This is a genomic window from Buchnera aphidicola (Rhopalosiphum padi) (genome assembly GCF_005080845.1).
GTDB lineage: Bacteria > Pseudomonadota > Gammaproteobacteria > Enterobacterales > Enterobacteriaceae > Buchnera > Buchnera aphidicola_AO.
Genome location: NZ_CP034858.1, coordinates 576,437 through 634,107, shown reverse-complemented (window position 1 = coordinate 634,107; position 57,671 = coordinate 576,437). Strand labels below are relative to the sequence as shown.

Genomic DNA, 57,671 nt, shown 5'->3' with positions numbered 1-57,671 from the left:
TTCTAATCCATCAAAAATAAAAGCATTTCAATTATCTAATAAAATAAAAAAAATATTATCACCTTTATTTAAAAAACATATGGACGATATTATTTCAGGTTATTTTTCTAAAGAAATGATGATAGATTGGAACAATAATGACAAAAAACTGTTAAATTGGCGCGAAAATACAAAAAATACATCTTTTGAAAAAAATACTATTCCTTGTTCAAAAAAAATATCAGAACAAGATTATTATGATCATGGAATATTAATGGTTGCTATATTGAAATCAGGTATTGAATTAGCTTTTGAAACAATGATCAATACAGGTATCATAAGTGAATCAGCTTATTATGAATCTTTACATGAATTACCATTAATTGCGAACACAATTGCAAGAAAAAAATTGTATGAAATGAATGTAGTAATTTCAGATACAGCAGAATATGGAAGCTACCTTTTTTCAGAATCAGCATATCCTATTTTAAAAGATTTTATTATGAATTTTAAAGAAAATAATTTAGGATGTTCATTACCTAATATAAAAATAGATAATATTGAACTATATAAAATTAATGAAGAAATTCGCAATCATCCAATTGAAATTATTGGAAAAAAATTAAGAAAATATATGAAAGACATGAAATCAATTTGTGTTGCAAAATAAAAAAAACTTGCTAAATATTACCTTTATTAAGAATTTTAAAAATTAATTATTTAATCAATCTGAAATTATTATTTTATGCCTCTTAATTTTAATCAAAAAAATGCCATAGAACTTATTCATGGTCCCTGCTTGATATTAGCAGGGGCTGGTTCAGGGAAAACAAAAGTTATTATCAATAAAATTATTTATTTAATAAATTATTGTCAATATAAACCGGGAAATATTATTGCTGTTACCTTTACTAATAAAGCTGCTCATGAAATAAAAGTTCGTCTTTCAAAACATTTGAGTCTTTTGCAGATAAGAAAAATGATTATTTCAACTTTTCATTCACTTGGATTGGAAATTATTAAAAAAGAAATTAATACATTAGAATTTAATTCTAATTTTTCGCTATTTGATGAAAAAGATCAAATGATTTTATTAAAAAAAATATGCAACAAAAATATAAAAAATGATGCAAAATTGTTAAAAAAATTAGTTTTCATGATTTCTTTTTGGAAAAATAAATTTCTTACCCCTTTACAAGTTCAATTATCAGCAAAATCAAATTTAGAAAAAGATTTTGCATCTTTTTACAAGCAATATAGTCTTTATTTACGTGAATCTAACATATTAGATTTTGATGATTTAATTTGTATACCAACAGTTTTATTAAAAGATAATCAAATTATACAAAATCGTTGGCAAAAAAAAATTTCTTATCTATTAGTAGATGAATATCAAGATACAAATAACAGTCAATATGAACTAATAAAAATGCTTACTAATATCAATTCAAATTTTACTTTAGTAGGAGATGATGATCAATCGATATATTCATGGAGAGGAGCAAAACCTCAAAATATCTTTTTATTAAAAGAAGACTTCCCTAATTTAAAAGTCATAAAAATGGAACAAAATTATCGTTCTTATGGGAGAATACTTAAAGCAGCAAATAAATTAATCTCGAATAACTTGCATTATTTTAAAAAAAATTTATTTTCTACTCTAAAATACGGTAATAAAATAAAAATTATAATTGGAAAAAATGAAGAAAACGAAGCAGAAAAAATAGTGGATAAAATAATTAATCAATGTTCTGAAGATATAATACAATATAAAGATTACGCTATATTATATCGTGGTAATTATCAATCTCAAATTCTTGAAAAAACCTTATTAAAAAAAAATATTCCCTATGATATTTCTACTAGTTCATCATTTTTTTCTCGTCCTGAAATAAAAGATTTATTAAGCTATCTTCGTTTAATTATTAATCCAGATGACAATTATGCATTTATGAGAATTCTAAACATTCCTCATCGTAAAATAGGATTAACTACACTAAATAAGTTAGAAGAATTAGCTATTAAAAAAAATAAAAGTCTTTTTCAAATAAGTAATGATATAGAAATAAAAAAAATCTTAAAACAAAAAACTGTAGAAAAAATAAAAAATTTTATTTCTTGGATAAAAAAAACAATTGAATTATCAAATCTTAAACCACATAACATATTAGACAATATTATTAATGATATTAAATATGAACTATGGTTAACTAAAATTTTAAAAGAACCCAAGAAAATCAAAAAAAGTATAAATAACATTTATACATTATCAAATTGGTTAAAAGATATGTTACAAGGGAATGAATTTGAAAAACCAATGAACTTATTTCAAATTGTTAAAAAAATGACATTACGAGACGTCTTAGAAAAAAAAACAAAAATAAATCAAATTCAAAAAAATCAAGTACAATTGATGACATTACATTCATCTAAAGGACTAGAATTTTCTTCAGTATTTATAATTGGTATGAATGAAGGTATACTACCTAATATAAAAAGTATTAATAATGATAATATAGAAGAAGAAAGAAGATTAACTTATGTAGGCATGACAAGAGCAAAAAAACAATTATTTTTTACGTATTGTCAAACTAGAATTCAATATGGACAAAAATTACATACAGCTCCTAGTAGATTTTTATTTGAGCTTCCTCAAGAAGATTTACAATGGGATAAAGACACTTATTTACATAAATCTTATGAAGAAGAAAAAAATATAAAAAATTTAAAAAAGATCTTAAAAAATAAAAAAAATATCTAATTTGAGATAATTAAAATTATTTAATTTTAGTTTAAATCAATTGTTAAAAATGATATTATAATAACATTAATTAAATAAATTGAGATTTTTTTATTATTAAATTATAGAGTAAAATAAAAAATGAAGAAAATAATCGAACTTACTGACCAAAATTTTGAAGAAGAAGTATTACAATCAAAAAATTTTGTATTAGTTGATTTCTGGGCAGAATGGTGTAATCCATGTAAAATATTAGCTCCTATTTTAGAAGAAGTGGCACAAGAATACTTTGATAAAATCAAATTTGGAAAATTAAATATTGAAAAAAATCCAAATACTGCTCCTATCTATTCTATTCGAGGAATTCCGGCGTTACTATTATTTCATGAAAGAGAGGTTCTTGCCACTAAAGTTGGAGCAATTTCTAAAATACAACTCAAAGATTTTTTAGATGAAAATATTCAATAAATATTTATATATTTATAAATATAATTAATTAATTTTTTTTTAAAAAATTGAATTCAATTTTATGAAAAATTTATTAATGAAAACAAAAAAATTTATAATTTATATTACAGTTATCATTTCGAGATTTACCCCGATTTTACTAAGAACCCACCATTATGAATCTTACCGCACTTAAAAATATGCCAGTTTCTGAATTAATTACTCTTGGTGAAAAAATGGGGTTGGAAAATTTAGCGCGTATGCGTAAACAAGATATTATTTTTGCCATCCTTAAACAACATGCAAAAAGTGGAGAAGATATATTTGGAGACGGTGTTTTAGAAATATTACAAGATGGATTTGGTTTTTTGCGTTCTGCTGATAGTTCTTATTTAGCTGGTCCTGACGATATATACGTTTCACCAAGTCAAATTCGTAGATTTAATTTACGTACCGGTGATACTATTTCCGGAAAAATAAGACCGCCAAAAGAAGGTGAAAGATATTTCGCTCTACTTAAAGTTAACGAAGTAAATTATGACAAACCTGAAAATGCTAGAAGCAAAATTTTATTTGAAAATTTAACACCCTTACATGCTAATTCTAGATTGAGAATGGAAAGAGGAAACGGTTCAACTGAAGATTTAACCGCAAGAGTTCTTGATTTAGCTTCACCTATTGGACGAGGTCAAAGAGGTTTAATTGTAGCGCCACCAAAAGCAGGAAAAACGATACTTTTACAAAATATTGCGCAAAGTATAGCTTATAATCATCCAGATTGTGTATTAATGGTTTTACTAATTGATGAAAGACCAGAAGAAGTCACTGAAATGCAAAGATTAGTTAAAGGAGAAGTAGTGGCATCTACTTTTGATGAACCTGCATCAAGACACGTTCAAGTTGCTGAAATGGTTATTGAAAAAGCAAAAAGATTAGTAGAACATAAAAAAGACGTTATTATATTACTTGATTCTATTACTCGTTTAGCACGTGCTTATAATACAGTTGTTCCAGCATCAGGAAAAGTTTTAACAGGAGGAGTAGACGCTAACGCTTTACATAGACCTAAAAGATTTTTTGGTGCCGCTCGAAATGTAGAAGAAGGAGGAAGTCTAACAATCATTGCAACAGCTTTAGTTGATACAGGATCAAAAATGGATGAAGTTATTTACGAAGAGTTTAAAGGAACAGGAAATATGGAACTTCCATTGTCAAGAAAAATAGCAGAAAAACGTGTTTTTCCCGCTATTGATTACAATCGATCTGGAACTAGGAAAGAAGAATTATTAACTTTACCAGATGAATTACAAAAAATGTGGATTTTAAGAAAAATTATTCATCCTATGAGCGAAATAGATGCAATGGAATTTTTATTAAATAAATTATCTATGACAAAAACAAACGATGAATTTTTTGATATGATGAAACGTTCATAAATATTTAAAATATTTTTTTATTTTATGTTATTTTTGTTTTTTAAAATTTTTAAAAAAAAACTGGACAATAAAGATTATTAATCTTAAACTAATCTAGTTTAGTTTTATTTTGAATGCGCTCGTAGCTCATTTTGGATAGAGCGCTATCTTCCGAAGGTAGAGGTATCAGGTTCAAATCCTGTCGAGCGCACTTTTTATAAAATAATAACAAACAACAATATTTAAAAAAATATTTAAAAAAATAACGAAATTTTGGTGGCTATAGCTCAGTTGGTAGAGTTCTGGATTGTGATTCCAGTGGTCATGGGTTCAAGTCCCATTAGCCACCCCAAAAAATAAATAATTAAATATTTTAATTTTACGGCGAATAGCGCAGCTTGGTAGCGCAACTGGTTTGGGACCAGTAGGTCAGAGGTTCAAATCCTCTTTCGCCGACCAAAAAATTAATTCCTATCATTTGTCTTACTAATTAATTTAAGTAAATCATTGTTATTTGCATTATCAGAAACAACTATGTCGTTCCAACCCATTTCTTTTGCTATTTTCGCCAATCTATTTCCAATAACAAATATTTTGCATCCAAATAACCATTCATTTTTATCAAAAACCGAAACTTTTTTATCTAATCTTTTCAATATTTCACTACTTGTTACTACAAGTGTGTTTATCTTCCAATAACGCCATTTTTTTACTTCTTCAAAAATATCTATAACTTTAAAAATTCTTTTATAGCATTCAACAACAGATATATTAAAACCCTTTTTTACTAAATATTTTTTTATTAATTTCCTTCCATTTCTTCCTTGTAATAAAATAATTTTTTTTTTAAAAGATTATTTTGACATAAAATACTTAATAAATTTTCACTATTTTCTTTATTTTTAGGAAAAAAAATCTTTTTTTTAACATATTTTTGTAAAATAAGAGCTGTACTTTTACCGATAGCATAATATTTTGGATATATAGGCCATATTAAATTATTTTTTTTAAAATACATATTTATATAATAAATAGATTTTTTAGAAAAAATCAGAATTATATCTGATATATATAATTCATAAATTTTTTTCGATATACTATTTTTACCTTTACTTGGATAAAAATCAAATAAAGAAAAATGCAAAGAAAATATTCCTATATTATTTAAATTATACACTAGTTCCTCTCCTTCCGGAGATGGTCTCGTAACTAATATTTTCATATGTAATGTGATTTTTTTATATAAAAATTATCTAAAATTTTTCTTGCACCATTATTAATTAACTCTTTTGCTAAAGAATAACCCATTTCTTCTGCAGTGTTATACCAACCAAATCTTTCACCTTTTAATATTATTTCACCATCTGGTGAACCGACTAATCCTCTGAGCCAAATTTTTTTCTTTTTTAAAATCGCATAACTTCCAATTGGAATTTGACAACCAGCTTCTAATTTCTTGCAAAATGCTCTTTCTGCATTTATTTCAATAAAAGTATTAAAATGATTTAAACGTGATAAAAAAAATAATATTTTTTTATCATGTAATCTAGATTGTATTCCAATAGCACCTTGTCCGCAAGGAGGAAGCGATAATTCAGCAGGTATGATTTGAGTAATTCTATGTTTTAAATTTAACCTATTTAACCCTTCAGCAGCTAAAATAATTGCATCATATTTACCTTCATCTAATTTAGCTATTCTTGTTTCTACATTACCCCTTAAGGGAGATACAATTAAATCTGGTCGATAAGTAATTAATTGACATTGTCTTCTTAAACTAGATGTACCAACTACTGCGCCTTTCGGTAAATGACTAATAGATTGATAATGATTAGAAATTAACGAATCTAATGCATTCCCTCTTTTACATATACTAATTAAACACAATTCTTTCGTAATATGAACAGGAAGATCTTTCATAGAATGTATAGCAATATCCGCTTTGTTTTCAAGAAGGGCGAATTCTAATTCTTTTATAAATAAACCCTTTCCTCCAATTTTAGACAGAGATTTATTTAAAATATTATCTCCATGAGTAACAATAGGTATTATTTTTATATTTAAATCTGGATATAGGGATAATAATTTTTTTTGTACGTATTTAGTCTGTTCTAAAGCTAAAGGACTTTTTCTAGTAGCAATTCTTAATATTTTTTTTCGCATATTACAATTCATATTAGTATAGAAATATTATTTAGTATTTTAAGTAGTTAAAAATATCTATCGAAAATAAAAAATTATTTTTTATTTTTGAATTCTTTTAACATCAGAAAAAACCAAATTTTTATTTGATTGCATGGAGCATGACTTTTCAAATATTTCCCAAAAATTTTTATTACTACGATTACAAATCCATTTATCTATTTTATAATTAAAATGATACGCATTTAATTTTGTAGCTAACCATATTTGTTGTAATGGTTCTTGTTTATTAATTACAATTATACTTTTATTTAAAAAAGTGATAGTCATAACATAATCTTGTATTTCATAGTCAATATCGATTGTATTGTCATAAAAATTTAAATTATCTTCTATCTTTGCAAATAAATCATCTACTAATTTATAAAAATTATTATTTATTTCAGTAAAAATTATATTTTTTTTCATTTTTTATATCCTTGAATAATAAATTTTATTATATTAAGTTAAAAGATAATTTTTAATAAATTATATTTTCTTTATTTTATCTTTTTTTTTAAAGAATTTACCTATAAGAAAAACAAACAACTATTAGGAAAAAACATGTTTTTAAATGATAAAAACAAGAAAAAAATTAGTTTTTCTAAAATGCATGGTTTAGGTAACGATTTTATGGTCATTGAATCAATTAAACAAGATTTTATTCTAACTAAATCAATTATCAAAAATTTGTCTGATCGAAATACTGGAATCGGTTTTGATCAATTATTATTAATTGAAAAATCAAATAATTCCAAATTTGATTTTCATTATCGTATTTTTAACTCTAATGGAAATGAAGTCGAACAATGTGGAAATGGTGCTCGATGCGTAGGTTTATTTCTTTTTTTAAAAGGTTTGGTTAACAAAAAAAAGATTAGATTGAGTACTAATAAAAAATATATTTTTATTAAATTTATATCTAATAATAATATTAAAGTGAATATGAATGAACCTAATTTCAAAGCAGAAGAAATACCTATTTCAAAAAAAATTATATTAAAAAATTTCTCTACAAAACTTTTGAATAAAAATTTAACATGTAGTTTAGTATCTATGGGAAATCCTCATTGTGTTATTCAAGTAGAATCGATAAACAATGCACCTGTAGAAAAAATTGGTAAATTTTTAGAAAAAGATTCAATATTCCCTAAAGGAGTAAATGTAGGTTTTATGAAAATTATAAATAAAAACCATATCCAATTAAGAGTTTATGAACGTGATGTGGGTGAAACTCGGTCTTGTGGTAGTGGTGCATGTGCAGCAGTTGCAATTGGTATTGCTAAAAATCTTCTTTATGATACTGTTAAAGTAGATTTATTAGGTGGAAATTTGACAATCAAATGGAAAGGTTTTAACTATCCTCTCTATATGATAGGGCCAGCACATCATGTTTACGATGGATATATATACATATAAAAGACATTTTTTATTTAAAAAATGTTTTTTATACTTTTGGAAAACAAAAAATGCTATTAAAAAAAAAAATACAAAAAAATTCAATCAAATTGTTTTATCTCTTTTTTTAGGCGGTTTTTCTAGTTTTTCTATTTTATATTGCGTACAATCAATTTTACCAGTATTTTCTAAACAATTTTCCTTAACTGCAACAGAAAGTAGTTTGTCTTTATCAGCAGCAACTGCAACAATGGCTATTGGAACATTATTTATTGGACCGTTATCAGATAGAATTGGTCGAAAATCAATTATGTCGTCTTCTTTGTTCATTGCAGCAATACTTACTATAATATGCTCTACTACAAACAATTGGATAATTATTGTTTTACTTCGTTCTTTAACTGGATTAGCATTAAGTGGGGTTGTTGCTGTTGCTATGACTTATATTATTGAAGAAGTACATCCAGAATCTGTATCATTTTGTATGGGTCTATATATTAGTGGGAATACTATAGGTGGATGTTCTGGAAGACTTTTAAGTAGTTTTTTGGCAGAGTATTTTTCTTGGAATATTGCACTTATAACAATTGGTTTTTTTTCTTTAATATCATCCTGTCTTTTTTTATATTTTTTACCATCGTCAAAAAACTTTCATCCTATTTCTATAGATCTTCATAAGTTTTTAAAAAATTTTTACTTGCATTTAAAAAATCCAACGTTATTTATCCTGTTTGCAATAGGATTTGTTTTAATGGGTAGTTTTATTACAGTTTTTAATTATATTGGATACCGATTAATGTTATCACCATTTTTTTTATCTTCTTCAACTACAGGGTTTCTATCTATTATTTATTTAACTGGAGTCTATAGTTCTCCTAAAGCTGGTATTTTAATAAATCAATATCATCGAAGCAGTATATTAAGAATAGCATTATTTTTAATGATTTTAGGTTTATTAATTACACAATGTAATCAGATTTTCATGATTGTTTTAGGATTAGTAGTATTTTCAGGTGGATTTTTTGCATCTCATTCTATTGCAAGTACTTGGATTAGTTCTTTCGCAAAGATTGCTAAAGTTCAAGCAACTTCTTTATATCTATTTTTCTATTATTTAGGATCAAGTATATTTGGTACTTTCGGGGGGTTTTTTTGGTTTTATTCAAAATGGACAGGTATTTCATCCTTTATTATAATTATTTTAATTTTTGGAATCTTTTTATCTTTAAAATTAGAAAAATAATTTAATTTTTTTAAATAAAATTTATATTTTACTTTCCTCTAACACGGTTTCTCACAGATAATAAACTTAGTTCAATTCATCAAAATGGCTTAAAGATTATGCTATATTTATTTTCTTATTCTGATTTGAATCATAGTTTATTTGTTTTACTAGCTTTATTTTTTGTATTGTGTTATGAAGCTATTAACGGATTTCACGATACAGCAAATGCTGTTTCAACATTAATTTATACACGTGCAACCTCAGCTCATTTTGCAGTTATGATGTCTGGTTTGTTTAATTTTCTTGGTGTTTTGCTTGGAGGTTTAACAGTTGCATATGCGATTGTTCACTTGTTGCCTAATGATTTATTATTAAACACTAATTCAAAAAATGCTCTCGCCATGGTTTTTTCTATGTTATTGGCAGCTATACTATGGAATTTATCTACCTGGTATTTTTGTTTACCAGCCTCAAGTTCACATTCACTTATTGGAGCAATAATTGGAGTTGGTTTGACTAATGCATTCACTACCGGTTCATCTTTAGTAAATGCATTAAATATTCCTAAAATGACAAATGTTTTTTTATCTCTTATTTTTTCTCCTATTGTAGGATTAATAATTTCTGGTGTTTTAATATTTTTATTACGTTTTTTTTTAAAAAAGAAAAAAAATTTTTATCGTATTTATATGACTCCGTTAGAACGAGAAAAAAAAGACGGGAAAAAAAAACCACCCTTTTTAATTAAAATTGCTTTGATTTTATCATCTATTGGAGTAAGTTATGCACATGGTGCAAACGACGGTCAAAAAGGAATTGGTTTATTAATGCTTGTTCTTATAGGAATTGCACCATATGGTTTCTTAGTAAATTTAAATGCATCTAAAAAAGAAATTATTTATACAAAGAATACAATTAATCATTTATATGAATACTATTCAAAAAACAAAGATAAAATAATTAAAACTATTAATCATCAAAAAAAAATTAGTAATATAACAAAAAATTATAATTATTTTCATATTATAAAAAAAATAAAAAAAACTAAATTGTTATTAAAGGATATATATAATTATAATGAATTAAATATACAAAAAAGATTTAAATTACGTCATTTTTTGCTTTCTCTTTCTGAAAATATTGATCAAACAATACATATTTTAAATATTTCTAAAGAAGAAAAAAATTTTTTAAAAAAAAGTAAAGAAGATATACTCAAAACAATTGAATATGCACCAATGTGGATAATATTAATTATTGCACTTTCTTTATCTGTAGGTACAATGATTGGTTGGAAACGTATAGTAATAACTATTGGTGAAAAAATAGGAAAAAAAAGAATGACATATGCACAAGCTATGTCAGCACAAATAACAGCTTCTTTATCAATTGGTATAGCAAGTTATACAGGAATACCAGTATCTACAACACATATTTTATCTTCATCTGTAGCTGGAGCAATGTTAAGTGATGGAGATGGAATTCAAATTAGTACAATAAAAAATATTGCTCTTGCTTGGATATTAACTTTACCTGTTTCGATTTTATTATCTAGTTTTTTTTATTGGATCGCTCTTTTATTAATATAAAAAAATTTTAAAAGATCGATAATATTTCTAATATAGGAGTACATTTTGTTGTAAAACGTACTCCTATTTTTTTTAATAAGGGAGATATATATCAAAACGATGATGTTTATTACTGATAATAAAGTCTACCTTATCATTGGATATAGGATTAGCGTAAGATGGTCGTTTTACAACAATTCTCTTTTTTGCAAATTTTCTAGCGACGTGTAATAAATTTTTCGATTCATCATTTTTTTTTATTAATTTTCTTAAAAATTGCATATTTTTTTTAGGAAGAGATTTTTTTTTATTAGTCGGATACATTGGATCTAAATAAATCACATCAGGTTGTAAAATTGACAGATTAAGCATATTTAAACTATTATTAAAAATTAAATGTAGTCTTTTTTTTAACCAAAAACCAATTTTTTCATCTTTATAGCCTCTTTCTAAACCATCTTTTAATAAAGCTGCAATTACAGGATGATGTTCTATCATAACAACGTAACATCCTAAAAAAGAAAGAAAAAAAGCATCTTGTCCCAATCCTGCTGTTGCATCTAAAACAAAAGGAAAATAGTTTTTTTTTATTCCTATAGCTTTAGAAATAATTTCATTTTTTTTTTAAACTTTAAACATCTATAGTTATTTTTTTTTGAAGTAAAATCAATTTTTATAGATTTCTTTTGAGGTGTTGAACGATCATATAATTCTAAAGAATTCGAATTCATTATTAAAGCCATAGAACAGTCTTTATCGTGATTTAAACAATGTTCATCAATTAAATTTTGTATTCTTTGATTTTTGTGATTGATCATTAAATATATATTCATAATGTTTTTATTTTTTAGTATTAATTAATTGACTTTTTAAAAATGCAATTTATAATGTAAATTAAATGTTTTTTATTTTTGCTTTTTTTTATTAAAATGTTAACTTTAAAAAAATTTAGTTTTAAAATTATAAAAATTAATTTTTTTCATATATTTTTAAAAATTTAAAATTGTAAAAAATTAATAATCCAGTTCTTTGTTTTTAAAAATTTAATTTACATTTTTGAAAAAAAATTCCCGCTAAAACTAAGATAGTAAATTAAAAAAAGGAAAAAAAATTATGTCATCTAATGTTACTCTAGTTGATAAATTAAATCCAACACGTTTTGATCAAAATAAAAAATTAAAAATTAAAATTGATGAATTATCCAATAAATCATTAAAAAATATTAAAAATACTTCAAAAGGTTTAATAGAAGAAAAAAAATATCCTATTAGCAGTACTAAAGTTTCAATCAATTATATTGAAAATCAAAATAAAAAAAATTCAATTGATTTCGAAGAATTTTATGAAGATTATTTATTAAAATTCAATGATTTGTTAAATATGAAAAAAAAACTTCTTCTGAATCCCCTTCTGAATCCTCTTCTGAAAGTACTACCTATAATCCACTCGATATACTAAAAAAAATTCAAGAAAAAATCCAAGAAACTATTAAAGACATTAATTTAAAAAAACAACTCATGGATTCTCTGAATACAGTAAAAAATACTGTACTTAGCGCCTATGAGACAATTAAAAATGAAACTATAAATCTTTTTAATGGTACAACTTTTTTAAAAATTTTTGATGCAGGATGTGCATTATTCTCAGAACCAACAGAATCAACTAAAGAAACAAGTAAAAAAATTGACCACTTGATGGAACAAGTTGAAGAATTAAATAAAACAATCGAATCTTCAAAATTTTTTATACATACTATAATTGAAAAAGTTAAAGAACAAGGAAGATTGAAAGTAGTTAATAAATTAAATAATAATCCCAATCATCCTGAATATGAAAGCTCCTTCCCAGATCTTCATGTTATGGTTCCTAAAAAAGAAAATTTAAATACATGGTATCCATTTAATTTAGATGAAAGTTTTGATATAGAAGTCAGAGAAGGTACTTTAAAAGTCAATCAAAAATTTAAAGATAGAATGAATAGAACAATTGAAAAGTCTCATTACAAATATTTTACAGATAACAGCGTTTGGACAGTTTCAGATAGATTAGATTTATCACCTGAAAACGTTTTTTCTACTATGAGGCATTTTCAAAAAATATATGAAAAATTAAAATCTTCTTCTCAAGAATTACATGAAGATTTCATGACAGATTTTCATTCATCTCTTTTTGTTGTCGATGGAAATTTAATTTGTTCTACGAATAAAGAAGATATGATAGAAAAATTTAAAAAAATAGTTCCAAATGTTATGGATCAAAAACTGATTTCTGCATATGCACATCCAAAAATATTAAGTCAATCTTATCTTCAGTTGCTTTCTGAACATCCGGAAATAAATCAATATCAAATTATAAATTCAAGAAATATTTATACAATCACACATATAGATAATAATCAAATAAAATTAGTTGCTACTAATTTATCTAATTTACGTTCGAAAGATGAAAATTCTACGCAGCCATACTATTCTTTTGGAATACGCACAAGTATAATTCTTCCTTCTAAAAATTCACCAATAATAAAGTTTTCACATTTTATGCATTAATTTTTTAACATAAATATGTTTTGAAAAAATAAAATAGGGTATATTTTATATACCCTATTTTTTTAAAAAATTACATTTCTATATTAGAAATATCTTTGAATTTTTTTAATAAAGCACAGTGTATCTCTTTAGGAAGATATGGTTTAACATTACCTTTATATTTTGCTATTTCTTTTACAAAAGATGAAGATATAAAAGAAACTTCTTTAGAAGAAAGAAAAAAAATACTATCCAAATCGGGATAAATTTGTTTATTTATAGCTGCTAATTTTATTTCGTAATCAAAATCGAATATTGTTCTTACTCCTCTAATTAAAATATTAGTTTTTTCTTTTTTTGCTAAATGAGCGAGTAAACCATCAAATCCAATTACTTTTTTTATATTTTTAAGATGCAATGTAGCTAATTTAGTTAATTTTATTCGTTCTTTCAAATTAAAAATAGTTTTTTTATTTAGATTATTTGAAATAGCAATAGTTATATTATCAAAAATTTTTGTTGCACGTGTTATAACATCTAAATGTCCGTATGTAATTGGATCAAATGTACCTGGGTATATTGCAATTTTTTTCATTTTTTTATTTATTTTTTTTATCTACAAATTAATCATGTTTAAGTCATTTATTAAATATATAATATTTTTTAATAATTAAGATTATTATTTTTTATAAAGGAAAACATATGAAAAAAAAATGGAAGCCTAGTGCTTCTATTAAAGATTTAATAAAGAGATCAAAAATTATTGCTAATATCCGTTCATTCTTTCTAAAAAAAAACGTTATGGAAGTAGAAACTCCAACTTTATCTCAATCAGCAGTAACAGATATAAATTTAATGCCATTTGAAACCAACTATTTTTCTTGTAATAATGATGTTAAAAAAACTAAATTGTGGTTAATTACTAGTCCAGAATATCATATGAAACGTTTATTATCAGCAGGAAGTGGATCTATATATCAAATTTGTCATAGTTTTAGAAATCAAGAATTTGGTCAATATCATAATCCAGAATTTACTATGCTTGAATGGTATCAAATTTCTTTTTCTATGGAAAAAATGATTGAAGAAATAGATTTTTTTTTTCAAAAAATATTAAATTTTGATAAATCAGATAAAATTTCTTATCAGGAAATATTTATAAAATTTTTACAAATAGATCCTTTATCTACTAATTTATCTGAATTATTTGAATGTTGCAAAAAATTTAAATTAGAACATTTAACTTATCTTGAAAATGATTTAAATAAATTAATAGAAATGCTCTTTACATTGCAAATACAACCTTTTCTTGGAAAAGAAAAACCATTATTTGTCTATCATTTTCCTTTAGAACAAGCTTCGCTTTCTGCTGTAAACAAAGAAGATAATCGTGTTTCAGAAAGATTTGAAATTTTTTTTAAAGGAATTGAACTAGGAAATGGTTTTTATGAATTAACAGATTATTTTGAACAAAAAAAACGTTTTATAAAAGATAACAAAAAACGTTGTGATATGAACTTTCCTAAACAAAAAATAGATGAACACTTTTTAAATGCGATGAAAAATGGTTTACCGTTTTGTTCAGGAGTAGCTATAGGATTAGATCGTTTAATTATGATAGCATTAAATAAAAAAAGTATTGATCAAGTGATGTCTTTTTCATTTGATCGTTCTTGAAAAACTACCAATAATTTTCCATCGTAATGTGACCTTGTTTACGTCTTAAATGTTTTCGCATAAATCGATCTTCTTTTAAAAATAAATATGTATCTTTTACCATATATGGATTTCCACATAACATAACATGAGAATCATTACAATTAATTTTTAGACCTATTTTTTTTTCTAAAATTTGATTTTTTAATAAAAAGGGGATTCGTCCATTTAAAGAATCATCAATTTTTTCTCTACTCACTATTGTTTCAATTTTTAGTTTTCCATTATAATTTTTATACAGTTTATTCATTAAGGGAAGATAAGTTAATTCATTTTTATATCGTACAGCATGTATTAATACAATGTTTTTAAATCTATTAATATTTTTCCCTTCTTGTAATATAGAACAATAAGGACCTATTGCAGTTCCAGTAGCAAACATCCATAGTGTTTTACAAGTAGGTATTTCATCTAAGGTAAAAAAACCAAATGAGTTTTGTTTAATAAATAAATTATCTCCAGATTTTAAATTATATAAAAGATTGCTTAATTTTCCATTAAGTACTCGAACAATATAAATTTCTAAGTTTTTATTACTAGGAGGATTAACAAATGAATATGCTCTTTGAATTTTGTTCTGTTTAATATTTTTTTGAAAATTTGCATTTTCTTCATTTAAAGCTAATTTTGTAAATTGTCCAGCTTGAAAAGGCGAAATTGATGCATTTAAAATAAGACTAAATAAATTTTCAGTCCATTTATGCACTTTTAAAACATTAGCATTAATCCATGGATTCATTAATTTATCTCCTCTTTTATTATTTTGATGTTTAAATCATTGTACTTATTTTAAAATAAGTACAATGATTGATTTAAAAAAATATTCATTTTTTTTAAAAATTTTATGTTTTATTTTTTCTCAATTTCTGTAACCTTACTAGGAATATTTATAAATATTTTTTTAGGTTTTTCTTCATCTGGTACTTTACATTCAAAATCAATTTTTAATAGTCCTAAAGATAGTTCTGCTTTTTTTACTTGAATTTTATGATCAAAATTAAAATTTAGAGAAAAATCGTTTAATATAATACTTTTATGTAAATATTTTTTTGTTTTATTGTTATTATTTTTTTGGTTTTGTTTTTTTCCTTGTACTATCAACTGACTATTATGTACAGAAATATCTAGTTCTTTTTCCTCATATCCAGGAATACTTAATGTTAATTCATACTTATGTTCGTCAATTTGAAATAGATCATACACTGGTGTATCTGATAAAGGTTTTTCTCCTGTTAATGTACTAAAAATTTTATCAATTTGATTGAATCTATTTGAAAAAACACTATTTTGGTTAATGTTTGGTAAAAAAGAAAAAGAACGGTAAGACATAAAACCTCCTTCTATAATTATATATATTTATTTTAGTTTCGTGTTCTAATAATTAATATTTAAACTAAAAAGAGTGTCTTAATTCATATAAGGTTTTATTTTTTTTTTTCAATGATTATTTATCATAAATAATAAAAATATTTCAAAAAATTATAAAATAAATCGGCTCAAATCTTCATTAGATATTAGTTGATTTAAATGTTTTCCAACATATTCCGCATTAATTTCAATAGTTTTACCATTGTTATCACTAGCATTAAAAGAAATATCTTCCATAAGTTTTTCTAAAATTGTATGTAAACGACGAGCTCCAATATTTTCCATAGATTCATTCACTTTCCAAGCAGCTTCTGCAATATTTCGAATTCCTTCTTTTGTAAAATTTATGCATACACCTTCTGTTTGCATAAGGGCTTTATATTGTGCAGTAATAGACGCAGTTGGTTCAGTTAAAATTTTTTCAAAGTCATTAATTGTCAGTGCTTGTAATTCCACTTTAATTGGAAGACGTCCTTGTAATTCTGGAATTAAATCAGACGGTGTTGATGTTTGGAATGCACCTGATGCAATAAATAAGATATGGTCTGTCTTAACCATTCCATACTTAGTTGATACGGTACAACCTTCAATTAATGGGAGTAAATCTCTTTGTACACCTTCTCGAGAAATATCTGGACCAGAAGAGTCACCTCTTTTACATATTTTATCAATTTCATCAATAAATACTATACCATTCTGTTCTACTGCATTAATTGCTTCTTTTTTAATTTCTTCTTGATTTATTAATTTAGCTGCTTCTTCTTCTTTTAATAATAAAATTGCATCTTTTATTTTCAGTCGTCTTGTATTTTTTTTATGACCCCCTAAATTCTGAAAAAGAGACTGTAATTGACTTGTTAATTCTTCCATACCAGGAGGTGCCATTATTTCTACGCCCATAGTAGTAGCTAAGACATTAATTTCAATTTCCTTTTCATTAAGAACGCCTTCTCTTAATTTTTTTCGAAATACTTGTAATGTGTTTAATAGACTTTCATTTTTTTCGTTCTCTGTCCAATTGTTTTTTGGCCTGGGAACAAGAATATCTAATATTCTTTCTTCAACTATTTCTTCAACTCGAAGTTTGTTTTTTTCAATATTTTTTACTCGAATCATTTTAATAGCAGCGTCGGTTAAATCTCGAATAATAGAATCTACTTCTTTTCCAACATATCCAACTTCAGTAAATTTAGTCGCTTCTACTTTTATAAAAGGTGAATCAGCTAATTTAGCTAATCTTCTAGCAATTTCTGTTTTTCCTACTCCAGTGGGGCCAATCATTAAGATATTTTTAGGAGTAATTTCATGACGTAGTTCGTTGTTTAATTGCATTCTACGCCAACGATTTCTTAGTGCAATAGAAACAGCTTTTTTTGCTTTTTCTTGACCAATAATAAATTTGTCAAGTTCAGATACAATTTGAGGAGGGGTCATTTCAGACATATAAATAATCCTTATTTTTCTGAAAATAGTTCTTTTATAGTAAAACTATGATTAGTATAGATACAAATATTTGCCGCAATATTCAATGATTTTTCTACGATTTCATTGGCACTAAGTTTAGTATTATCAATCAATGCACGTGCTGCTGATTGAGCATAAGAACCACCAGAACCTATTGCGATCAAATCATCTTCAGGTTGTATTACATCACCATTTCCAGTAATAATTAATGAAGTATCTTTATCGGCGACTGCTAACAAAGCTTCTAATTTACGTAGCATTCTATCAGATCTCCAATCTTTTGCTAATTCGATAGCAGCACGTTGTAATTGACCTTGATACATAGCTAATTTTTTTTCAAACATTTCAAATAAAGTGAAAGCATCTGCAGTTCCGCCTGCAAAACCAGCAATTACTTTTTCATGATAAAGTGTTCTAATTTTTTTTACATTACTTTTCATAATAGTATTGCCTAAAGTTGCTTGTCCATCACCTCCGATTACGACTTTGTTTTTCAATCTTACACTCAGTATTGTGGTCACAAGAAAACCTCTTAAAAATAATGTGTTAGTGTTTTTTTTAATTATATAAAAAATAAAGTTTATATTTAAAAAAGAAGAATTTTAACTTTAATTTATACAAATTATTTAAGTAAAATCATCAATAAGATTAAATATTTTTATGTATAAATAAATTTAGGTTTAGTAAATTTTTAAAAAAATTTTAAAAACTACAGATTTTCTAATTTGTGAATATATTTCCATTTTTCTTTAGGTTTAGGAGGTAATAAATCATCACTTATTTTTTTATCTATACAAATTTTTTTTTCTATATTTTTTGATTTTTTAAAAAAAATATTTAAAAAAGAAAAAAAAAGAACTATTGTTATAATAACAATGAGAATATGATATTTATTTAAATTTATGTTCTTTTTTTTATTTTTTCTTTTTTTTTAAAATACATCGAATTAATTTTATTTTTATCGTTGTACATATTTTTTTATATATTATATTTAAAGTGAAAAATATTAATTATTAGTACATTAATAATCGTATAATAGAATAGATATTGTTAATATATTTTAGGAAAAATTTTATGAAAAAAAAAATACACCCAGCTTATTCTCAAATAACAGCTACTTGTTCATGTGGAAATATAATTGAAATTTTTTCAACCGTTAATCTAAATCTAAATTTAGATATATGTGCAAAATGTCATCCATTTTATACAGGAAAACAAAGAATTATTGATACTGGAGGACGAGTTGAAAGATTTAAAAAACGTTTTAAAATGATTAAGAAAGATACGATATAAATTATATTTTAATTTATAATCTTTTAGTTTTAAGCATCTTGAATATTTTAGATGCTTAAAATAATTTTTAAAGTTTTTTTTTAAATTTTTATTTACGTATCTCTCAAATTAGAGAGAAATGTATCTTGAAAATAATTTTTTAAAGCAATATAAATCGCGTTTGCAATTTTATTTTGATATTCATTAGTCCTTAATTTTTTTTCTTCTGAAAAATTTGTGATAAATCCTGTTTCTATTAACATAGATGGTGTATTTATAGCACTGAGTATTCCTAAACTAGCATAGTTTGGATGTATTTTATCCAGTTTTACGATTTTTTTAAATTGTTGAAATATGTACTTAGACAAGTTAATTTCCATTTTTTGAAAATTATTAAATTGTAAATCGAGAATAGTTTTTTTTAAAAAAAAATCATATTTTTTCTTTTGAATTACATTTTGAATATTTTTAGGAAAATATATATTTTCTTTTTTATTTTTTATAAAATTATTAATTTCACGATGCATTCTATCATTAGCAGCAATCCAGATTGATGCACCTGATACATATTTTTTTTTAGAAGAATCTACGTGGATAGATATTAAAAAACTTACATGATTATTTTTTACAAAATTTTTTCTTTTTTTTAACGAAACGTAAGAATCATCATTTCGTGTTAAAACTGGATAAAATAAATCACTGTTTTTTAATAAATTTTTAAGTTTTATTGCAATTTTTAAAGTTATTTTTTTTTCTTGTAATCCTAGACTATTTACTGCTCCTGGATCTTGTCCTCCGTGTCCTGGATCAATAACTATAATAAATTTCTTTAATAGTTTTTTAAAATTATTTTTATTTTTTTGGGTTTTTTTTACATTTTTAAAAAAAAATAATTACTTTTATGTGAATTGTCTTTTTTAAAATTAATTTTATTTAATTTATCTGCAGATTGTGCTTGAAAGGTAATTAATAAAATAGAAAACATTATCCATTTATAAAAAGAACAAAAAATCATAAATTTTCCTTGTCTATAATATTAATTTTTAGATTGATAATATACAAAAATATAAATGGAGCGGGAAACGAGATTCGAACTCGCGACCCCAACCTTGGCAAGGTTGTGCTCTACCGACTGAGCTATTCCCGCAAAATTTTATAATTATAATTTTATGTTCATTGTATTTATATTATATACATAAGATATATTTATCAAGCTTTCTTTTAAAAAAATATTATTTTTATTTAATATCTTATTAAATAATTTTTTAATTAGAATAACTAAATATTGTTTGGTATTTTTTTAAATATCAAAAAATTTTTTTTTATAAAAACTTAATTCTATTATAGATTCATGAATGTCTTCCAATGCTGTATGATTTTTTTTTTTTTTATTTTTTTAGATACAGAAGGATGCCAACGATTTACTAATTCTTTAATGGTACTAACATCTATACATCGATAATGAAAATAATTTTCTAAATTTGGCATATATCGAGCTAAAAATTTTCTGTCTTGATAGACACTATTACCACAGATCGGTGATGATTTAATAGGAACCCACTTTTTTAAAAAAAATATAGTTTCATATTCAGCTTGTGATTCATTATATATACTTCTTTGAACTCGTTTTATTAATCCATTCTTTTTGTGTATTTTAGTATTCCATTCATCCATGAGAACTATATGTTTTTCTTTTTGATTAATAGCAATAACTGGACCTTCTGAAATTATATTTAATTTTATATCTGTAACTACTGTAGCAATTTCAATAATTCGATGTATTTCAGAGTTTAATCCAGTCATTTCTAAATCGATCCAAATAAGATTTTTACTATTAATTGTCATAATTTTTATAAATACATCTTCTTTGTTTGCTATAAAAAACAAAAATTTTTAATTGCATTTTTTTAGTCAAAATTTAATGAATATAGTATAATAAAAAATTAATAAAAAATACATATTTTGATATATATAAAAATTAAAAACAGGCAATATGAGATGAAAAATATCAATCTTATTGAAACTAAATCTTGGAAAGATTTAAAGAGTCATTTTGAAGAAATAAAAAATATTCATTTGAAAGATCTTTTTTTATCTGATTTAAATAGATTTAAAAAATTTTCAATTTTATTTAAAAATGAAATATTAATTGATTTTTCAAAAAATCGAATTACTGAAAAAACTTTAACACTTTTATTGAATTTAGCAAAAGAGATGAACGTTAAGTCCGCTATTAAGTTAATGTTTTCTGGATCTAAAATCAATCAAACAGAAAATCGATCTGTATTGCATATTGCTTTACGTAATAGAAGTAATTTTCCAATTTTATTAAATGGTTCTGATATTATGTTAGAAGTTAATAACGTACTTAAAAAAATGAAAAATTTTTCAGAATTAGTTATTAATGGAACTTGGAAAGGTTATACTGGAAAATCTATTTCTGATATTGTTAATATAGGTATTGGTGGATCGGATTTAGGACCTTATATGGTTACAGAAGCATTGCGTCCATATAAAAATCATTTAAATATACATTATGTTTCTAACATAGATGGCACTCATCTTTCTGAAGTTTTAAAAAAAATAAATCCTGAAACAACACTTTTTTTAATAGCTTCAAAAACATTTACTACAGATGAAACGATAACTAATGCTAATAGCGCAAAATTTTGGTTTTTAAAGCATTCAAAAAAGAAGGATACTCTAGATAAACATTTCTTTGCATTGTCAGCTAATATAAAAAATGCTTTAAATTTTGGAATTAATATTAAAAATATTTTTCTATTTTGGGATTGGGTGGGTGGTCGTTTTTCATTATGGTCTTCTGCTGGACTATCTATTATTTTATCTATTGGATTTAATAATTTTGAAAAATTTTTACAAGGAGCTCATGTTATGGATAATCATTTTTATAATACTGAATACGATAAAAATGTCCCTATATTATTAGCTCTTATTAGCATTTGGTACACTAACTTTTTTAATTCTGAAACAGAAGCTATATTTCCATATGATCAATATATGCATCGTTTTTCTGCATATTTTCAACAATCTAATATGGAATCTAATGGTAAATCAATTGATAAAAATGGAAATAAAGTATGTTATCAAACTGGACCTATTATCTGGGGTGAACCAGGTACCAACGGTCAACATGCATTTTTTCAGCTCATTCATCAAGGTACTAAATTAATTCCAAGTGATTTTATCATACCTATTATTTCTCATAATGATCTAGATAATCACCATCTTAAATTAATATCTAATTTTTTAGCTCAAACTCAAGTACTTGCTTTTGGAAAATCTAAAAACTCTTTTTTAAAAGAATCCGTTCTTTTTAAAAAAGACGAAGATAAGTTGAATAAAATTTTACCCTTTAAGATATGTGAAGGAAATAAACCGACTAATTCTATTTTACTACGAAAAATAACACCTTATAATTTGGGAATATTAATTGCATTATACGAACATAAAATTTTTGTTCAAGGTCATATATTAAATATTTTTAGTTTTGATCAATGGGGTGTTGAAATAGGAAAAAAAGCAGCTAAAAGTATTTATAAAAACATTAATGAAAAAACAAAGAATAGTAAATTTTATGATTCATCAACACAAGGACTTATTGATTTTTATAATTTTTTTACGAATAAATAAAATTGTTTTTCTTAATATTGAAATTGTCTTTAGTTGAAAATTAGAAATAATTTTTCCTTTTTTTTTTTGAATACAAGCTGTTATTCTTCTAGAATTAGAATATTATTTTTTGTTAACTTAGATAGATTTTGTTTAGCTATAGAATTAAAAAAAATGTTTTTGATTCTATTTTTTAAATTTGAGTAAATATTTATGCTTAGATTAATAAGATTAAAAATACAAAATTTTGGTCAATTTTTAAGTAATATGATTATGCCTAATATAAGTATATTTATTACATGGGGGATTATGAATGCTTTATTTGTTCCCTTAGGTTGGCAACCTAACAAAATACTAGCTCAACTAATACCACCTATAATATTTTATCTTTTACCTATTCTTATTGCATATACTGGAGGACGCTTAATTGCTGGTGAAAGAGGAGGTTTAGTAGGAAGTATATCTGCTGTAGGTATGATAACAAGTACAGATATACCTATGTTCTTAGGTGGAATGATTTGCGGTCCATTAGGAGCATGGGTAATAAAAGGTTTTGATCAAATAATTAAAAATCGAATAAAAAGTGGTTTTGAAATGTTAGTTAATAACTTTTCGATTGCAATCATTGGAATATTTTTAACAATTATTTCGTTTTTTTTAATTGGTCCTTTAATTGAATGGATATCTAATTCCTTAGGATCTATTCTAAAAATAATAATAAATTTTAATTTATTACCTTTTATTGCATTTATTATTGAACCAGCTAAAGTATTTTTTTTAAACAATGCTATCAACCACGGTATATTTTCTCCCTTAGGGATTCAAGAAATATCAGAAAATAAAAGCTCTTTATTTTTTTTAATAGAATCAAACCCTGGACCAGGACTAGGTGTGTTAATCGCTTGTTTTTTTTTCGGAAAAGAAGAATCATATAAATCTTCAGGAGGAGCGGCAATTATTCAATTTCTAGGAGGGATTCATGAAATTTATTTTCCTTATGTATTAATGAAACCAATATTAATGATTTCTTTGATTTTAGGTAGTATGACAAGTATTTTTATGCTTATTTTTTTTAAAGGAGGATTAATTTCTGCTATATCACCAGGTTCTATTTTATCTATTTTAGCAATGACAAAAAAAGGTTTATATTTCGCAAACTGTATTTCTGTATTCTCTTCTTTTCTAATTTCTTTTCTTAGTGCAGCTCTATTTTTTAAAATTAATTTAGGTAAAAAAACAGAATATAATAAAAAATCTACAAAATTGTTTAAAAATAATTTATATTCTATCAAGAAAAAAAGTGATCAAAAATACGATTTTATTAAAAAAATTAAAAATATTCAAAAAATTAAAAATATTATAATTGCCTGTGATGCTGGTATGGGATCTAGTGCAATGGGTGCAAGTATTCTTCGTAAAAAAATAGAAAATAAAAATTTAACACATATTTCTATATCCAATATTGCTCTGAATTTATTACCTAAAAACGCAGATTTAGTTATTACACATGAAAAATTAACTTGCCGTGCTAAAAAATATGCTCCTAATTCTCAGCATATATCATTAAAAAATTTTCTCGATAATGATTTTTATACTACTTTAGTAACACAATTATATGAAAAAAAAGAGTTTTATAAAAAAAATAATATTCAAGATAAAAAAGATAATTTTTCTGAAAAAAATATTAATTCTAATAAAAAAATTCAATCAAAAAATTTTTTTCAAATAAGTAAAAAGAACATTTTTCTTAATCAACATGCTAAAAATAAACAAGAAGCCATTAAAATTGTTGGTAAATATTTAGTAGAACAAGGATATGTTAAAACAGATTATATTGACGCAATGCTTGACCGAGAAAAAATTGTTTCAACTTGGTTGGGTGAATCCGTAGCTTTACCACATGGTACTATAGAAGCTAAAGATTCTATTTTAAAAACTGGAGTGATTTTTTGCCAATTTCCTAAAGGTGTTCATTTTGGAGAAAATATTGATGATATTGCATATCTTGTTATCGGCATTGCTGCAAAAAATAATGAACACATTATAGTAGTAAGTAATATTACTAATGCATTAGATGATAAAAACATTATTACTAGATTATCAAAAACAAAAAGTGTAAACGAAGTTTTGTCATATTTAAATTCAAACGTTAAAAAAAACTAATTTTAATTGGAATAATTTTATGCAAGCTTTACATTTTGGAGCGGGAAATATTGGACGAGGTTTTATTGCAAGGGCATTATCAAAGTCTGGTTTTAATTTAATATTTTCAGATGTAAATCAGAATGTAATCAATTCTATTAATAACCACAAAAAATATAAAATTAAATTAGTAGGTGATGGTGTTGAAAAAATTATAGATATAAATAACATTAGTGCTATAAATTTTTATGATCCAAATATTTTAAACATTATTGCTAATATTGATCTCATTACAACAGCAGTTGGAGTTAACGCACTTCATAAAATTGCTTCTATTCTTATAAAAGGAATTATTTTAAGAATTAATTCAAAGTGTAATAAACCATTAAACATAATTGCTTGTGAAAATAAAATTAAAGCAACTTCTTTTTTAAAAGAAATTATTTTTAATAAAATTCCTATTAAATATTATGACTATTTTAATGAATATATTGGTTTTGTAGATTGTAGTATTGATACAATTATACCAACATTTTCTTTTTCTAAAGAAGAAAATCATTTATTTTTAATTGCTGAAAATTTTAAAGAATGGATTGTTGACATAAATCAATTTAAAGGAACGATACCTAAAATTGTTGATATGACATTAAGTGATAATTTGATATCTTTTATAGATAGAAAGATTTTAACTCTTAATACAGGCCATGCTATAGCAGCATACTTAGGTTTGATGAAGAGTTATAAAACTATATCTGAAGCAATCTCAAATTCTAATGTAGAAAGAATTGTAAAAAATGCTATGTATGAAAGTGGATTAGTATTAATTAAGCGTTATAACTTTAATAAAAAAGATCATCTGTCTTATATTGATAAAATTTTGATGCGTTTTAAAAATCCTTTTTTGTTAGATAAACTCGAACGTATTGCACGAAATCCGTTACAAAAATTAAGTAAAAATGAACGCTTAATACGTCCTTTTTTAGGAGCGATAAAATATCAATTACCATATTCTAATTTAGTTCAAGGTATTGTGGCAGCATTACATTATCGAAACATAAATGATTTAGAATCAATTAAATTATCTTCTTTTATCAAAGAATATGGACTTGAAAAAACTTTAGTTAAAGTATGTAACTTAGATATAAAAAGAAAGGAAATTAGTATAATTATTTCAGAATATTATTCTATAATAAAAAATTTTTTGTGAATTTATACTAAAAATTATTTTTTTATAATTTTAGAGAATAAGGTCAAATGCTGCCTATTCGTATATTACCAGCTAATTTATCTAGTCAGATTTCAGCTGGAGAAGTAATTGAAAGACCGTCATCTGTCATTAAAGAACTTTTAGAAAACAGTATTGATGCTAAAGCAAAAAATATTGATATTAGTATTGAAAAGGGTGGTCTTCAATCTATAATAGTTAAAGACGACGGTTTTGGTATTGAAAAAGACCAATTATTACTTGCAATTTCACGTCATGCTACTAGTAAAATCAATACGCTTGTAGATTTAGACTATATTAACACATTTGGTTTTAGAGGAGAAGCTTTAGCTAGTATTCGTGCAGTTTCAAGGCTTAAATTAATTTCATGTTCTAAAAATAGTAACGTAGCATGGAGTATATATTCAGAGGGATTTTCTAATCACACTTTATTACAGCCAATTGCTCATCCACTTGGAACTAGTGTAATAGTAGAGAATTTATTCTATAATATTCCTGTTCGTCTTAAATTTATAAAAAATGAAAGATTGGAATTTCTAAAAATCTGTGAAACAATAAAAAAAATAGCTTTGTCTCATTTTGGTATCAATATTTATTTTAAAAAAAACAGAAAACTATTTTTAGTGTATAACGCAGTAAAAAAAAGTGATGATAAAATTTTTCGATTAAAAACAATATTTAATCAAATTGACTTAAATTATGTTTTAGAAATTAAAGAAAAAATTCATAATATTACGTTATTTGGATGGTTAATTTTTATTCCATCACTTTCAAGTTCTTTTAAAAAAATACAATATTGCTATGTTAATAATCGATTCGTTTATAACGATCTTATAAATAGTGCTATTTTTAATGCTTTATATGAAACAACAGGAAATAAAAAAAGTGTATCATTTGTTTTATACATTACTTTACCTTCTCATGAAATAGACGTTAATATTCACCCTACTAAAAATGAAATTAAATTTCATAAAACCAATATTATTTATTTTTTTTTATATAAATCCATTTTATCTAATTTAAAAAAATCAAAAATTAAATATTTTTCAAGTGACTTTTTTTCAAAAATTAATTTTAATAAATCTAAAAAGAATAATTCTTGTTCCTTAATTGTTAACTCAGTATCTAAAATTGGTCTTGAATACGAAAAAAAAATTTTATTTAAAGACATAATTTCAAATCATTTTTTTAAAGTTAATTCTAAAAGATTTTTAAAAGAATTTTTATTTTCTTTTGGGAAACTATTAATCATTTTTAAAAAATATTATGGATTAATATATTATTTTGATACTTTTTCATTAATTTCTTTTCCCTTAGCAAAAAAAATAGTTGAACAATATAAACTAAAAAATGCTATTAAAAATAACATTATACCCGAAAATTTTTTATATAACTTTTCATTTTTTATTACTATTGAACAGAATAAAATATTAGCTAATAATTCAAAATTATTATTAAAATTTGGATTTAATTTTATTTTGAAAGAAACATATTTTTTTTTAAAAACTATTCCTAATTTTTTAAAAAATCAAAATCTTGATGTATTTCTATCTAATTTTTTTACATTTATTTTCTTTAAAAAAAAAGTGTGTATTAAAGATATAATTAAATGGTTTGATACTAATATATTAGTAGAAAAAACCCCTTGGAATTATGAAGATGGAATTTTAATTTTGTTAGAGATAGAATGTTTTTGTCCCTCTATATTTAAAAAACCTCCATTTAAACTATTACAAAAAATAAATATTAATGAAGCATTATGCATATTAAAAGTATAAATTCTAATAAAGAACAAAAACCTATTGTTTTTTTTTTAATGGGTCCTACTGGATGTGGAAAAAGTAAATTTACTATTTATCTTAGGAAATATTTACCAATAGAAATAATTAGTGTCGATTCTGCGTTAATTTATCGATATATGAATATTGGTACAGATAAGCCACATCCTATGGATTTAAAAAATCATCCTCATCGTTTGTTAAATATTAAAGATCCTAGTGAAATTTATTCTGCTGCAGAATTTAGAATAGATGCTTTAAAAGAAATTTCCAATATTTTAAAGATAGGTAAAATACCTTTTCTTGTTGGAGGTACAATGTTTTATTATCAAACATTATTATATGGAATTTCCAATTTACCAACATCCAATATTGAAATCCGTCAATATTTATTAAACAAAAAAAAAAAACAGAAATTTTTTATACGAAAAATTAAATTTGATAGATCCCATATCTGCTAATCGTATTCATAAAAATGATTCTCAAAGACTGCTAAGAGCGTTAGAAGTTTTTTATATATCTGGAAAAACCTTAACCTCTTTAAAAGAAAAAAAAATTTCTCATTTACTACCGTATAATATTATTCAATTTTCTATCATACCAAAAAATCAAAAATGGTTATACGAAAAAATTGAATCACGTGTACAGAAGATGTTGAAATTAGGTTTTCAAAAAGAAGTAGAAAATTTGTTTTTTAGAAAAGATATACACAAAAATTTACCATCTATGCGATGTATAGGATATCGTCAAATGTGGGAGTATCTTGAGTATCAAATTAGTTATGAAGAAATGTTTAATAAAATTGTTTTTGCAACAAGAAAATTAGCTAAACATCAAATAACATGGTTAAAAAAATGGAAAAACGTGTATTATTTACATACTAACAATCCAAAGTTACTTTTTATTCAGATGTTAGATATTCTTGAAAAAAATACGAATTTAATATTTCATCGTTGAATTTTGATAAAAAATTATGTTTTTAAAAAAATATTTTAAAAAAAAATCTTAATATTTTTGAAAAAAACATTTTTTATTTTTTAACTAATTTTGTTCAATTATTTTTTTAAAAATTTATAAAAAAAATACAGTTTTCATACTGTAGAATATAGGATATATTATTTCTATTTGTGTTTTTTTAAAAATTAATAAGTATTAAAACTAATAAAATGAGGCACAAAATGGCCTGGAATAAACCTAATGATAATGAGCCAGAGCTTGATCCGTGGGGGAAAAAGAATAGTCAAGAAAAAGATGGTTCAAAAAATCAAGATGAACAAAAAAATCATAACAAAAGAACTATATTAGATTTTAAGAAATTTTTATATAATATTAACAATATAGTTAATAAAACAGCTAATTCTTCAAATTCATCAAAAAATAAAATTAATCCATTTTTAATAATAGTTTTTGTTTCTTTTTTTATTTGGTGTTTTAGTGGATTTTATACGATTAAAGAAGCTGAGCGTGGAGTTGTTACTACTTTTGGTAAGTTTAATCATTTAGTTGAGCCAGGATTAAATTGGAGACCAGTTTTTATTAATGAAGTAAAGGCTGTAAATGTTGAAACTGTTCGTGAATTAGCAACTTCAGGTATTATGTTAACTGCAGACGAAAATGTAGTACGTGTAGAAATGAATGTACAGTATAAAATTACTCATCCTGCTAATTATCTTTTTTCTGTTGCTTATCCAGATGATAGCTTACGTCAAGCTACTGATAGTGCATTGCGTGGAGTTATTGGACATTCAACTATGGATCGAGTTTTAACTGAAGGACGTACTCTGGTACGAAGTGATACTCAGAAAGAAATTGAAGAAACTATTAAACCTTATAAATTAGGAATAACTATATTAGATGTAAATTTTCAGACAGCTAGACCTCCAGAAGAAGTTAAAGCTGCTTTTGATGATGCCATTGCAGCTCGAGAAAATCGTGAACAATATGTACGTGAAGCTGAAGCTTATGCAAATGAAGTTCAACCAAAAGCGCACGGAAAAGCACAGAGAATTCTAGAAGAAGCGAAGGCATATTCTTCACGAATTATATTAGAAGCTCAAGGAGAGGTAGTTCGTTTTTTGAAAATTCTGCCTGAATATAAAAAGAACAAAGAAATGACTTTAAAACGTTTTTATATAGAATCAATGGAAAGATTATTAAGTAACACCAAGAAAATTTATATAGATGAAAAAAATCATTCAAAATTATTTCTATCTTTAAATAATTTTTTCAATCAAGATGAATTCAATAAAAAAGATTGTTTTAATAATCAAATTAATTTAAGTAGAAATCATCCTTATTCTTTTCAAAAAAATAAAGAAGTTAATAATCTTTCTTCGTCATCTCCTAATAGTTTTTTTAAAAAACGTCGTATAGACTCTATACGTAGTAATATTAAAAATATAGAAAGAGAATGAAAATATGAATAAAATAGTTATTTGTATATTAAGTTTTTTTCTTCTTATTTTTTCATCTTCTTTTTTTATTGTTAAAGAAGGAGAACGTGGAATTATACTTCAGTTCGGAAAAGTTTTAAGAAACAATCAACAAAAAACTTTAGTTTACACACCTGGATTACATTTTAAGATCCCTTTTTTAGAAAACGTTAAAATTTTAGATTCACGTATTCATACTATGGATAATCAAGCAGATCGTTTTGTAACGAAAGAAAAAAAAGATCTTATTGTTGATTCCTATATTAAATGGCGTATTAGTGATTTCAGTCGTTATTATTTAGCTACTGGAGGAGGAGATGTTTTTCAAGCTGAAGTTTTATTAAAAAGAAAATTTAGCGATCGATTACGTTCTGAAATAGGATGTCTTAACGTCAAAGAAATTGTGACTGACTCAAGAGGCAGATTAACAACAGATGTCCTTTATGCTTTAAATAAAGGAACAATAAATTTAGATAGTACGTCACCAATTAATGTAAATAGTATGAAAGCTTTAGGTATTGAAGTCGTTGACGTTCGTATTAAACAAATTAATTTACCTATAGAAGTATCTGATGCTATATATAATAGGATGAGAGCAGAAAGAGAAGCGGTAGCTAGAAGTCAACGTTCTCAAGGACAAGAAAAAGCAGAAAAATTACGTGCAACAGCAGATTATAAAGTTTCTATGATATTAGCAGAAGCACAAAAAAAAGCTTTGATAATAAAAGGCCAAGGAGAAGCTGAAGTGGCAAAATTATTTTCAGAAAATTTTGGTCAAGAATCTTCTTTTTATTTTTTTATTCGTAGTTTACATGCTTACGAGAATAGTTTTAAAAATAGTGATAATATAATGTTAATTAATTCAGATAACGAGTTTTTTAAATATATGAACAAAATAATAAAACATTAAAAGTATATTTTAAAAAAATTAATAAAATAGGTGTTTTAAAACATGAACAAAAACATTGTAATATTAGGTACTCAATGGGGCGATGAAGGTAAAGGAAAAATAGTTGATTTTTTATCTTCAAATAGTGCTTATGTAGTAAGATATCATGGAGGACATAATGCAGGTCATACCTTGGTGGTGAATGGAAAGAAAATTATTCTTCATTTAATTCCATCAGGATTGTTATATCCTAATGTAATTGGAATCATTTCAAATGGAGTAGTGATTTCTCCATTTGAATTAGTTAAAGAAATAGAAATGTTAGAAAAAAATAACTATTTTATCAACGAACGTCTTTTTATTTCCGAATCAGCCCCTTTAATATTACCCTATCATATTGCGATGGATTTGGCTCGTGAAAAAAAATTAGGAATTAATGCAATTGGTACAACAGGACGTGGTATTGGTCCTGCATATGAAGATAAAATAGCACGTCGTGCTTTACGAATAGGAGATTTAAAAAACACAAAAGAATTATCTATAAAATTAGAAGTAATAGTTGATTATTATAACAATCAATTAGTATCATTTTATAAACAAAAATCAATTTCTTATAAAGAAATTTTAAAAGATTTATTAAAAGTAAAAGATCTAATCTTCAATATGATCAAAGATACTTCTACTATTTTACATAAAGCCATTAAAGATAAAAAAAGAATTATTTTTGAAGGTGCTCAAGGTACTCTTTTGGATATTGATCATGGTACATATCCATATGTTACTTCTTCTAGTAGTACTACAGGTGGTGTAATTACTGGTACAGGAATTGGACCTAAACATTTAGGTTATGTATTAGGAATAACTAAAGCATATACAACAAGAGTTGGAAAAGGACCATTTCCAACTGAATTATTTGATGAGATAGATAATTATCTTTCTAAAAAAGGAAAAGAATTCGGATCTACAACTGGTCGTAAAAGACGTACTGGATGGCTCGATGGTGTTGCTTTACGTTACGCCGTTAAAATTAATTCTTTATCTGCGTTATGCATAACAAAATTAGACGTTTTAGATGATTTAGAAGAAATAAAAATTTGTATATCTTATAAAGATATTAATACTTCAAAAATTTATAAAGATTTTTCTGTTTTTAATTTAGAAAATATAACTCCGGTATATGAAGTACATCCAGGATGGAAGGAAAAAACATCAGGTATAAAAAGAATAGAAGATCTACCTGAAGCAGCTCGTAATTATATAAAACGCATTGAAGAAATAGCACAAATTCCTGTTGATATAATTTCTACAGGTCCAGATCGTTCTGATACTATTTTGGTAAAAACTTTGTTCTTTTAAATTATAATTTAAATTATTTTTTTCCTATTTTTTTATAAAAAAATGTTAAAAATTGAAATTTTAAATAAAATTAATAATTATTAATTAATAATAAACTAATTTAATAAAAACATATATTATAAAATGATATAACTGGAGAAGTAAATATGGTAGTAGATTCCTACCAAAAAAAAGAAACTAAGAAATATAAAATTTTTATCCCGAGTCGAGAACAAATTTTACTTTTATTAAAAACAGCTAAAGATTTAATAAGTCAAAAAATTTTGGAAAAAAAATTTAGTATTAATAATCAGGAAGAAAAAAAAGCATTGCGTCGGAGATTAAGAGCAATGGAACGAGATGGTCAAATCATATATACTCGTAATCGTTGTTACATTACTCCAGAAAATTTAAAAATAGTTAAAGGTAAAGTTATAGGCCATAGAGATGGTTACGGTTTTCTTAGAACGGAAACATTTAAAGATGATTTCTGGCTTTCGATGGAACAAATGAAATTGTGTATTCATGGTGATATTATTCTAGCACATATTGTAAATTCTGATAGAAAAGGAAGAAATTCAGCAAAAGTATTAAAAATATTACAACCAAATAATGTATTAATTGTAGGTAGATATTGCATCGATAATAAAAAAAAATTTGTCATTCCAAATGATAGCCGATTTAATTTTAAAATATTTATTTTTGATTCACTTGTTTCTAACGAAGATATTTCTGTAGGGACAATTGTGGTAGTTAAATTAAAAGAAAACTCCGCAAAAAAAAATAAGATAAAAGGAACTATAGTAGAAATTCTTGGAAAAGACATGGGGACAGATTTAGCTATAAATATAGCATTACGAACACATTGTATTCCTCATTTATGGTCAAAAGAAGTTGAACGTCAATTATGTGAAATAAACGACAAGATTAATCAAAAAGATTTTAGAAATCGTATAGATTTAAGACATATCCCATTTTTTACCATTGATGAAGAAGATGCTCGTGACTTTGACGATGCTGTTTTTTGTAAAAAAAAAACTAATGGAGAAAAAGGGTGGAAATTGTGGGTAGCCATTTCTGATGTTAGTTACTATGTCAAACCTGATACGGCTTTAGATAAAGCTGCCTCAAAAAGAGGCACTTCTGTATATTTTCCTTCTTTAGTTATACCTATGTTACCAGAAAAAATATCTGTAGACGTGTGTTCTTTAAATCCGCATGTAGAACGTTTATCTTTAATATGTGAAATGAATTTATCCAATAAGGGAGAATTAATTGAATATAAACATTATGAAGCCATCATATGTTCTCATGGACGTTTTACATATAATGAAATATTTAAAATTTGGAATGGCGATATTGAACTTCGTTTTAAATATAAAAAATTATTAAAATATATTCAGAATTTATCATCTTTACAAAAAATTTTAAAAAAATACAATATTTCTAAAAGAGGTATTTATTTTGAAAACATAGAGGCTAAATTTACACTAGATTTTAATTTTCGAATCAAAAGTATTTATCAAAATATTCGAAATGATGCACATAAATTTATTGAATCATGTATGATTTTAGCAAATATAGCTTCAGCTGAATTTGTTAAAAAATATAAACATCCAGTTTTATTTCGAAATCATGATCGTCCTACTAAAGATAGTATTATTAATTTTCGATCAGTTTTAAAAAAATTAGGATTATCTTTGTTAGGAGGAGAAATACCGGAATCTGTGCATTATTCTGATTTATTAAAAAATATCTCAAATCGTCCTGATTACGAAATGATTCAAACTATATTATTGCGTTCTATGAAACAAGCTGTATATTCGCCTGATAATTGTGGTCACTTTGGTCTGTCTTTGCCTAGCTATGTCCATTTTACTTCTCCTATTAGGCGATATCCTGATCTTTTGGTTCATAGAGTTATTAAACATTTATTACTGAAAGAAAAAAATTTATCTGAATATGATTTATATAATCTTAATGAAGTAAAAAAAATAGGTCTTCATTGTTCGATGACAGAAAGACGTGCAGATGAAGCGACTAGAGACGTTGTAGACTGGTTGAAATGTGATTTTATGCAAAAAAAAATTGGATATATACTTACAGGTGTTATTTCTAATGTCACTTCATTTGGTTTTTTTGTACGTTTAAATCAATTTTTTATTGATGGATTAGTTCATATAGCAACTTTAATTGATGATTATTATTATTTTGATTCTATTGGATTAAAACTTATTGGTAAGTCAAGTAAAAACACCTATTGTCTTGGCGATACTCTGAAAGTAAAAGTTATTGCTGTTAATTTAAATGAACGTAAGATAGAATTATCCTTATGCATGTCTTGTTAATTTTTCATTTAGAAAGAATAATTATTTAAAAAACGAAATTTTATTGATTTTTTTTTAAAATTAAAATACCATATATATAGAATTAGCTATAATTTTTTTATAAAAGTTCCTTGCTTCCTTGGAAAATAGCTATAAATAATAAGGAAGCTAAAAAAATCCACAAGGAGCATTTTTAAATGCGTCACTATGAAATAATTTTTATGATTCATCCAGACTACAGTGAAAAAGTTTCTATAATAATCGAAAAATATAAAAAAATTATCCATGATAACTTTGGAGTTATACATCGTTTAGAAGATTGGGGTAGACGACAATTATCTTATCCTATTAACAAATTACATAAAGCACATTATATTCTTCTAAATATAGAAACTTCTCCTAATACTATTAGTCTGTTAGAAACAGATTTTCGTTTCAATAATGCAATTATTAGAAATATTATTATATCTGTAAAAAAAGCAATAAGTGAAGTATCACCAGTTATGAAGTTAAAAGAAGAAAAAAAAGATAAAAAGTAGTGATTTAGTTATAAAGACATAAGTTTTTTTTATTTGATTTTTTATAAAAAGATTTTAGCTAAACTTTATTAAAAAGTAAAAATATTTTTTTATTTTAGAGGATATCTAAATAATGGCACGTTACTTTCGTCGTCGAAAATTCTGTCGTTTTACTGCAGAAGGAATTCAAGAAATAGATTATAAAGATATTGCAATGTTAAAAAATTATATTACAGAAAACGGTAAAATTGTTCCTAGTCGTATTACTGGTACTAGAGCTAAATATCAGCGTCAGCTATCTAGAGCTATCAAAAAAGCACGCTATCTTGCTCTACTTCCATATACTGATCAACATCATTAAAAGATAAATTTTATCAAATCATTAAATAAAGAGAGAAAACATAAGAGAGAACAATAAATAATGGAAGTGATTCTTTTATTAAAAATAAAAAAACTAGGTGATTCTGGTACAATTGTTCATGTAAAATCTGGCTATGCTAGAAATTTTTTAATTCCTAAAGGAAAGGCGATTTTAGCTAATAAAAAAAATATTGAATCTTTTGAAGCTCAGCGTATTGAATTAGAAAAAGAAAATATTAGCAAATTACTTATTGCTCAATCTCGTGCTGAAAAAATAAAGCAAATCAAATCTATAATAATTTCATCTAAAGTTGGCAAAGAAGGTAAGATATTTGGTTCTATAGGAATTAGAAATATTATAAAAGAAATGACTTTATTGGGTATTAAAGTTAACAAAAAAGAAATTAAATTGCCAAATGGAGTATTACGTCAAGTAGGAGAGCATAAAATTATTTTTCAACCACATAATGAAGTACATGAACACTTTATAGTGAATATTGTTGCAAAAAAATAATTTTTTTTAAACATAAATTTAATATATAGATATGGTGTTAAATGTTAGAAAAAATTTGTGAACTAGCACAAATAGCTGGTTCTGCCATAATGAATTGTTATCTTTCTAAGAAATCAGTAAATATTTTTTATAAATCAGATAATACTCCTATAACCAATGCTGATTATGAAGCAAATAATCTTATTAAGAAGGGACTTCTTTCTATCTTTCCAAAAATTCCTGTCCTATCTGAAGAAGGATCTCATAATTTTAAAGATCATAAAAATTGGGATACCTATTGGTTAGTTGATCCATTAGACGGAACTAAAGAGTTTTTAAAAAAAAATGGGGAATTTACAGTAAATATTAGTTTGATTAAAAAAGGTATACCTGTTTTAGGCGTAATATACGCTCCTTTTTTTAAAATTTTATATTCTTCTTTCAATAATGAAGCTTGGAAAGAAAATAAAAAAAAAGGGTATAAAAAAAAAATATTTGTTACACAGTCAAAAAAACCATTATTAGTAACGAGTCGTTCACATCCTGATAAAGAATTAGATAATTTTTTAAATCAAACAAATAACAGTTATAAAATAAAAAAATTAGGTTCTTCATTAAAATTCTGCTATATTGCAGAAGGAAAAGCACAAATTTATCCAAGATTCGGGAATACGTTTATTTGGGATACGGCAGCTGGTCATGCCATTATTACTGCAGCAGGTGGAAAGATTAAAACATGGAATGGAGGAGAATTGAATTATTCTTTATCTTCTTCTTATAATCGTTCATGTTTGATAAATCCAGGTTTTTTAGCTTCATCATAAAATTTTTATAGCAAGAAAAAATACAATGATATTAATAATTTTTACGAAAAAAAGTTTATGAACAATATTAAAATTAAAATTTTAGATTCTAATATAAAAAAAAATAGTCATTCATTATTACCTCAATATGCAACACCAGGATCTTCTGCCTTAGATCTTAGAGCAAGTATAAAGAAAAAAATAATTTTACCTTCTAAAAAGGTAATTTTAGTTTCAACTGGAATAGCAATATATATTGATAATCCTTATATTACGGCTTTAATTTTGCCTCGTTCTGGATTAGGTCATAAAAATGGAATTGTTCTAGGTAACTTGACTGGTTTAATTGATTCCGATTATCAAGGCGAACTAATGCTATCTATTTGGAATCGTAGTAAAAATAATTTTTTTATTAATCCCTATGATAGGATTGCTCAAATAATATTTGTTCCAATTATTAGACCTACATTTTCTATTGTTGAGAATTTTGAAAAAACTTCACGTTTTGAGAAGGGATTTGGTCATTCGGGACTTTATTAACAGACAACATAAAAAAGATAGAAATATTGTATTTTTTACTTATATTCCCGCAAAGGAGAAGTACATTCTTTACGATATTCAATTAATTTACGTGCGTATTTTTTTAATTTTTTTTGTTCTGAAAGATAAAATATAAAATCGTCAATCGTAATTATTGAATTGATTTTACAAATTTTTTTATCTTGAGAACTATTTTTTGTATATAAGTTATTGTCTTTTTTTTCTTTTCGATCCAACAAAACAAAAATTGAAGATATTTCGGCCTCTTCTTTTTCAACTATTTTAATTGCGTGATTAATTGATATTCCTGATGTAATAACATCATCTAAAATAATAATTTTTTTATTTTTTATGTTTACTCCTACAAAACACCCTTTTTCTCCATATTTTTTTTCTTCTTTTCTATTAAAAGAATATGGAATATCTAAATGATATTGATTTTTTAGTGCTATAGAAGTTGCAACTACGATTGGAATGCCTTTATAGGCAGTACCGAATAATACATCAAATTTAATATTTAAATCAATTATAGCTCGTGCATAAAAAAAACCAATTTTAGCAATATCTTCTCCTGTAGATAATAGGCCTGAATTAAAAAAATAAGGACTCTTTCGTCCAGATTTTAATATAAATTTTCCGAAATTCAAGACTTTTTTTTTAAAAGAAATTCAATGAATTCTTTTTTCCATTCCATAAATTTTTTAATCCTTATTATTACTGAAAATTTTTAATTAAGATTAAAGGTTTTTATTTTAATGGCCCTTGCTGGATTTGAACCAGCGACCAAGCGATTATGAGTCGCCTGCTCTGACCACTGAGCTAAAGGGCCATATATTTATGATTATACTATAAATCAATTTCTTCTAATAATCTATAGTTCTTTTCATTTTTTTTAAAGTTAATTTTTTTATTTTATATCTATTTGACATATGTAAAATTTTTTGGTATATATATATTTGTATTCCTCTGTAGTTCAGTTGGTAGAACGGCGGACTGTTAATCCGTATGTCACTGGTTCGAGTCCAGTCAGGGGAGAAAAAATTTTTAATTTTTTTTAATCAATAATTAACTTTAATTCTTTTGATAAGCTCCTTTTTTCCTTTGAAAGTTCAGCATTCTTTACAACGTAGTCATCTATTCTATCTTCGTAATCATTTTTCATCATAAAAATTATTTTTTTAATTTCTTCATAGTTCATATCTGGTGTAATATACTGATTCAGATTATCAAGTAATAATATTCTTTTTTGATTATCTCTAATTTTTTTTTCAATATCAGATATTTCTCTTTTTATTTTATTTTTTCTTCTAAATTTATGTACAAATTCTAATACGCTTTTAAATGTTTTTTTTGTATTCATTATGTTTAAAAACCTTTTATAGTTATATTTAATGTTTTTTAACAGTATTTTAGGAGTTTAACAGTTTTTATTTATTAAAATTAAAAATGAAAAAAAATATGAAAAATTTTTTAAAAAGAAATGAAATTAATTTCTTATTTTATGATTATGAAACTTTTGGAATACATACGTCTTTAGATAAACCAGCTCAATTTTCTTCGATTAGAACAGATGCAAATTTAAATATTATTGAAAAACCGAAATGTTTTTATTGTTTTCCATCAGACGATTATTTTCCTGATCCTTTTTCAATTTTAATCACAGGAATTACCCCTGAATATACAGAGAAAAATGGTGTTAATGAATATGAATTTTCTAAAAAAATACATAATATTTTTCTTAAACCTAATACTTGTATAATAGGTTATAATAATATTTGTTTTGATGATGAAATTACAAGAAACATATTTTATCGTAATTTTTTAGATCCTTATGAGTGGAGTTGGAAAAATAACAACTCTCGCTGGGATTTGCTAAATATTGTTAGAGCATGTTATTCTTTGAGACCAAATGGTATAAAATGGCCTAAAAATGAATTTGGCTCACCTGTTTTCAAACTTTCAGATTTAACAAAAGCAAATAATATATCACATTGTAATGCTCATGATGCTACATCGGATGTATATGCTACAATTGAATTGGCAAAATTAATAAAAAGAAAACAACCAAAATTATTTGATTTTTTTTTCAACTTTAGAAAAAAAAATGAATTATATAAGTTAATTGATTTAAAAAACTTTACTCCAATGATATATGTTTCTAGTTGTTTTGGAGCTTTACGTAATAATATAAGTTGTATATTACCCTTGTCATGGGATTTAAATAATAAAAATATATTAATTTCAATTGATTTATTTAAAGATATTAAAAAACTAATTTTTTTTTGTAAAACAGTATCTTTTGATAATATTTCAATTAAAAATTTATTTGATTTAGGAGTAATATTAGTATATTTTAATCGTTGTCCTATTTTAGCACCTATGAATTCAATTAGACAAGAAGATACGAATCGATTAAATTTTAAAGAAAGTTTTTTTTATAATAAAAAAATAGATCTAGTAAAAAAAAATTGTTTTATAATAAATTTTATTAAGAATTTTTTATTAAAAAAAAATGAAAATAAAAGTTCTTTAAACGTAGATTTACAAATTTATAATTCTTTTTTTAATTTTCATGATAAAAGTTTGATAAAAAAAATAAGTCTAACTAAACCAAATTATTTAAAAAATGTTAAATTAGATTTTAAAGATAGTCGTTTAAAAGAATTATTTTTTCGCTATAAAGCACGTAATTTTTTTAATGTATTAAATAAAAAAGAAAAAAAAGAATGGCTTAATTATTGTTTAAAAACTTTAAACTCACTTTTCTTAACAGGATATATAGACAACATTGAATCTCTTTTAAAGATTTATTCTTATGATATGAAAAAAGTTAATTTATTAACTGATTTATTAAAATATGTTTTTAAAAAATATAAAAAATTATTTTATAAAAATATTAATTTAAGTTAATTTCTTGAATTTTTTTAAATTTATACTTTTTTAAAAAAAATAATAGTTGTTTTATTTTTTTATTATATTTAGAACATAAAAAAACATTTTTTTTTATGTTTTCTTGATAAAAATATTTTTTAATTCCCTTAATAATTGCATCCCCTGAATCTATAAAATTAATAGGTTTATAAAACATCTCTTGAATTTCTTGTTTTAGAAAAGAAAAATGAGTACATCCAAGTATGATGGTATCAGGTTGAATTGAAAGAGCAATCCATGATTGAAAAATTTTTTTTAATTTTTTATTTGAAACAGATAGTTTTCTAACTTTTTTTTCAGCTATTATTGCCAATTCGTTTGTGGCTATTATTTTTATAGTGTTTTTAAGCGAATATTTATATATTATTTTTTTTATATACGAACTATTGACTGTAGCTTGAGTTGCTATTAAACCAACAATTTTATTTTTTTTTATTTCAATAGCTGGTTTTAGTATAGGTAATACTCCAATAATAGGAATATTGAAATTTTTTCTTAAAATAGGCAAAGATATTGTGCTTGCTGTATTGCAAGCTATTATTACTTTCTTAATTGGATAAATTTTTTTTATTGTATTAATTATTTTTATACTTCTTTCTACAATAAATTTTTCTTTTTTTTCTCCATAAGGAAAAGCCTCATTATCTAGCATATAAATATAATTTATATTAGGAAAATTTTTTTTTATGTTATTTAATATAGATAATCCACCTATACCAGAATCAATTATAAGCACTTTTTTTATACGCTAATAATAAAAAAATTATAAGAATTTGAATTTATGTAGAAAAATATATTTATTCATTTTTAAATAAAAATAACTTCATATACTCTTCTATTTTTTTTCTATCATTTCGATTAAACATATTCAGTTTTTCTTCGTTAATTAACTTAGTTTGCTGTAATTTCCATTCTTTCCAAGCCACTTTGGATATTTGATTATATATTTTTTTCCCTAATTCTCCTGGATAAGGAGGATAATCTTGACCTTCAGACTTTTTCTGTAAAAAAGTACAAAAAATTATACGACTCATTGTATTTATAACCTTTTTATAAAAACTATTTAAACATTTTTAAAATTTTCTGAACTGGTTTAGGAATACCTATATTACAAGGATTTTGTAAATCATACCAAACTCCTATTCTTTTAGTATCATCAAAATTTTTATAAAAAGATAATTTTACTAAAATTGGAATAATATGCAGTGTAAAATGACTAAATTTATGATAAAAAGATTTAATCTTTTCATTTTTTTGATCTGTATTGATTTTATTTTTTTTTAACCATTCTATAGTTTTCATTTCAGTATCAAAATTTGGAAAACAAAATAAGTTATTCCAAATTTTTTTTTCGATATTTTTTTCTATCCAGAATTTATTTTTATATTTGATAATAACAAACCAAGACTTTTTTTCTAATTTTATTTTTTTATTTTTTTTTAAAGGATATTTAATCCAATTTTTTTCTTTGTAAGCTATGCATTTTTTTTTTAATGGGCATAAATTGCATTGTGGATTTTTAGGAGTGCAAAGTAATGCACCTATGTCCATTATACCTTGATTAAAATTACCAGTATTATTAATTGGAGTAATTGATTCAATTAAATTCCATAATTTTTTTTCTATTTTTTTTTCTGTTAAATATCCAATGATACCATAATATCTCATTAGAATTCTTTTTACGTTTCCTTCTAAAATAGGAAAAAAATAATTCAATGACAAAGATAAAATAGCTCCTGCTGTAGATCTTCCAATACCTGGTAGCTTAAGTAATTCTAAAAACTGTGTTGGAAATTTTTCTTGATATTTTTCTTTAATAATTTTTGCTGTTTTATAAATGTTTTCTGCTCTTTTATAATATCCTAGTCCACTCCATAGGCATAAGATATCATCTAACTTACTATTGTTTAAAGATTGTATATTTGGAAATCTTAACATAAATTTTTTAAAATATGGAATTACTGTTTTTACAGTTGTTTGTTGTAACATTATTTCTGATATCCAAATTTTATATAAATTTTTGTCTTGTTTCCACGGAAGATTTTTTCTTCCATTTATATGATACCAATTAAGAATTAATTGCGAAAAAACATATATTGTCATTTTATAAAATTTTTTTAATTTTTGAAAAGTAATTTGCATGTATTTAAAAAAAATAAGATATAATCATCTTAATATTTTTTATTTTTTAAAAAAAGTATAACTAAATATGAAAAATAATATTATCACACCTCAATATAATTGCAATGGTACTTTTTTACGTCAAATCCGCAGTTTTGTTTGTCGAAAAGGTCGAATTACTAAGTCTCAATCAGAGGCAATTAAAAAATATTGGTCATCAATTGGTATTGATTTTAAATCAGAACCATTAAATTTTACATCTATTTTTAAAAATAGTGCCCCTATTATTTTAGAAATTGGTTTTGGATCAGGTAGCTCTTTAGTTGAAACAGCCATTAATTTCCCAGATAAAAATTTTTTAGGAATAGAAGTGTATAAACCAGGAATAGGTTCTTGTCTACGTTTAGCACATTTTTCTGGAATTAGTAATATAAAAATTATCTATCATGATGCAATTGAAGTAATTGATAATATGATTTTAGATTATACTTTATTAAAAGTACAAATTTTTTTTCCAGATCCATGGAATAAAAAAAGACATCATAAAAGAAGAATTATACAAGATTTTTTTCTAAGAAAAATTTTAAAAAAATTAACTGTTGGTGGTATCTTACATATTGTTACTGACTCGAAAGAATATAGTTTTTTTATATTAAATTTAATAAAAAATATTGATAACTATATAAATATTTCAAAAAAAAGAACGTTTATTGAACGATTTAAATTTCGTTTAATAACAAAATTTGAAAAAAAAGCAAAATTTTTAGGAAATGAAATATTTGATTTGATATTTCAATCTAAAAAATAGATATTTTTTTAATCTAAAAAAATTTTTAATAATGAATTAAGAAATATTTTTCCCTTATTTGTTGTATTCCAAAAGTCAATCTTATCTTTTATATATCCTTTTTCTATTGCCTTTTTTATTTTTTCTTTTATGTAAATTGGATCAATATTAGTTCTTTCTTGGAATTGTTTTTTTAAAACAGGTTTGTATAGTCTAAAAGTATTCATAAAGTATTCAAAAGGTCTTTCTTTTTTTAAAATAATATTTTTATATTTTAAATATTTTCCATTTATGAAATCATTTAGATTTTTATTCTTTACAGTTCTAATAATATCTCCATTTTTTTGAGTTATTTTACCATGAGCACTACAACCTATTCCAATATAATCTCCAAAATTCCAGTAATTAAGATTATGTTGACATTCATAGTTTATTTTTGAATATGAAGATATTTCATATTTTTTATATCCTGATTTTTTTAGGAACTTATCTCCTTGTATTAACATTTTAAAAATCATATTTTCATTAGGTAAATTTAATTTTTTTACATAAAAAAGAGTATTAGGTTCTATAGTTAATTGATACCATGATATGTGTGTTGGATTATGTTTAACAGCATATTTTAAATCCAATAATACATCGTTTAAAGATTGATTTGGTAATCCATACATAATATCTAGATTAAAATTTTTATTTATTTTACTTATTTCTTCTATTGCTAAGATTGCCTCTTCTTTATTATACGTACGTTCTATTTTTTTTAACAAATCTGAATTAAACGTTTGAATTCCTATGGAAAAACGATTGATACCTGATTTTTTATAATTTAAAAAACGTTTGTATTCTAGTGTTGTTGGATTTGATTCTATAGTAATTTCTGTTTTATTAGAAATATTTGTTCTTTTTTTTATTTCTTTTAGTAAATTTTCTATTGAACTATTTTTTAGTAAACTAGGTGTTCCACCACCAATGAAAATAGTATTTATTTTTCTTTCATTGATTAAACTTAAATCTTTTTCTAAATCTTTTAATAAATGCTCAATATATTTTTTTTCTGGAATCGCACTTTTGCTAACATACGAATAAAAATCACAATATCCACATTTTTTTAAACACCAAGGAATGTGGATATATAAACTAATAGGTGGAAGTTTAAACATAGTAATATTTTTAATATTTCAATAAATTTTTAATGTACTAGCTAATTTTATTTGTAAAGATAAAACGCCCAATTCTTATCATATTGCTTTGAAAAAATAAAGCTTTTTCTATATCAAAACTTGTTCCTAATGATAAAGTATCAATTGATTGATATTCTTTTTTTAATTCATTAAAAATAACACTTCCGTTTTTATAACTATCATTTTTTTTTATGATTTCTTCTTTTATTGAAGGCATAATCATAATTCCTCGAAAATTTAAATTAGGCATTAAAGAAATAATTTTTGCTAATTTTTTATAATTTTTTATGCATATACCATTTTTGTTTATTTCATCAGAAATATTTATTTGCATCAAAACATTCATTGGAAATACACTTTTTGCTCTGTACTTATTAAGTAAAATTGCTATTTTTTCACGGTCTACAGTTTGACACCAATCGAAATTTTCTGCAATAATTTTTGTTTTATTTGATTGTACTTTTCCAATAAAATGCCAAATAATATTTTTATATTTTTTTAATTTTTGAATTTTATTGATTCCTTCTTGAACATAATTTTCTCCGAATTCATATATTCCAGATGATATTACTAGTTTCATTTTGTCAATTTCTTGATTTTTACTTACTGCTATTATTTTTACTTTTTTTAAAGGATTGTTGTTTTTCTTTAAAAAAGTTTTAATTTTTTTTTTAATAATTTCAATGTTAATATTAATTTTTTTCATATTTTATTTTTAATGCATTAAAGAATTAATACAAATTTTGATTAAACCAACTTTCTAATATAATGACAGCAGCAACAGAATGTATTTTTTCTTTTTTTAATCCTTTAAAACCATTTTTTTTAAATATTAATGATCTAGCTTCTTTAGTACTTAAACGTTCATCGTGTAAATCAACGAAAAGATTAAATTTATATTTTAATGAATAAGCAAATTTTTCTGCTTTTTTTGTCATATCTTGTCTGGTACCATCTATATTTAATGGTAGTCCTACAACTAAAAATTTAGGTTTCCAGGTTTGTAATAAATTTTTTACATTATCCCAATCTGGAGATCCGTTTTGTGCAGATAATTTACTTAAAGCTCTTCCTTTTTTAAGAATATTTTCTCCAACTGCTACTCCAATATTTTTTAAACCGAAATCAAAAGCTATTACTATCATTTTATAATCTCTATTTGTACATCTTATGTTCAAGATAATCAATTAAAATACTTGTAATAGAAATATTTTTCTTTTCTTCAATTTCACAAATACATGTTGGGCTTGTAACATTAATTTCTGTCAAGTTATTACCTATAACATCTAATCCAACAAGGATTAATCCTCTTTTTTTTAAAATTGGAGCTAAATAGTTAGCTATTTCCCAATCCTTATCGCTAAGTTTTTGTACTTTTCCTTCTCCTCCAACGGCTAAGTTTGCCCTTGTTTCTCCGTATTTTGGGATACGTGTTAAAGACCAAGGTATAGGTTTCCCGTTTACAATTAAAATTCTTTTATCACCAAATTTTACTTCTGGTAAATACGTTTGAATCATACAATATTTTTTTTCGTAATTTGTAAGTGTTTCGACAATAACTGAAAAATTAGGATCATTTTTTTTAATACGAAAAATATTTTTTCCACCCATTGCATTTAAAGGTTTTAATATTATGTCGTTTTTTTCTTTCCAAAAATCATATATTTTAGACAATTTTCTTGTAACTAACGTGTCTGTAGTAAATTTAGAAAACCATGATATAAATATTTTTTCGTTACAGTCTCTTAAACTTTTTGGTTTATTAATTACTAATACACCTTTTTCTTCTGCACGTTCAAGAATATATGTTGCATAAATAAATTCAGTGTTAAATGGAGGATCTTTTCGCATTAGAATAGCGTCTAATTCATTTAATGCAATGTCTTTTTTTTGAATGAATTTAAAATAATTTTCTTTATTTTTTTGCACTTCCATTAAGCGTGTTGTTGCATATGATTTACCTTTTCTTAAATAAAGATCGTTCATTTCCATATAATAAATTTCATGTTTTCTTTTTTGAGCTTCTAGCAATATAGCAAAACTTGAGTCTTTTTTAATATTAATTGATTTAATTGGATCCATTACTATTCCAATTTTTAAATTCTTTTTTTTCTGCATATTTTAACACTCGTTGTTTAATCAAAAAATATCTATAAATATAATATGAATTTATTTTTGTGAAAATTAAATTTTATTTTAAATAAAATTAGTTATTAAATGCTTAAACTTAAAAATTTATTTATATAAATAAATTTTATATGTTTAACCTAAAATCATCATGTTTTTTAATCATATTTAGGGCCGCAATAATTATCAAATCTAGACCAATGTCCGTTGAATGTTAAGCATATTGTTCCAATTGGTCCATTTCTTTGTTTTCCTATTATAATTTCAGCAATACCTTTAAAATCACTATTTTCGTGATATATTTCGTCACGATATATAAACATTATTAAATCTGCGTCTTGTTCTAAAGAACCAGACTCGCGTAAATCTGAATTTACTGGTCTTTTATCTGATCTTTGTTCTAGAGAACGGTTTAATTGTGATAATGCTATAACTGGTACTTGTAATTCCTTTGCCAGTGCTTTTAAGGTTCTAGAAATTTCAGCAATTTCAAGAGTTCGGTTGTCAGAAAGAGATGGAACTCTCATTAATTGTAAATAATCAACCATTATTAAAGTTAATCCATTATTTTCACGATAAATACGACGTGCTCTAGAACGAACTTCACTGGGAGTAAGAGCTGAAGAATCATCTATATAAATGTTCTTTTTTTTAAGTAAAACATTAATTGTACCAGACATACGAGACCAGTCTTCATCATTTAATTGTCCAGTTCGAATACGTGCCTGATTTACTCTAGATAAAGATGCTAGCATACGCATCATAATTTGCTCTCCAGGCATCTCTAAACTAAAAATCAACACTGGTTTATCATATAGCATAGCAGCATTTTCACATAAGTTCATGGCAAAAGTTGTTTTACCCATTGAAGGTCTTGCTGCAATGATAATAAGTTCTGAAGGTTGTAAACCTGATGTTTTTTTATTTAAATCTTGATATCCTGTATTTATTCCTGTTACTCCGTCATTAGGAGATAAAAATAACTTTTCAATACTAGTAACAGTTTCATCAAGAATTTGTTCAATATTTTTTGGACCTGAATCTTTTTTAAAACGTTTTTCAGCAATCTTAAAAACACTAGATTCCGCGTAATCTAATAATTCTTCGCTTTTACGTCCTTGAGTATCATATCCTGCGTTTGCTATTTTATTAGCTACTAATATCATTTCTCTTACTATTGCTCTTTCTCGTATTATGTCAGCATATGCAGTAATATTCGCTGTACTAGGAGTATTTTTCGATAATTCAGCTAAATAAGAAAATCTACCTACACTTTCTAATTTTCCTTTTTGTTCTAAAGATTCTGATAATGTAATTAAATCAATAGGATGTCCTAAATTTAACAATTGTTGCATTTCTTGAAATATTAAGCGATGGGGTTTGCTAAAAAAATCATCAGCCACCACATGTTCTGAAACAGAATCCCACTGTTCGTTATCTAACATTAATCCACCTAGTACTGATTGTTCTGCTTCTAATGAATGTGGTGGAATTTTTAATCTATTAATTTGTTGATGTAAATATGATTTATTTTTTGCCATATATATTGGAAGTACCACTATTTAGTAAATCATTGTAAAATTATATTATAGTATTCTAAATAATAGATTATTTATTCACTAATTTAATTCAGTTTTTTATCTTATTTTTAATAAGTTGAGTATTTAAAAAAATTTTTTATTTTTATCTTTAAATATTTGATTAATTGTTTAAAAAAAATATATAAGATATTTTATTATTTTTTTAGAAATTATATTCTAATTTTATTAGGGGAATATATTTTTGGAGGAATATTTTTTTTGATATACTAAATAATGTTAAAATTAATTTCTTCTACTATATTTTTTCACTTTCATATAGGAATATATTATCATAATTTTATATGTTTTTATTTTTTTAAATTATTTATAAAAAATTACAAAAAATAAAATTTAATTTTTTATTATTTTTTTAATCATAAATCCATTATAGAAGTTTTTTTATTTAAAATAGAATTTATAATTTTAAAATTTATTTAAAAAGAAAAGTGTTTTGGTACTTAAAAAATTTAATTGCAACTTTATAAAAAGTTATATTTGTTTAAAATATTAATAACATAAAAAATATTGTTTCTTTCTTTAAAGAAATATAAATTATGGTTTATAATTTTATTTTTTAATAGTTATAATGTAACTTAAATATATATAAATTTTTATTTTTTTACTATTTTAAATACAATTTGCAATTTTTACAAAAAACAATTATTGAAAAATTTTTATTATTTCTAATATCTTAATTACTATTAATATATCGTTTTTTATAAGTTTAATTATATTAAATTACGTATTCATGATGTATTTTTATTACAAATAATTAAAAATTCTATTTAAAAATGTATTTAATTTTTTTAAATTTAGAAAATGGAGTTTTTATTATGGCAAGTAGAGGTGTAAATAAAGTAATCTTAATTGGTCACTTAGGCCAAGATCCTGAAGTTCGTTATATGCCAAATGGTAATGCAGTAGTAAATATGACACTTGCAACTTCAGAGAACTGGAAAGATAAAAATACTGGTGAAAATAAAGAGAAAACAGAATGGCATAGAATAGTATTATTTGGAAAATTGGCTGAAATTGCTGGAGAATATTTGAGAAAAGGTTCTCAAGTATATATTGAAGGATCCCTTCAAACTAGAAAATGGCAAGACCAAAATGGTCTTGAACGTTATACAACAGAAATTATAGTTAACATTGGCGGTACGATGCAAATGTTAGGAACTCGTAATTCAAATTCTCATCATGTTACATTAAACGAAAATAATAATATTTTAAAAACAAAAAAACTAGAAATAAATCATGCGTCAAAAAATATAGAAAAAAGTAAATTAAATAAAGAACAAATTGATTCTTCAGAAATAGATTTCGATGATGAAATTCCTTTTTAGAAATATAAAAATCTATAGCCCTCATTTTTTTAGGGCTATATGTTTTTTAATTAAAGATTTTTTATAAATTCTAATAAAATAGAACAAAATTGTTCTTTATGTGAAATAAATGGAGTGTGTGCAGCTTTTTCTATAATAATAGAAATACTTTCAGGCCATTTTTTATCAAGTATTTTTGATATTTTTTTTGGAACTAAACTGTCTAATGAACCGTATATGCGTAATAAAGGAATTTTAAGAATGTTTTTTTCTAATCGTAAATCAGTTGAAAGAAGTATTTCTAATCCATTTTTTAAGATTTTTTTATTTGGTTTATCTTCATAAGATATTATCTTTTTTAACTTTTTTAAATCTTGCAAATTTTCTTTTGATCTTGTGATTTGTAAAGATAAAAAATTATTTATTGTTTCAAAATAATTTTTTTTTAAACTGCTGTAAAAACAGTATATTTTTTTTTCTTCTATTCCAGGCCATTTTTTTTTTTATAAAACAAGGAGAAGAAGCTACATTTATTATTCCTAAAATATTTTTTGGATATAACGATGCAAATCGATTAGTAATTAACCCACCTATAGACCATCCTAACCAAATAGAATTTTTAGGCATATAATAGTATAAAATTTCAGTTATTTCATCAATTTTAAGAGGAAGTAAATGTTTATTCATTCCAATTCCTGGTAAATCAATTAAATGAAATTTAAATATATTATTAAGTTTATTTATAATAAAAAACCATATTTTTAAATCAAATCCCCATCCATTTAATATAATGAGATTAATATTGCCATTACCTACAGTTTTCCAGTAAAAATTTTTCATTTTTTTCCTTAAATAAAAGAATTTTTATTATCTCAAATAAAATTTTTTTTAAAATAGAATATTCTTGTATTTTTTTTAATAAATTAGTAGAATTAATTATAATTAAAATTTTACTAAATTAATATTTATGATTAATATTTCTAATAAAGCACAAAATTATTTTGTATCACTTTTATCAAAAGAACCTATCGGAACTCAAATACGTGTATTTATTATAAATCCAGGTACACAAAATGCAGAGTGTGGAGTAGCATACTGTGCCAAAGATGAAGTAGAAAAGAATGATATTAAATTAAATTATAACAATTTTTTTGTTTATGTTAATCGATCTATTACTTCTTTTTTAAAAAATTCTGAAATTGATCTTATAGTTGATAATTTAGGTTCACAATTAACTTTTAAGACACCATATGCTAAAAAAAATATTTTAAAAAACACTGTATCTTCTTTACAAGAAAGGATAGAAGAATTTTTAAACACCAACATAAACCCTCAATTATTGATGCATGGAGGAAAAGTTAATTTAATTAAAATTTCTAAAAACAAAATAGCTTTAATACAATTTAGTGGAGGATGTAATGGATGTTCAATGATTGGAATTACTTTAAAAGAGACGGTTGAGAAAAAAATACTATCTTTTTTTCCTGAAATAAAACAGGTAATTGATCAGACTGATCATCTTCATGGTAATCATTCTTTTTATTAAAATTTTAAATAAATTTTTGAAAAACATATCAAAATCACTTAATCTAGAGTTAATTCGCCGCGTAAGTTATTCTGCATTTGAATACGAATTTTTTCAGTTGAAAAATTTTGACTTAATAGAAAATGTAATTTAGTTAAGGCTGCTTCTACCGTTAAATCATATCCGCTAATAACACCAACTTTTATAAGTGAATTACCGGTTGCATAACCATTCATATTAACGCGTCCCGACGTACATTGTGTTAAATTTATTACGATAATATTTTTTTTTTGGGCAAGGTCTAATTCTCTTAAAAATTCTCTATTCTGAGGAGCGTTTCCTATTCCATAAGTACATAAAATTAATGCTTTTACTGGATTTAATAAAAAATTTTGTATTACTTCTTTAGATATTCCTGGATATATTGTAAGTATACTGATGGGTTGTGGTCTTACTTTATATACTTTTAGCTTTTTTGTTTTTTTTTTAAATTTTTTTTTATAAAAAGATTGAACATTAATTCCTACTTCTAATAAAGGTCCTAAATTAGGTGAAGAAAAGGCATCAAAGCCATCGGCATGTGATTTAGTTGTTCGGTTTCCTCTATATAATCTATGATTAAAAAAGAGAGTGACTTCGTTAATGGGATAGTTGGCAGCCATTAATAATGAATTTAATAAATTTTGTCGTCCATCTGATCGGATTTCTGAAAGAGGAATTTGAGATCCTGTTATTATTACTGGTTTTTCTAGATTTTCTAATATAAATGACAAAGCTGATGCAGTATAAGCCATGGTATCTGTTCCATGAAGAATAATAAATCCATCATATTTATGATAATTATTTTTAATATCATTTGCAATTTTTTGCCATTCTATTGGGGTCATATTAGATGAATCAATTAATGGATTATATTCTTTAATAGTAAAGTTTGGAATTTCTGTACTATGAAATTCTGGCATTTTAATTAATTGTTTTTGAAGATGTCCAGAAATAGGAATATATCCATATTTTGATTTTTGCATTCCGATAGTACCACCTGTGTATGCAATATATATAAATTTTTTCTTCATTGCAGAAACTCTTTTTCATTTATAATGCAATTATAAACATTTTTATTATTACATACAGTTTAGTTTATTTTTATACAGTTTAGTTTATTTTTATCTAGTATAATATTACTATTTTTTTTAAATAAATCAAGATAACTAACATAGACTTTTAAAAAAAATCAGAATGTTTATTTTTTAATAAATAATTTTTATTTTTATATCTAAAATTTTTAATAATGAAAAATAATTTAAATGAGTATATATGTTTGATATAAATCATCAATTGGAATTAAGTAAAAGACGTACTTTTGCTATTATTTCTCATCCTGATGCAGGTAAAACAACTGTTACAGAAAAAATGTTATTACTTGGAAAAGTAATTCGTACTTCTGGAACTATTAAAGCCAGAGGAAATGGAAAATATGCTAAGTCAGATTGGATGAACATTGAAAAGCAGCGCGGAATTTCTGTTACTACATCAGTTATGCAGTTTACATATAAAAATATTTTAATGAATTTACTAGATACTCCTGGTCATGAAGATTTTTCAGAAGATACATATCGAATTCTTACTGCAGTTGATTGCTGTTTATTGGTTATCGATGCCGCAAAAGGAATAGAAGATCGAACAAAAAAATTAATGAATGTTAGTCGTTTGCATAATACTCCCATTATTACTTTCATTAATAAATTAGATCGTGATAGTCGTGAAGCAATAGAAATTCTAGATGAAATAGAAAAAGAGTTAAATTTAAGCTGTATTCCAATAACTTGGCCTATCAGTTGTGGTAAAAACTTTAAAGGTGTTTATCATATTTATGATAAAATGTTTTGTTTATATAAAAAAAATGTTATTAAAAAAGTTAATTTTTTTGATTCTAACTCCCTTACTGATTTTTTTAATGAATTTTCTTTAAAAGAACATATTGGTACAGATTTATATATACAATGGCATGAAGAATTAAAATTAGTTACTCATGTATATCCAGAATTTAGTAAAAAAAAATTTTTAGAAGGTGATGTAACTCCTGTTTTTTTTGGTAGTGCATTAAGTAATTTTGGTATTAATCATGTACTAGAAAGTTTAATAAAATGGGCTCCTTCTCCTGTTTATCGTTGTACTAATATACGAAAAGTTGAACCTGAAGAAAAAAAATTTACAGGTTTTATATTTAAAATTCAAGCAAATATGGATTTAAAACATCGTGATCGAATGGCTTTTATGAGAATTGTTTCTGGACAGTATAGAAAAGGTATAAAACTAAGACATGTACGAATAAAAAAAGATATCATTGTTTCTGATGCATTTTCCTTTTTAGCTGGAGATAGATTTTCTATAGAAAACGCGTATCCTGGTGATGTAATAGGAATACATAATCACGGCACAATAAAAATTGGAGATACTTTTACAGAAGGAGAAGAAATTAAATTTCTTGGGATTCCAAGTTTTGCTCCAGAAGTATTTCGTCGTATTTTTTTAAAAAATCCATTACAACAAAAAAAATTAAAAAAAGGTTTATTTCAATTATCAGAAGAAGGTGCAATACAAATTTTTTGTCCTATAACAAACAATAGTCTAATTTTAGGTGCTATTGGAATATTACAATTTGATGTTGTAATTGAACGTTTAAAGGTTGAATATCAAATAGATGCAATGTATGAAACAGTAAATATTGCTCTTGCACGTTGGATTAGATCAAAAAAAGAAAAATCTATTTCTGATTTTTTAAACAAAAATAAATCTTGTTTAGCGTTAGATGGTTCTAATCAACTAATATATTTAGCACCAAATAAAGCTAATTTAGACATAATAAAAAACATTTATAAGAATATTTTTTTTGACAAAACAAGAGAACAGTAAACATATTTTATTAATTTTAGGTATTTATAATGAAACGCGTTTTTTTAATGATTTTAGATTCTTTTGGAATAGGTTCAAGTTTTGATGCTTATAAATTTAATGATGTTGGCGCAGATACTTTTGGACATATAGCAGAAAAATGTTTTTTGAATGAAGCTAATATAGGAAGAAAAGGTTCTTTATATATTCCCAATTTAACTAAGTTAGGAATAGTTAAATCATATCAATCTTCTACAGGAAAATATCCATTAGGATTTAATCAAAAAGAAGATGTTAATATTATTGCTAGTTATGGTTATGCTAGCGAAATTTCTTCTGGAAAAGATACTACTTCTGGACACTGGGAAATTGCTGGAGCTCCTTTTTTAAAAGATTGGCATTACTTTACAAAAAAAGATCATTCTTTTCCCTTATCATTAATTAACAAAATAATAAAAAAATTAAAATTACCTGGTATTCTTGGTAACTGTCATGCATCAGGTACAGAAATAATAAAAAATTTAGGTAAAGAACATATTAAAACAGGAAAGCCTATTTTTTATACTTCATCTGATTCTGTATTTCAAATAGCATGCCATGAAGTTAAATTTGGTTTGTCAAATCTTTATAAAATATGTGAAACTGTTCGTACGATACTTGATAAAAATAAATATAAAGTAGCACGTGTTATAGCTAGACCTTTTATTGGAACTAATAAACTAAACTTTAATAGAACTGGAAACAGACGCGATCTTTCAATGCAACCTCCTTCTATTACTTTTATGGAAAAATTAATACAAGAGAAAAAAGGTACAGTCATTGCGATAGGGAAAATTTCAGATATTTATGCAGGAGTTGGAATAAGTAAAAGTATTAAATCCACTGGTTTATATGAATTATGTAATAGTACTATTGATCAGATGAAATTAGCAAAGAATAATACTGTTATATTCACTAATTTTGTAGATTTTGATTCTGTTTGGGGTCATCGTCGTGATGTTTCAGGATATGCTAAGGGGTTAGAATTTTTTGATAGTAAATTATCTGAAATGATTAATTTAGTTAAAGAGAAAGATTTATTTATTTTAACTGCAGATCATGGATGTGATCCTACTTGGAAAGGAACAGATCATACGAGAGAAAATATTCCTATATTAATATATGCTCCAGGTAAAAAAATAAATTTTTTAGGTTATCGAGATACCTTTTCTGATATAGGACAAACTATTGCAAAACATTTTTCATTATCTGATATGAAATATGGTAAAAGCATGTTTTAAAAAAATTATTTATTAAAATAAGGAAAAAAAATAGTGCCTACACTGCATATTAAAAGTGAAAAAAATTCTTTTTCAGATATAGTTTTGATGCCTGGTGATCCAATAAGAGCCAAATATATTGCTGAAAATTATTTAAAAGATGCAATTCAAATTAATGATACTCGATTAATGCTGGCATATACAGGATATTATAAAAGTAAAAAAATTTCCATTATGAGTCATGGTATGGGAATACCCTCTGCATCTCTTTACGTAAGAGAGTTAATATCAGAATATAATGTAAAAAAAATTATTCGCGTAGGAACTTGTGGTACTCTTCAGAATAATATAAAATTGCGTGATATCGTTATTAGTATGGGTGCTTCTACAGATTCAAAAGTTAACAGAATACGTTTTAATAATCATGATTATGCTGCAATTGCAGATTTTAAAATGATTTTTCATGCTTTTGTAACAGCTAAAAAAATGAATTTTAAAGTTCATATTGGTAATTTTTTTACGACAGATTCATTTTATAGTGAAAATGAAGATATGTTGAAAATTTTAAAAAAATATAACATCATTGGAATAGATATGGAGACTGCTGGTATATATTCAGTTGCCTCTGAATTAAAAGCTCAAGCATTATCAATTTGCACTGTTTCTGATCATATCACTAAAAAAGAAGCAGTATCACCAAAAGATAGAGAGTCTAGTTTTCATAATATGATTACTCTTTCTTTAGAAACTACTTTGCTTCTTTAAAAAAAAATATAAAACAGATTTGATCATGTAAAAGAATATATAATTTTTAAAATTAAAGTTTTATTTATAATTATATATTTTTTTATATTTTTTTTGGTGAGAAAGGGATTCGAACCCTTGATACGTTTCCATATACACGCTTTCCAGGCGTGTTCCTTAAGCCTCTCGGACATCTCACCTTTTAAGATTTAAAGAATTTTTAAAATTTTTTTATGTAAAAATCTATTTAAACTTAAAAAATAAATTACGTCAAGTTTTTTAATTAAAGTATTAAATTTATTGAAAATTTTCAAAAATAATATTTGTATTAAAATAATAAATAAATTATGGAAAAAATAAGGTTTACTCTGATAGAATAATAGTTTTACTTTAAAAAAAATTTTATCACATAAAAATTTTAAAAATAAGTTTTTAAAACATGTATTATGTTTCAATTTTTCTGATAAAAGTATTATAAGAAATTATTTAAAATAATAAAAAATTTTTTTAAACAATTCTTTTTTCATACAAGGATCATATTTTTTAATGAAAAACCAATAATATTCCTATTTTTAAATATATAATTGTCGTTAATTTAGAATATTTATATAAAATTTAGTTTATTCTATTTTTAGCGTTTTTTATGTCTTGCTAGCAAAATTTGCTAAGCATTACTGTTATTAACGAATTATCTTAGTAATAAAAATATGGCAGAAAAACGAAATATTTTTTTAATTGGACCTATGGGAGCTGGTAAAAGTACTATTGGTCGTCAGTTGTCTCAACAACTTAATATGGAATTTTTTGATTCTGATCAAGAAATTGAGAAGCGTACTGGAGCTAATATAAGTTGGGTCTTCGATGTTGAAGGTGAAAACGGTTTTCGTCAAAGAGAAGTAAAAATTATTGATGAACTTACAAAAAAACAAGGTATTGTTCTTGCTACCGGTGGAGGTTCAGTAAAATTCAAAGAAAATCGTAATATTTTATCTGCTCGTGGGATTGTTATATATTTAGAAACTACTGTTGAAAAACAGTTATCACGTACAAAAAGAGATAAAAAAAGACCATTATTACAATCTAACATTTCAAATCGTATTGTATTAGAAAATTTAGCTCATGAAAGAAATCCATTATATGAAGAAATAGCAGATTTTAAAATTCAAACTGATAATCAAAGTGCTAAATCTGTTGCATATAGTATTATTCATTTATTAGAAAAAATATAGTGAGATTATTTAAATAAAATGCTTATAGAGTATAAAAAATTATGGAACAATTAAAAGTTGTTTTAGGAAAACGTAGCTATCCGATTAATATCGGATCTGGTATTATTCAGGAAGATAATATCTTTTGGCCTTTAAATCCTGGAAACCAAGCTATGTTAATCACAAATAAAACATTAGCTAATCTTTTTAAAGATAAGGTA

The 57,671-nt window shown here is 24.3% G+C and carries 54 protein-coding genes, 7 tRNA genes and 5 pseudogenes (2 of these 66 running past the window's edge); 38 read left to right on the top strand and 28 right to left on the bottom strand.

Translation table 11 applies throughout. From position 1 onward, the window contains the following. The 7 genes from ilvC to D9V76_RS03060 form a co-directional block, all read left to right on the top strand. A protein-coding gene (gene ilvC / locus D9V76_RS03090) for a ketol-acid reductoisomerase (protein ID WP_158337684.1) crosses the window boundary here: on the top strand, positions 1–649 show its end. 827 nt of this gene lie to the left of the window's left edge; the window shows 649 of its 1,476 coding nt (coding positions 828–1,476); the start codon falls outside the window, past its left edge; its stop codon occupies positions 647–649. A 75-nt stretch (positions 650–724) separates the two neighbouring features. Beyond that, a complete protein-coding gene (gene rep, locus D9V76_RS03085; protein WP_158337682.1) occupies positions 725–2,740 on the top strand; it encodes a DNA helicase Rep in 2,016 nt (671 codons plus the stop codon). Between the two features lie 120 nt (positions 2,741–2,860). After that, the gene (trxA, locus tag D9V76_RS03080; protein ID WP_158337680.1) at positions 2,861–3,187 is read left to right on the top strand and encodes a thioredoxin TrxA; all 327 of its coding nucleotides are present in this window, start codon (positions 2,861–2,863) and stop codon (positions 3,185–3,187) included. A gap of 155 nt (positions 3,188–3,342) precedes the next feature. After that, a complete protein-coding gene (gene rho / locus D9V76_RS03075; RefSeq protein ID WP_158337677.1) occupies positions 3,343–4,602 on the top strand; it encodes a transcription termination factor Rho in 1,260 nt (419 codons plus the stop codon). A gap of 115 nt (positions 4,603–4,717) precedes the next feature. Further along, positions 4,718–4,792, top strand: a tRNA-Arg gene (locus D9V76_RS03070). 65 nt (positions 4,793–4,857) lie between these two features. Continuing rightward, a tRNA-His gene (locus tag D9V76_RS03065) sits at positions 4,858–4,933 on the top strand. A 30-nt stretch (positions 4,934–4,963) separates the two neighbouring features. Beyond that, a tRNA-Pro gene (locus D9V76_RS03060) sits at positions 4,964–5,040 on the top strand. Positions 5,041–5,045: 5 nt separating this feature from the next. Here the strand turns inward: D9V76_RS03060 and D9V76_RS03235 are convergent. From D9V76_RS03235 to cyaY, 3 genes and pseudogenes are all read right to left on the bottom strand, one after another. Continuing rightward, positions 5,046–5,803: pseudogene (locus tag D9V76_RS03235) on the bottom strand (uroporphyrinogen-III synthase). After that, the gene (gene hemC, locus D9V76_RS03045) at positions 5,800–6,744 is read right to left on the bottom strand and encodes a hydroxymethylbilane synthase (RefSeq protein ID WP_158337671.1); all 945 of its coding nucleotides are present in this window, start codon (positions 6,742–6,744) and stop codon (positions 5,800–5,802) included. Before hemC ends, D9V76_RS03235 begins: the two are co-directional and overlap by 4 nt. Before the next feature lie 81 nt (positions 6,745–6,825). Then, entirely contained in the window at positions 6,826–7,191 is a 366-nt protein-coding gene (gene cyaY, locus D9V76_RS03040; protein WP_158337669.1) for an iron donor protein CyaY, read from the bottom strand. Positions 7,192–7,356: 165 nt separating this feature from the next. Here cyaY and dapF point away from each other — a divergent pair, with 165 nt between their 5' ends. The 3 genes from dapF to D9V76_RS03025 all read left to right on the top strand — a co-directional run bounded on the left by dapF (position 7,357) and on the right by D9V76_RS03025 (position 10,974). Next, positions 7,357–8,181: a diaminopimelate epimerase gene (dapF, locus tag D9V76_RS03035; RefSeq protein WP_216361661.1), complete on the top strand. Its 825-nt coding sequence runs from the start codon at positions 7,357–7,359 to the stop codon at positions 8,179–8,181. Next, on the top strand, positions 8,162–9,403 hold the full coding sequence (locus D9V76_RS03030) for an MFS transporter (protein WP_158337734.1): 1,242 nt from the start codon (positions 8,162–8,164) through the stop codon (positions 9,401–9,403). Before dapF ends, D9V76_RS03030 begins: the two co-directional genes overlap by 20 nt. Before the next feature lie 98 nt (positions 9,404–9,501). Beyond that, on the top strand, positions 9,502–10,974 hold the full coding sequence (locus D9V76_RS03025; protein ID WP_158337665.1) for an inorganic phosphate transporter: 1,473 nt from the start codon (positions 9,502–9,504) through the stop codon (positions 10,972–10,974). 72 nt (positions 10,975–11,046) lie between these two features. Here D9V76_RS03025 and D9V76_RS03020 read toward each other — a convergent pair. Next, positions 11,047–11,786 (bottom strand): annotated as a pseudogene (locus D9V76_RS03020) (class I SAM-dependent methyltransferase). Between the two features lie 280 nt (positions 11,787–12,066). Between D9V76_RS03020 and D9V76_RS03015 the strand changes: the two are divergent. Both D9V76_RS03015 and D9V76_RS03190 read left to right on the top strand, forming a co-directional pair. Beyond that, positions 12,067–12,411, top strand: a complete 345-nt coding sequence (locus D9V76_RS03015) for a hypothetical protein (RefSeq protein WP_158337663.1) — start codon at positions 12,067–12,069, stop codon at positions 12,409–12,411. A gap of 59 nt (positions 12,412–12,470) precedes the next feature. Further along, entirely contained in the window at positions 12,471–13,499 is a 1,029-nt protein-coding gene (locus tag D9V76_RS03190) for a hypothetical protein (protein ID WP_253254722.1), read from the top strand. 70 nt (positions 13,500–13,569) lie between these two features. Here the strand turns inward: D9V76_RS03190 and coaD are convergent, their stop codons facing one another. Next, positions 13,570–14,073 carry a pantetheine-phosphate adenylyltransferase gene (coaD, locus tag D9V76_RS03005; protein ID WP_158337661.1) on the bottom strand — a complete coding sequence of 168 codons (504 nt, stop codon included), beginning with the start codon at positions 14,071–14,073 and terminating at the stop codon, positions 13,570–13,572. Positions 14,074–14,180: 107 nt separating this feature from the next. Between coaD and epmA the strand changes: the two genes are divergently transcribed. Further along, on the top strand, positions 14,181–15,155 hold the full coding sequence (epmA, locus tag D9V76_RS03000) for an elongation factor P--(R)-beta-lysine ligase (protein WP_158337659.1): 975 nt from the start codon (positions 14,181–14,183) through the stop codon (positions 15,153–15,155). Positions 15,156–15,159: 4 nt separating this feature from the next. On the opposite strand, the gene D9V76_RS02995 is transcribed toward epmA, so the two are convergent. The 4 genes from D9V76_RS02995 to hslV all read right to left on the bottom strand — a co-directional run bounded on the left by D9V76_RS02995 (position 15,160) and on the right by hslV (position 18,547). Next, positions 15,160–15,933 carry an FAD-binding oxidoreductase gene (locus D9V76_RS02995; RefSeq protein ID WP_158337657.1) on the bottom strand — a complete coding sequence of 258 codons (774 nt, stop codon included), beginning with the start codon at positions 15,931–15,933 and terminating at the stop codon, positions 15,160–15,162. Positions 15,934–16,043: 110 nt separating this feature from the next. Then, positions 16,044–16,523 (bottom strand): Hsp20 family protein, encoded by a 480-nt coding sequence (locus tag D9V76_RS02990; protein WP_158337655.1) that lies wholly within the window; start codon positions 16,521–16,523, stop codon positions 16,044–16,046. Between the two features lie 150 nt (positions 16,524–16,673). Continuing rightward, entirely contained in the window at positions 16,674–18,005 is a 1,332-nt protein-coding gene (gene hslU, locus D9V76_RS02985) for an HslU--HslV peptidase ATPase subunit (protein WP_158337653.1), read from the bottom strand. 11 nt (positions 18,006–18,016) lie between these two features. Continuing rightward, positions 18,017–18,547, bottom strand: a complete 531-nt coding sequence (gene hslV, locus D9V76_RS02980; protein WP_158337651.1) for an ATP-dependent protease subunit HslV — start codon at positions 18,545–18,547, stop codon at positions 18,017–18,019. 553 nt (positions 18,548–19,100) lie between these two features. Between hslV and rpmE the strand changes: the two genes are divergently transcribed. After that, positions 19,101–19,319, top strand: a complete 219-nt coding sequence (gene rpmE / locus D9V76_RS02975) for a 50S ribosomal protein L31 (protein WP_158337649.1) — start codon at positions 19,101–19,103, stop codon at positions 19,317–19,319. 92 nt (positions 19,320–19,411) lie between these two features. On the opposite strand, the gene D9V76_RS02970 is transcribed toward rpmE, so the two are convergent. From D9V76_RS02970 to orn, 4 genes and pseudogenes are all read right to left on the bottom strand, one after another. Continuing rightward, positions 19,412–20,119, bottom strand: a complete 708-nt coding sequence (locus D9V76_RS02970) for an N-acetylmuramoyl-L-alanine amidase (RefSeq protein WP_172599445.1) — start codon at positions 20,117–20,119, stop codon at positions 19,412–19,414. A gap of 50 nt (positions 20,120–20,169) precedes the next feature. Then, positions 20,170–20,313 (bottom strand): hypothetical protein, encoded by a 144-nt coding sequence (locus D9V76_RS03185; protein WP_172599437.1) that lies wholly within the window; start codon positions 20,311–20,313, stop codon positions 20,170–20,172. A gap of 56 nt (positions 20,314–20,369) precedes the next feature. Beyond that, a tRNA-Gly gene (locus tag D9V76_RS02965) sits at positions 20,370–20,445 on the bottom strand. A gap of 153 nt (positions 20,446–20,598) precedes the next feature. After that, positions 20,599–21,143: pseudogene (orn, locus tag D9V76_RS02960) on the bottom strand (oligoribonuclease). 153 nt (positions 21,144–21,296) lie between these two features. On the opposite strand from orn, the gene pgi reads away from it, so the two are divergent. The 14 genes and pseudogenes from pgi (at position 21,297) to dut (ending at position 37,773) form a co-directional block, all read left to right on the top strand. Then, on the top strand, positions 21,297–22,952 hold the full coding sequence (gene pgi / locus D9V76_RS02955) for a glucose-6-phosphate isomerase (RefSeq protein WP_158337645.1): 1,656 nt from the start codon (positions 21,297–21,299) through the stop codon (positions 22,950–22,952). Between the two features lie 192 nt (positions 22,953–23,144). After that, positions 23,145–25,094: a PTS mannitol transporter subunit IICBA gene (locus tag D9V76_RS02950; RefSeq protein ID WP_158337643.1), complete on the top strand. Its 1,950-nt coding sequence runs from the start codon at positions 23,145–23,147 to the stop codon at positions 25,092–25,094. Between the two features lie 19 nt (positions 25,095–25,113). Further along, positions 25,114–26,280 (top strand): mannitol-1-phosphate 5-dehydrogenase, encoded by a 1,167-nt coding sequence (locus D9V76_RS02945; protein ID WP_158337641.1) that lies wholly within the window; start codon positions 25,114–25,116, stop codon positions 26,278–26,280. A 50-nt stretch (positions 26,281–26,330) separates the two neighbouring features. After that, positions 26,331–28,076, top strand: a complete 1,746-nt coding sequence (mutL, locus tag D9V76_RS02940) for a DNA mismatch repair endonuclease MutL (protein ID WP_172599444.1) — start codon at positions 26,331–26,333, stop codon at positions 28,074–28,076. Between the two features lie 38 nt (positions 28,077–28,114). Further along, positions 28,115–29,033: pseudogene (gene miaA / locus D9V76_RS02935) on the top strand (tRNA (adenosine(37)-N6)-dimethylallyltransferase MiaA). A gap of 221 nt (positions 29,034–29,254) precedes the next feature. Further along, complete coding sequence (gene hflK / locus D9V76_RS02930) at positions 29,255–30,490, top strand: FtsH protease activity modulator HflK (protein ID WP_158337637.1); 1,236 nt, start codon at positions 29,255–29,257, stop codon at positions 30,488–30,490. 4 nt (positions 30,491–30,494) lie between these two features. Further along, positions 30,495–31,418, top strand: coding sequence for a protease modulator HflC (gene hflC / locus D9V76_RS02925; RefSeq protein WP_158337635.1), 924 nt, complete (start codon positions 30,495–30,497; stop codon positions 31,416–31,418). Between the two features lie 42 nt (positions 31,419–31,460). Beyond that, entirely contained in the window at positions 31,461–32,753 is a 1,293-nt protein-coding gene (locus tag D9V76_RS02920; RefSeq protein ID WP_158337633.1) for an adenylosuccinate synthase, read from the top strand. A gap of 146 nt (positions 32,754–32,899) precedes the next feature. Further along, positions 32,900–35,080: a ribonuclease R gene (gene rnr, locus D9V76_RS02915; protein WP_158337632.1), complete on the top strand. Its 2,181-nt coding sequence runs from the start codon at positions 32,900–32,902 to the stop codon at positions 35,078–35,080. 176 nt (positions 35,081–35,256) lie between these two features. After that, positions 35,257–35,598, top strand: a complete 342-nt coding sequence (gene rpsF / locus D9V76_RS02910) for a 30S ribosomal protein S6 (RefSeq protein WP_158337630.1) — start codon at positions 35,257–35,259, stop codon at positions 35,596–35,598. Between the two features lie 112 nt (positions 35,599–35,710). Continuing rightward, entirely contained in the window at positions 35,711–35,938 is a 228-nt protein-coding gene (gene rpsR / locus D9V76_RS02905; protein ID WP_158337628.1) for a 30S ribosomal protein S18, read from the top strand. Between the two features lie 60 nt (positions 35,939–35,998). Continuing rightward, positions 35,999–36,451 carry a 50S ribosomal protein L9 gene (gene rplI, locus D9V76_RS02900; protein WP_158337626.1) on the top strand — a complete coding sequence of 151 codons (453 nt, stop codon included), beginning with the start codon at positions 35,999–36,001 and terminating at the stop codon, positions 36,449–36,451. A 41-nt stretch (positions 36,452–36,492) separates the two neighbouring features. Next, the gene (cysQ, locus tag D9V76_RS02895) at positions 36,493–37,254 is read left to right on the top strand and encodes a 3'(2'),5'-bisphosphate nucleotidase CysQ (RefSeq protein WP_158337624.1); all 762 of its coding nucleotides are present in this window, start codon (positions 36,493–36,495) and stop codon (positions 37,252–37,254) included. Positions 37,255–37,311: 57 nt separating this feature from the next. Continuing rightward, a complete protein-coding gene (gene dut, locus D9V76_RS02890) occupies positions 37,312–37,773 on the top strand; it encodes a dUTP diphosphatase (protein WP_158337622.1) in 462 nt (153 codons plus the stop codon). 35 nt (positions 37,774–37,808) lie between these two features. Here dut and pyrE read toward each other — a convergent pair. Next, positions 37,809–38,467: pseudogene (gene pyrE, locus D9V76_RS02885) on the bottom strand (orotate phosphoribosyltransferase). A 62-nt stretch (positions 38,468–38,529) separates the two neighbouring features. Further along, positions 38,530–38,602, bottom strand: a tRNA-Ile gene (locus D9V76_RS02880). 133 nt (positions 38,603–38,735) lie between these two features. On the opposite strand from D9V76_RS02880, the gene D9V76_RS02875 reads away from it, so the two are divergent. Next, a tRNA-Asn gene (locus D9V76_RS02875) sits at positions 38,736–38,808 on the top strand. Positions 38,809–38,827: 19 nt separating this feature from the next. Here D9V76_RS02875 and D9V76_RS02870 read toward each other — a convergent pair. Next, positions 38,828–39,136: a DUF496 family protein gene (locus D9V76_RS02870; protein ID WP_158337620.1), complete on the bottom strand. Its 309-nt coding sequence runs from the start codon at positions 39,134–39,136 to the stop codon at positions 38,828–38,830. 95 nt (positions 39,137–39,231) lie between these two features. Between D9V76_RS02870 and sbcB the strand changes: the two genes are divergently transcribed. Then, positions 39,232–40,683, top strand: a complete 1,452-nt coding sequence (gene sbcB / locus D9V76_RS02865; protein WP_158337618.1) for an exodeoxyribonuclease I — start codon at positions 39,232–39,234, stop codon at positions 40,681–40,683. Here sbcB and murI read toward each other — a convergent pair. The 3 genes from murI to mutY all read right to left on the bottom strand — a co-directional run bounded on the left by murI (position 40,670) and on the right by mutY (position 42,807). Next, positions 40,670–41,440 (bottom strand): glutamate racemase, encoded by a 771-nt coding sequence (murI, locus tag D9V76_RS02860; RefSeq protein ID WP_158337616.1) that lies wholly within the window; start codon positions 41,438–41,440, stop codon positions 40,670–40,672. The two genes, sbcB and murI, sit on opposite strands and share 14 nt — an antisense overlap. A gap of 61 nt (positions 41,441–41,501) precedes the next feature. After that, complete coding sequence (locus D9V76_RS02855; protein ID WP_158337614.1) at positions 41,502–41,738, bottom strand: oxidative damage protection protein; 237 nt, start codon at positions 41,736–41,738, stop codon at positions 41,502–41,504. A 25-nt stretch (positions 41,739–41,763) separates the two neighbouring features. Continuing rightward, on the bottom strand, positions 41,764–42,807 hold the full coding sequence (gene mutY, locus D9V76_RS02850) for an A/G-specific adenine glycosylase (RefSeq protein ID WP_158337612.1): 1,044 nt from the start codon (positions 42,805–42,807) through the stop codon (positions 41,764–41,766). Between the two features lie 106 nt (positions 42,808–42,913). On the opposite strand from mutY, the gene trmB reads away from it, so the two are divergent. After that, positions 42,914–43,633: a tRNA (guanosine(46)-N7)-methyltransferase TrmB gene (gene trmB, locus D9V76_RS02845; protein ID WP_158337610.1), complete on the top strand. Its 720-nt coding sequence runs from the start codon at positions 42,914–42,916 to the stop codon at positions 43,631–43,633. 8 nt (positions 43,634–43,641) lie between these two features. On the opposite strand, the gene hemW is transcribed toward trmB, so the two are convergent. The 5 genes from hemW to dnaB form a co-directional block, all read right to left on the bottom strand. After that, positions 43,642–44,772: a radical SAM family heme chaperone HemW gene (gene hemW, locus D9V76_RS02840; RefSeq protein WP_158337608.1), complete on the bottom strand. Its 1,131-nt coding sequence runs from the start codon at positions 44,770–44,772 to the stop codon at positions 43,642–43,644. Between the two features lie 37 nt (positions 44,773–44,809). Continuing rightward, a complete protein-coding gene (locus tag D9V76_RS02835; protein ID WP_158337606.1) occupies positions 44,810–45,499 on the bottom strand; it encodes a YggS family pyridoxal phosphate-dependent enzyme in 690 nt (229 codons plus the stop codon). A gap of 25 nt (positions 45,500–45,524) precedes the next feature. Further along, positions 45,525–45,938 carry a Holliday junction resolvase RuvX gene (gene ruvX / locus D9V76_RS02830; protein WP_158337604.1) on the bottom strand — a complete coding sequence of 138 codons (414 nt, stop codon included), beginning with the start codon at positions 45,936–45,938 and terminating at the stop codon, positions 45,525–45,527. A 10-nt stretch (positions 45,939–45,948) separates the two neighbouring features. Continuing rightward, positions 45,949–46,911 carry a glutathione synthase gene (gene gshB / locus D9V76_RS02825; protein ID WP_158337602.1) on the bottom strand — a complete coding sequence of 321 codons (963 nt, stop codon included), beginning with the start codon at positions 46,909–46,911 and terminating at the stop codon, positions 45,949–45,951. Positions 46,912–47,078: 167 nt separating this feature from the next. Further along, positions 47,079–48,479, bottom strand: a complete 1,401-nt coding sequence (gene dnaB / locus D9V76_RS02820) for a replicative DNA helicase (RefSeq protein WP_158337600.1) — start codon at positions 48,477–48,479, stop codon at positions 47,079–47,081. Between the two features lie 854 nt (positions 48,480–49,333). Between dnaB and D9V76_RS02815 the strand changes: the two genes are divergently transcribed. Beyond that, the gene (locus tag D9V76_RS02815; RefSeq protein ID WP_158337598.1) at positions 49,334–49,843 is read left to right on the top strand and encodes a single-stranded DNA-binding protein; all 510 of its coding nucleotides are present in this window, start codon (positions 49,334–49,336) and stop codon (positions 49,841–49,843) included. Between the two features lie 50 nt (positions 49,844–49,893). Here D9V76_RS02815 and D9V76_RS02810 read toward each other — a convergent pair whose 3' ends face one another. Both D9V76_RS02810 and D9V76_RS02805 read right to left on the bottom strand, forming a co-directional pair. Beyond that, complete coding sequence (locus D9V76_RS02810; RefSeq protein WP_158337596.1) at positions 49,894–50,202, bottom strand: hypothetical protein; 309 nt, start codon at positions 50,200–50,202, stop codon at positions 49,894–49,896. Positions 50,203–50,251: 49 nt separating this feature from the next. Continuing rightward, positions 50,252–50,662 carry an alpha/beta fold hydrolase gene (locus D9V76_RS02805; RefSeq protein ID WP_158337594.1) on the bottom strand — a complete coding sequence of 137 codons (411 nt, stop codon included), beginning with the start codon at positions 50,660–50,662 and terminating at the stop codon, positions 50,252–50,254. A 127-nt stretch (positions 50,663–50,789) separates the two neighbouring features. Here D9V76_RS02805 and D9V76_RS02800 point away from each other — a divergent pair, with 127 nt between their 5' ends. Further along, positions 50,790–51,368 (top strand): NfuA family Fe-S biogenesis protein, encoded by a 579-nt coding sequence (locus D9V76_RS02800; RefSeq protein WP_158337592.1) that lies wholly within the window; start codon positions 50,790–50,792, stop codon positions 51,366–51,368. Between the two features lie 38 nt (positions 51,369–51,406). Here the strand turns inward: D9V76_RS02800 and ansA are convergent, their stop codons facing one another. Continuing rightward, a complete protein-coding gene (gene ansA, locus D9V76_RS02795) occupies positions 51,407–52,420 on the bottom strand; it encodes an asparaginase (RefSeq protein WP_158337590.1) in 1,014 nt (337 codons plus the stop codon). Positions 52,421–52,661: 241 nt separating this feature from the next. On the opposite strand from ansA, the gene D9V76_RS02790 reads away from it, so the two are divergent. The 3 genes from D9V76_RS02790 to deoD are packed head-to-tail and all read left to right on the top strand — an operon-like array spanning position 52,662 to position 56,263. After that, complete coding sequence (locus tag D9V76_RS02790) at positions 52,662–54,260, top strand: peptide chain release factor 3 (RefSeq protein WP_158337588.1); 1,599 nt, start codon at positions 52,662–52,664, stop codon at positions 54,258–54,260. A 29-nt stretch (positions 54,261–54,289) separates the two neighbouring features. After that, complete coding sequence (locus D9V76_RS02785) at positions 54,290–55,519, top strand: phosphopentomutase (RefSeq protein WP_158337586.1); 1,230 nt, start codon at positions 54,290–54,292, stop codon at positions 55,517–55,519. Positions 55,520–55,552: 33 nt separating this feature from the next. Then, on the top strand, positions 55,553–56,263 hold the full coding sequence (gene deoD, locus D9V76_RS02780; protein ID WP_158337584.1) for a purine-nucleoside phosphorylase: 711 nt from the start codon (positions 55,553–55,555) through the stop codon (positions 56,261–56,263). A 94-nt stretch (positions 56,264–56,357) separates the two neighbouring features. On the opposite strand, the gene D9V76_RS02775 is transcribed toward deoD, so the two are convergent. Further along, positions 56,358–56,442 (bottom strand) — tRNA-Ser (locus D9V76_RS02775). Between the two features lie 507 nt (positions 56,443–56,949). On the opposite strand from D9V76_RS02775, the gene aroK reads away from it, so the two are divergent. Then, on the top strand, positions 56,950–57,471 hold the full coding sequence (aroK, locus tag D9V76_RS02770) for a shikimate kinase AroK (RefSeq protein WP_158337582.1): 522 nt from the start codon (positions 56,950–56,952) through the stop codon (positions 57,469–57,471). Between the two features lie 41 nt (positions 57,472–57,512). Next, positions 57,513–57,671: the beginning of a 3-dehydroquinate synthase gene (gene aroB / locus D9V76_RS02765; protein ID WP_158337580.1), read on the top strand. The gene runs 924 nt beyond the window's last position; the window shows 159 of its 1,083 coding nt (coding positions 1–159); its start codon is at positions 57,513–57,515; its stop codon lies off the right edge, out of view.

Excerpts from the sequence above, each read along its gene's own strand:
- cyaY (WP_158337669.1), bottom strand. The coding sequence starts at position 7,191 with ATGAAAAAAAATATAATTTTTACTGAAATAAATAATAATTTTTATAAA.
- coaD (WP_158337661.1), bottom strand. The coding sequence starts at position 14,073 with ATGAAAAAAATTGCAATATACCCAGGTACATTTGATCCAATTACATAC.
- rnr (WP_158337632.1), top strand. The coding sequence starts at position 32,900 with ATGGTAGTAGATTCCTACCAAAAAAAAGAAACTAAGAAATATAAAATT.
- aroK (WP_158337582.1), top strand. The coding sequence starts at position 56,950 with ATGGCAGAAAAACGAAATATTTTTTTAATTGGACCTATGGGAGCTGGT.
- D9V76_RS02805 (WP_158337594.1), bottom strand. The coding sequence starts at position 50,662 with ATGAAAAATTTTTACTGGAAAACTGTAGGTAATGGCAATATTAATCTC.
- rpmE (WP_158337649.1), top strand. The coding sequence starts at position 19,101 with ATGAAAAAAAAAATACACCCAGCTTATTCTCAAATAACAGCTACTTGT.
- D9V76_RS02995 (WP_158337657.1), bottom strand. The coding sequence starts at position 15,933 with ATGAATCCATGGATTAATGCTAATGTTTTAAAAGTGCATAAATGGACT.
- gshB (WP_158337602.1), bottom strand. The coding sequence starts at position 46,911 with ATGCAGAAAAAAAAGAATTTAAAAATTGGAATAGTAATGGATCCAATT.
- D9V76_RS03030 (WP_158337734.1), top strand. The coding sequence starts at position 8,162 with ATGGATATATATACATATAAAAGACATTTTTTATTTAAAAAATGTTTT.
- pgi (WP_158337645.1), top strand. The coding sequence starts at position 21,297 with ATGAAAAATATCAATCTTATTGAAACTAAATCTTGGAAAGATTTAAAG.
- hflC (WP_158337635.1), top strand. The coding sequence starts at position 30,495 with ATGAATAAAATAGTTATTTGTATATTAAGTTTTTTTCTTCTTATTTTT.
- D9V76_RS02950 (WP_158337643.1), top strand. The coding sequence starts at position 23,145 with ATGCTTAGATTAATAAGATTAAAAATACAAAATTTTGGTCAATTTTTA.
- sbcB (WP_158337618.1), top strand. The coding sequence starts at position 39,232 with ATGAAAAATTTTTTAAAAAGAAATGAAATTAATTTCTTATTTTATGAT.
- D9V76_RS02920 (WP_158337633.1), top strand. The coding sequence starts at position 31,461 with ATGAACAAAAACATTGTAATATTAGGTACTCAATGGGGCGATGAAGGT.
- D9V76_RS03015 (WP_158337663.1), top strand. The coding sequence starts at position 12,067 with ATGTCATCTAATGTTACTCTAGTTGATAAATTAAATCCAACACGTTTT.
- ruvX (WP_158337604.1), bottom strand. The coding sequence starts at position 45,938 with ATGATAGTAATAGCTTTTGATTTCGGTTTAAAAAATATTGGAGTAGCA.
- D9V76_RS02990 (WP_158337655.1), bottom strand. The coding sequence starts at position 16,523 with ATGTCTTACCGTTCTTTTTCTTTTTTACCAAACATTAACCAAAATAGT.
- rpsR (WP_158337628.1), top strand. The coding sequence starts at position 35,711 with ATGGCACGTTACTTTCGTCGTCGAAAATTCTGTCGTTTTACTGCAGAA.
- D9V76_RS02800 (WP_158337592.1), top strand. The coding sequence starts at position 50,790 with ATGATTAATATTTCTAATAAAGCACAAAATTATTTTGTATCACTTTTA.
- D9V76_RS03185 (WP_172599437.1), bottom strand. The coding sequence starts at position 20,313 with ATGATTTTTTGTTCTTTTTATAAATGGATAATGTTTTCTATTTTATTA.
- dut (WP_158337622.1), top strand. The coding sequence starts at position 37,312 with ATGAACAATATTAAAATTAAAATTTTAGATTCTAATATAAAAAAAAAT.
- rpsF (WP_158337630.1), top strand. The coding sequence starts at position 35,257 with ATGCGTCACTATGAAATAATTTTTATGATTCATCCAGACTACAGTGAA.
- rplI (WP_158337626.1), top strand. The coding sequence starts at position 35,999 with ATGGAAGTGATTCTTTTATTAAAAATAAAAAAACTAGGTGATTCTGGT.
- hemW (WP_158337608.1), bottom strand. The coding sequence starts at position 44,772 with ATGTTTAAACTTCCACCTATTAGTTTATATATCCACATTCCTTGGTGT.
- rep (WP_158337682.1), top strand. The coding sequence starts at position 725 with ATGCCTCTTAATTTTAATCAAAAAAATGCCATAGAACTTATTCATGGT.
- D9V76_RS02785 (WP_158337586.1), top strand. The coding sequence starts at position 54,290 with ATGAAACGCGTTTTTTTAATGATTTTAGATTCTTTTGGAATAGGTTCA.
- trxA (WP_158337680.1), top strand. The coding sequence starts at position 2,861 with ATGAAGAAAATAATCGAACTTACTGACCAAAATTTTGAAGAAGAAGTA.
- D9V76_RS02855 (WP_158337614.1), bottom strand. The coding sequence starts at position 41,738 with ATGAGTCGTATAATTTTTTGTACTTTTTTACAGAAAAAGTCTGAAGGT.
- cysQ (WP_158337624.1), top strand. The coding sequence starts at position 36,493 with ATGTTAGAAAAAATTTGTGAACTAGCACAAATAGCTGGTTCTGCCATA.
- D9V76_RS02945 (WP_158337641.1), top strand. The coding sequence starts at position 25,114 with ATGCAAGCTTTACATTTTGGAGCGGGAAATATTGGACGAGGTTTTATT.
- D9V76_RS02790 (WP_158337588.1), top strand. The coding sequence starts at position 52,662 with ATGTTTGATATAAATCATCAATTGGAATTAAGTAAAAGACGTACTTTT.
- D9V76_RS02835 (WP_158337606.1), bottom strand. The coding sequence starts at position 45,499 with ATGAAAAAAATTAATATTAACATTGAAATTATTAAAAAAAAAATTAAA.
- hemC (WP_158337671.1), bottom strand. The coding sequence starts at position 6,744 with ATGCGAAAAAAAATATTAAGAATTGCTACTAGAAAAAGTCCTTTAGCT.
- ansA (WP_158337590.1), bottom strand. The coding sequence starts at position 52,420 with ATGAAGAAAAAATTTATATATATTGCATACACAGGTGGTACTATCGGA.
- trmB (WP_158337610.1), top strand. The coding sequence starts at position 42,914 with ATGAAAAATAATATTATCACACCTCAATATAATTGCAATGGTACTTTT.
- hslU (WP_158337653.1), bottom strand. The coding sequence starts at position 18,005 with ATGTCTGAAATGACCCCTCCTCAAATTGTATCTGAACTTGACAAATTT.
- hflK (WP_158337637.1), top strand. The coding sequence starts at position 29,255 with ATGGCCTGGAATAAACCTAATGATAATGAGCCAGAGCTTGATCCGTGG.
- D9V76_RS03025 (WP_158337665.1), top strand. The coding sequence starts at position 9,502 with ATGCTATATTTATTTTCTTATTCTGATTTGAATCATAGTTTATTTGTT.
- epmA (WP_158337659.1), top strand. The coding sequence starts at position 14,181 with ATGAAAAAAAAATGGAAGCCTAGTGCTTCTATTAAAGATTTAATAAAG.
- rho (WP_158337677.1), top strand. The coding sequence starts at position 3,343 with ATGAATCTTACCGCACTTAAAAATATGCCAGTTTCTGAATTAATTACT.
- D9V76_RS02815 (WP_158337598.1), top strand. The coding sequence starts at position 49,334 with ATGGCAAGTAGAGGTGTAAATAAAGTAATCTTAATTGGTCACTTAGGC.
- mutY (WP_158337612.1), bottom strand. The coding sequence starts at position 42,807 with ATGACAATATATGTTTTTTCGCAATTAATTCTTAATTGGTATCATATA.
- D9V76_RS03190 (WP_253254722.1), top strand. The coding sequence starts at position 12,471 with ATGGATTCTCTGAATACAGTAAAAAATACTGTACTTAGCGCCTATGAG.